A 41,873-nucleotide genomic window follows, 5' to 3' on the forward strand; every position below is an offset into this window, starting at 1 on the left:
ATCCAAGTACTAGAAATGATGGACAAATCTCGGTAAATAAAGTTCTAACAACTGACGCACAAGGTAATTTGAAATTATGTTCTATTGCGATTGCACCTGCGCCATATTTAGATGAAATAATCCCTGACAGCTATTTACCAAATACAACAGGAAATTTCATCTTAAAGGGTGCATTTTTTACACCGAATATGACAGTTCAGATTACTGGACAAACTATAAATTCAATAAATTTCAAAAGCGACAATTTAGTACATGTAAATGTAACGACGGGAGAAAACGAAGGTACTTTCGATGTTATGCTGAATAATGGACTTCTAGCAACATTTACGGGTAGAATGTTAATTGTTTTAGGTGATGTTTTTAAACCAAAACCTGAAGATTGGACAGTTCTTACTGGTACTCCTGATCTGACAAGGGAAGGCGAAATTCATTTATCAACTTATGGTATTGCTAGTTCTGCAATATGGAATAAAACAATTGATGGTACAAAAAAAATAGGAATAAAATTCAAACCCGAACTTTCACCTCTTTTTAGTACATGGTCGGGAGATTTTCAGTTTCAATACATTGAATTGAAAGACAATATAACCAATAATTATTATACCCTTGCTACAAAATACGAAGGTGGTTATTTTACTTGTATATATTACAAAAATGGAGTATACACAAGTGCTTTTCCTTATTCATCAGGTATAAAGGGTTTTGAACTTAGAATTTATGACGGAAAATTTTTTTTATATAATGGTCAAGTAGTTTCCAATATGATACAAGATGAAATAACAAGTAATAATATGACTATATCATCAAGTATTACGTATTACGATTTGGTAGATATAAAATTAATAGAATATAATTCGTAATTAACTATATATAAAATTATGAGCATAAAAAGTGTATTAGAGCATTATCTCGAAAAATTTGAAACTAGCGGCAATACGTTGACCGACATTTCATTTGATAATTTGCCTTTTTTAGTAGAGAAAGAGCCAGTATACAATATGAAAGGTCAAAAAGTATCTAAGTCATATGTTTGTCAGCAAGGAAAAGAAGTTGTTAGAATTAAATATGACAGAGTTATCGGCACTTACCATTACAATGGTGTGGATTATGAAAATATATTTCTTGGACTTCAGAAAAGTATTTTTTATCTGGATTGGTCGGGAGAAATCGCATATACAAAGAAAAAGCAATTTTACTCTTTTAATTTGGAGCCAGTTTATCTGGCAGACGGAACGGAAACTGTTAAAGGGTTTTCAAGCCAAAAGCAACGCCAAATTTTGAAATCTGAACGTTTCAGCGCGGATGATTATTTATCGTCTAAGAATCCAGATTTGCACGGCGCACTTTACAATGCGTATCAAGTAGAATATAACGCTTATTTGCGCACCGGAATCTCAACCTCGTTTGTCAATTCGATGAATGCTGAAACAAATGCAGAGCTGTTGGCTATGTTAAATAAAGAGGTTTTTGGGTATGAACCCATGACAGTAAAAGAATTAATAATTTTAAATCTTCAATAATATGTGTTTTATCTTATCGCTTGTGTCATTATTTCTTTTTGGGTTAGTCTACATTTTGGATGAAATAACAGGTTTATTTATAAATGTTCGCCATCGAAAATGGTATAAAATAACGTCAAGAAGAAAGTTTGGTAAAGCATTTAAAGTTGACGTTTTTGCCAATTACTTGTTTGCTGATTTTTGGAGTTTAGTATTTTCAAAAAGCGGTTATGCTTTTGGTTTGTTTGGTGAAACTTTATCAAGTTGTCTGGGTAGAAAGAAAATAGAAAAATCATTATCCTGGATTGGTTTATTGATTTATTACATTCTATACGGTATCGACTTTACTCAATGGAAAAATAAAGGTCATTGTATAGCTTCTATAATGACAAAGCCTGAAATTGAGGGCTTTTTAAATAGAAATCAATAGTTCTCCGGAGGAGGGAATAAAAAAAGTCCCCCAACATAATAATACTTTCCTAGGGTAATTATTTTAAGCGACAAAGCCACAGCGTTGGAGGACCAGTAATAAGGTCTTCTTGCTGTGGCTTTTCGTCATGTTTAATTATCCTAGGAAGTGCAAATATAATCAATCATCAATCAAAATCGAATGGAAAAAAAGAAAATTTTTACATCAGCACCTTTGCCATTTATGGGGCAAAAAAGAAAATTTTTAAAGCAGTTTAAACCTGCTTTGGAAAAATATTCACCTACAGCAACTTATGTTGATTTGTTTGGTGGTAGCGGTTTACTAAGTCATACTGTAAAATCAATTTACCCTGAAGCGAGAGTAATTTATAATGACTTTGACAATTATCGCTTAAGATTGGAAAATGTTTATCAAACAAATAAGCTACTTACCGATTTAAGGTCGATTTTAGCCGATTACCCTAAAGATAAACGAATTGTTGGTGACATACGTGACATTGTACTTAATCGCTTGCAGAAAGAAGAAAAAAGCGGTTATCTGGATTATATCACAGTTTCAAGCTCATTACTTTTTAGTATGAAGTATGCCTTTAGTATGGAACAATTCAGGAAAGAAACTCTTTATAATTGTGTACGACAATCAAATTATGATACAAAGGGTTATTTGGAAGATATTGAAGTAGTTAGTATTTGTTATAAAGAACTGTTTTTAAAGTATAAGGATTTGGATAATGTTGTCTTCTTAGTTGATCCGCCTTACTTGTCAACAGAAACCAGTTCTTATAAAGGTTATTGGAAACTCAAAGATTATTTAGATGTTTTACAGGTCTTGGATAGAACAAAGTATTTTTATTTCACATCAAATAAATCATCAATTATTGAATTGTGCGAATGGATAGAAACAAAGACGCCAATGAGTAATCCTTTTAATGGTGCATATACCGAAACAATGACCGCTACAGTTAATTATAATGCAAGCTATACTGATATTATGATTTATAAGATATAATGATGGAAGTATTATTTTGATACAATTTGAGACAATCAAATTGTATCAAATTTGGTAATTAGGTTTTAATTTTGCTGCTATGGCTTTAAGTAATATAGATGTGCGGATAATAGGAGATTATCATTATTGTGATGAGGGTTATCATGATTTTCATGATAACAAAATAGAAGATTTCAAATACTATTTTAAAGATTGGCTTGAAAAACTTGGAAGAATACCCCAATGGACAAGTGTAAATATTAATATAAACTATTATCCAGATACAGGGAGGTTTGAATTTAAGTATATCAGCACTAAACAGGTTGATATATTGGAATCATTAAAGAATGATTCAGGCTTTTCCTCTAGGTATTTCACAAAGTTATCAGTCTGATAATTACACTATAAAGATAGGGAATTGTAACAAGTTAACCAAACTTTAAACATAAAAAAACCTCTAATTACAGAGGTTTTTTTATGTTTAAGAGTTTCAGCAAATCATTCATTTAAAATATTATTTTTGCATTATGAAAAATAACATTAGAAGCTTGGAAGAAATTGTAAAAAGCAATAAAAAGGTAGATTCTACAATAGAAATTGGAGATTATGTACTCGCATCAAAAGGTTATGATCTTTCCCCAAATGACAGGTGGCGTATTGATATAATTGAGCGCATTGAGACAGACCATGTAAAACCAGCATTGTACTTCAAAGAGACAGGCAGTATCCCGTATTTTTACGCCCAAAGGATATCAAGAGATGAGGGAGCCCTTTTAATCACATTGTTGGAAAGATATATATCTTTAAATCATGATTAAACTACTTTTAAAGACAGTTATAAGAACTATTTGGTTACCTGAAAAAATGTACATTTGAATTTAAATTTGTGTACCTTTCAAATTTTCGATTATAAATTTGATCATGTTTATCAAAAGTATAATTACAAATATGATTATACGCGCCAAAGTTTTGATAAAGAATATCTAGTTACCCGAGAGCAGTCTTACTTTGAAACTTGTTTCAAAAATAAAATTAAAAAATTCTCTTTAGATGGAACGGTTCAGGCAGATTTTGAATCAAAAACAAATAAAGGATTTACCGAGAAAGAATATCCAAAGACGGACTGGAGTTATAACGGTCCAAAATCGGATAGAGTTTTAACAACCCAAACAAAATTGGCTAATTATGCTGAAAAAATACCTGACGATCAAAAATTATTTGGTCTTGATGACACAAATGGCAATGAAATAATAAAACCATTCTATACAGAAATTGATAAGGGATTAGCAAATCAATTTCTTGTTGTATATGATGATCGCGCAGTGGGTGCTATTGACGAAAACGGCAAACTGATTATTCCGCTAGATTACAAATTAATAGAACCTTTTGATTCGAAGTACTACATCGTAAAAGATAATCAATATTTTGGGCTTCTTGATAAAGACGGTAAAGAAGTTTTTCCTCTTATTTATAAAGAAATCAAAGTTTTTTCAGATGGTTTTTATCTGGTTAAAGACAAGGATGACTGGTGTAAAATTGTTGACAATCAAAATAAAACCATTTATGTCTTTCCTAAGTATACCGAGAAAGTTTTCACTATTGAGAAAATCGTCACAGATAAAAATGTGGTTCTATATAATTTAAAGTTCAGATTAAAAGCAGGATATGAATATTGGGATGATCACTTTCTAATAAAAATAGAAAATAATCTGGCGACAAGATTTTTAGAAAAATATAAGATTGAGGAAATTTATGACAATAAGATTGTTGTAATAAAATCAAGTAACCTGATTGGATTTTATGACCTGAACAATCAAAAATTGATTGAGCCGAAATTCAGCGAAATTAAAATAATTTACTCCAAAACAAGTAAGCTTATTTATTGTAAAACAGATAATTATTTTGACACGATTGTGGATGAAAATTTAAATTCGACCATTTCAAAAGATAATATTTCTTATATCATCAATAATGTAATATTTTATGAAAAGGATAGCAAATACGGTTTTTTTGATAAAAACAATAAGAAAACAAAAAACACTTTTGAAAAGATAGATGTAAATTATCCTATTTATGCATCCAATGAAAAGTTTTATAAATTCTATGATAATGGTAAAAGAGCGGGTATTGTCAATGAGGATGGAAAAATTATCATTAAAGCCAATCTTTACGATAAAATCCATAGCGTTTCAAGTATAGACCAATTACCAATATTCAATAAAAAGTTTGCTAAGGGAGAATTAAGACAGATCTTGGTTTGCATTGACAATTCTGATAAAATGACCAATAAGATTGATTTTCTAACAGTTGAAGGAAATAAAATAGCCAGTACAACAGTTGACAAAAAAGACTACTCGTTTTATTTTAGAAACGGAATTATGATTCTAATACTTCGTGACGAAAAAACTATATTTTTTGATTTACATGAAAACAAAATTATTTCAAAAGTCAATGGTTTTTCATTCAACAATGATTATGATCGTGCCTATACTATTTTGAAAAATAATGCTTCCGCTTCAGATTCAAAAGTATTGGCACAAAAATACAGTACAAAAGGAAATTTAATCTCAGAACAAATTATTGACAGAAATCTGAACACCCAATATTTATCAAATTGGAACTATTATTTAATTCAGAAAAAAGGAAATAAATATGGAATTATAGATGTTAATGAAAAAATCCATGTTCCCTTTGTTTATGATAGCATAATATCGTCTGTTGATTCTGTTTACATAGCAAAAAACAATAATAAATATGGAATTATTGACCGCTATAACAATGTATTGCTAAATTTTGAGTATGATAAAATTGAAACGCAATATTTACCAGAAAACCGAATTACGAGTAAAGATGTAAGGTTTATTGAAGATTACGGAAAAAGAACTCCATACAGATCATCATTTAATTTCATGGTTTCAAAAGATCAAAAAACAGGAATTCTTGGGCCTACTTTAAAAACGATTATGCCTGTGGAATTTGATAGTTTTAGAAAAGATCGAACACTTTTCGGCCCTATAATTGGTAGAAAAGGGAGTAGCTCGATGGTATATGATTATCAGAGTCATTTTTTGTTTGAAGTCCAGTGTGATTCCTTACTTCAAGACAAAAACAACAATCCGGTATTTTATAAAATTTACAAAAACGGAAAACAGGGATTTTTAGATCAAAAAGGTAAGATGATTTTTTCGGGACTATTTCCAAAAGTCGAAAAAACAAATATTGAAAATTTATTCATGATCGAAAAAGATTCCAAAAAATATATTGTCAATTCAAAAGGAGAAATAATTTCAAATGCATACGATGAAATTAATACTTCAATTATTTATAATTACGCAGTGGTTAGCATCAATAATAAATTTGGATTACTAAACCAAAAAGCTACACTAGTTATCCCTGAAATATATGACAGTATTCAAATTTTAATCAATAATTATTTACTAGTTTATTTAGATGGGAGATTCGGGATTATTGATTTAAATGCTGTGGAAAATAAAATTTTGCCAATTAAAATTCCGGTTTCGTATGCTCAAATAAAACAAATTGAAGCTAAAAAATATATCATAGTTTCAGATCCTTTTAAAACTGGAGTAATTGATTTTAATAATAAAACTATAATTCCAATGATTTATGATTCAGTATATTATCAGGAAAATGGAAGATATTTTGTTTGTACCAGTAATGGAGTAACGAGTTATTTAACATGTGACAACATAACAATACAAATTGATAAAAGTTCATGATAAATTATCAACAAAATGTATAAGGTATTTTAATGAACATTATAAATTGGACATGATCTCAAAAATGGACAAAAAATAAAATTGTCTGTATTCATTTCATTATAAAGCAAATTAATCTCTTTGTTATTGAATGATATTTAATTCTTTCAAATCATCTACAAAATGGTTCGAGAATTGTCCTGTTAGGGCTACTAAGACAAAAAGCTTCAGAGAAATCTGGAGCTTTTTTTGTTTACACCTAGTTTGTCAACCTCGTTGTGTTCACGATCGGGACGATAGCGCCAGCTGGGAAATTGTTGTCTTGAATAATATTATGGGTGAGAAATCAGTTAGCATTCGCACAGCTTTTAATAAGAACTCTTAGGAGATCAGAGGTGCTTTTTAGTACATGATTTTTCTATAATATACATTTGGATTTTCTGTTTTATTACTTTTCTTTTCTATCCAGTTACCATATTTATCCCTTTTATATGAATAATTATATTTGTCCAAATCCCAAGAACTAGATTCACTTGAAGCAAATTTTTTTATTTTGGTATTTTTTAAGCTATCGACATTGTATTGTTTGTTAAAATATTCTTTTCTACAAGTAGTTACAGAATTACCATGATTATATTTATAAATTTCTAAAATACGATCCTCACTAATTAATATTGTTCCATCTTTTTTAATTTCTTTCGAAAAGCTATATTTTACTTTTTTTAATTTCTTTCCGTTTTCATCATATTTATTGACGCAACCAAAATAAACCGTATCGGATATAGTATTTCTCAAATCATCAATTAATTTATTATCAATTTTATCTTTGAAGTATACAAACTTTTGCACAAATTTTTCTCCAATTAAATTTTGGCTTGAATTTATTACTAACTCATTATTTTTAAATTTATAAAGATGGCAATTTGCATCTATTTTGATAGAATCCTTTCCAATGATCTGATAACAAGTTTCTTTAATTATTTTTGGGTTACCACGCAAGGTATCATCTTGAAAAATTAATACTTTAGGTTTCTCGTAAACTTTTTTTATGAGTAATGAATCTAAAGAACTATCAAATTTTTCAAGTGCTGAATACACTTCTTTTTTTGAATTTTGGCAACTTGTCAAAATCATCACAAACACTAGAATTTTTAGATGTATCCTCATTTCAGTTTTTTTTAAGCATTTAAGTACAACGTTGTGACACTACAGCGGCTTTGGAATTAAATCAACCCATCTTTTCCGATTTACCAATCATTCAAAATACAAATCCAACTTCTATATTAAGCCAATTGCCAAAATATGCTGTAGTAACTGTTATGAATTGCAATTTATTATGGTTCGTCACATTCTGTCTTAACGTCGATAAATAATCTATTAAACTCCCTTTCTAATGTTCCGTCATTATTTACCCTTTTTATTTTACTATTGCCACAATTCCACCAACCATATGTCATCAATTCAATTTTCGCATAAATCAATCTATCTTTTGAATAGTATTTTTCGTGAAATCTTTCCATAAATTTTTCGGGAGAACCATTTTTACTTTTTTCCTGTTCAATTAATTTATACCAAGATTTTAAAAGTTGGATTGTATCGTTACCTGACAAAACGTTAGCATATTCAGAACAATATTCTGTATATTTATTATTCAACAAAACTAACGGATTTGAATATGCTTCAATAGTAATTTTTCGTAATTGATATTCATCTTCTAATTCTTGTAATTTTTCTGCTTTTATTTTGTTCCAAAATGAAGTAGCTACTATTTTTCTATTATATAAAGATTTTTTCTCCATATATTCAGACATCAATTTGTAAATATTCAATTTTTCAATATCCTCTACATAGTGAGCGTTAGAATTAGTTTCTAAAGCTATACCCGAAAAAGTAAACCACAAATCATAAGTGTTTTTTAACTCTTCTTCTGAATACTTTTTAGGATTATACGTTCCTATATTTTCGCACAGATCTGTTGTCCATTTAAAAACAGCTGTGGTATTACTATTTACAGTTATGGTATCACTCTTTTTAAATGAAACTATTTTGTTTTCAGCATTTTTTTCCTTGTCTACGCAACACAAAACAAAAAATGAAATTATTATTATTAGAGTAATTTTTCTCATATTATATCACACAACGTTCTGGGACTACAGCAGATCTTGGACTAAATTATGTTTATTCTTCGAATTTGCCAAATCTTACTGAAAGTTAAACCACTCCTATACAAAACCTCACAGCTTTTGTAGATCACAATAAAATGAAAATATCTCAGAATCTCCGACTTTAAAACCCAGTTGAAGAGAAAAGTATAGAAATAAATAATAAAAGTCATTTTAATCGAAATCTCTTCTACTTTTGCCAAATGTTAGAAATTCTTTACCAGGACGAATATATTGTAGCCATTAATAAACCAAGCGGACTGTTGGTTCACAAATCATTTTATGCGCGCGATGCAAAAGTGTATGCTATTCAGGAATTGAGAAATCAAATAGGGCAACACGTTTATCCTATTCATCGGTTAGACCGCAAAACATCTGGTGTCTTGTTATTTGCGTTGGATAAGGAAGTTTTGAAAATTATGAATGAGCGTTTTGCCACACGCGAAGTCGAAAAAAAATATTTAGCAATTTTACGTGGCTGGTCACCCGAAGAACTAACAATTGATTATGATTTAACCAATGATGATGACATTACACAAAATGCAATAACCTACTTTCATCGTTTGCAAAATGCCGAAGTTGAGTTAGAATTTAACAATAAACCAACGTCACGATATTGTTTGGTAGAAGCAATTCCTGAAACTGGACGTATGCATCAATTACGAAAACATTTCAAACATATTTTTCATCCCATTTTAGGAAGTCGTCCACATGGTTGTAACAAACAAAATAAATTGTGGTTGGAGAATTACGACCTCAAAGGAATGATGCTTCACGCACATCAGTTAATTTTTGATCATCCAATAAAAAATGAACAAATAATCCTGAATGCAAAGATTAATGAAGAGTTTAGCAGAGTTGGTACTATTCTTAATCTGGATTTGAGTAAGTATCAATAGAATAATAAAGGAGTTAAGTAAGATGTTTGATAACTGGTATCAAAAATAAAGGCTTTATGTTTCTTTCTTGAAGTATCAACATTAAAATACTTTGTTTTTTTCATGCAAAAAAATCTCAAAATAATTAAAATCCTTATTTAAAAGAACAAAAAACAACAGCAAAAACATAAGAATATTCTCTTAAAACAAATAACGCCCAAAATAATTTTTCCAAATAATAGATAGATAAAATCTTCATCACGGTTTTCCTATCCAAAAACAACCATTTATTAATCAAATAAATACATCTTAATTAACCCAATTTATTCAGTATCGATAGTTTCAAAATTTAATAATTTAAGAAATAACTACTGAAAAGTTTTTTCAAATTTTATTTGTGTGTTTAAAAATTATTTGCATTTTTGCACCCGCATTAGAAAAATGGCCCGTTCGTCTATCGGTTAGGACGCATGGTTTTCATCCATGTAAGAGCGGTTCGATTCCGCTACGGGCTACTAAGAAGCTTCAGAGAAATCTGAAGCTTTTTTTTATGGAAATAATCCACGAAAGATACTTAAGACGCTTTTTATAGATATTACAATTTCGATTGACTTAAAAATCACCTGAAAAAGAAAGATATTTCTACTGTTTTAGACAGGAATATTTCTTAAAGCAAATGACGCCATTCCTTATTTTTTGACAAATCACTTCTTAAAAACACTCAATTTCAACACCTTATAAACACAAAATCATATAGAATTAACTCTCAAACATTAACGAATAATTAAATCGTATGTTTTTCTTAATAACTGCGTTTATCTTAGTAAATGTTTTTATAAATTTGCGATCTCATATTAAAAGGCATTGTTTTGAATTCAAAATTGTGACTTTCATATAAATAACCCAAAAGCTTAAAAGTTTTTTTTCAAAATTATATTATAACAATAATTAAATACCATGTTTAAGAAAAACAAAAACCAAATTCTATTTTTCATTCTTTTAAATTTATTTTTTTCGATCAATTCATTTTCCCAAAAAAATCTTTATGCGGGAATTGAAATTGGACGCAGAGCTATAAAAACTTCAATTCTGGAGATCAGCAATATCAAGAAAGCTGATTATAAAATTCTTTACTTCTCAAATGAGAGAATTAGTCTTGCCGATCATATTGCAGCTTCAGGAGAGGTTCCTCAAGACGATGTTAACAAAACAAGCAATATAATTGTAGATCAATTGAAGAAAATAAGAGAGGAATTTAAAGTTCCTGAAGCAAATATTTTTATAGTTGCTGCACCTGTTTTCTCTTCTGCGCGTAACATTGATGCTTTGAAAAATAAAATTACTACGCTAACTAATAAAAGCGTTGATGTAATTAACGTTGACGAAGAAGCTAAAATGTTAGTGAAAGGTGCAATACCTCCTGTTGATTATTCTAACGCTCTTTTACTTGATATTGGCGCTCAAACCTCAAAAGGCGGATATATTGATGAACTTGAAGACAATAAATTAGAGTTTATACCTATTGAACTTGATTTTGGAACTATGACAGTTACTGATGCAGTGAAAAAAACCGTTGTAAATCAAAGCCAGGTAAATGATATGTCAACTTATCAGGAAAAATCTTTTGATTTTAATATTGTGCTGCGCAAGAAGATCAAACAAATGCTTGACGCGAATCCTCTTATCTTAAAAAAGGAAAAAATCTATTTATCCGGAGGTGCAGTTTGGGGATTTTCGACTTTATATTTTAATGAAAACGTTAAAGATCATTATATTTCTTTCACCTTAGAAGATGTTATCAATTACGATGCAGTCCTAAAAAACAACTTCACAAAATATAGCAACGTTGCTAAAACCGATAAAGAAGTAGCGAGAGTTTTAAGTACATATGACCAGAAATACCTGATTTCGGCAAATAACATTCTGCTTAACTTATTGGAAGGTATTCCAAATATAGAGACAAAGAAAATTTACTTTGTTAAGGACGGGCAAGTAACGTGGCTTATGTCGCACATTGCAGATCGTTCTAAAAAAGTAAATACTAATTTTTAAGTATTTGCTGCAACATAAAACAAAAAGCTTCAGAGAAATCTGGAGCTTTTTTTGGTTTAGAATAATTTCATCCCCTCGCGAAATAAAAAGTACAGAATTACTCCGTAACAATAAGAGAATCAATATTTAGAATTTGATTAATTTCACCCAAAAGTTCAAGTTCATCAAGAGGAAACATTTCCAATACCATCTCTAAAATAAGAGAAACATTTATAGGGTTTTTGTTTGTACTTGATCTTATGTGCGCTTCATTATCAAGCGAAAAAATACACATTTTAAGCAAATTGCTAATTACACAGCCAAGTTCATAATAATTGACCGCCATAATTTGCGCCTTATAATCATCTGATTTATCATTATCCGATTTTAAAGTATTGAAATATGGAGCGATTAATTTTCTAATATTCTCTAACTTTTTAGTTTCATTTATTTCCATAATAATTTATCTTTTATGAGAATTCAAAGTTTGTTCTATATTTGTAATAATCGGTTATCTTATATGATAACTAGCAAAAAAGATATACTTAGACTAGAAGATCTTTTAAAATAGCGAAATTTAAAATAGATTTTCAAATAAAACCAAGATAGCACGAATCAGTCATTAAGTATTTAAAACATCTAACAATAGGGCTGAAAGCTAAAAAGAATTAGCGTAGTACATCGCACTACGAATTAAATTCAACGTTATATCGCCCTGAAAGGAAAATCCAGAATTTTATTTTTTATATTTATAAATTCGATAGCCTTCTTTTTGATCGAATCCGTCTACATTATAGCCTAATGCTAATATGTCATTTCCAATAATTGCCATATTGATTCCAACAGGGTCATTTAATTCATCAGAAATTAATAGCGTTTCCTTATTATTTTTAAAGTTTTCGCTAATATATTTTTTAGCATTTTCAATTGTTGTAATAGGTTCAGTAGCTTTTTGATTCATCATTTGCTCAGACTTATTTGAATTACAGGATAAAATCGTAAACGTTAAGAGAAATAATAATATTTTTTCCATTTTAGTTTATTTAAGTCTTTCTACAATTAAGGATGAAAAACTTTCTACTCCTGTTTTTATACACGTTTCATCAACTTTAAAATTTGGAGCATGATTCATTGCAATAACTCCTTTTTCGATATTTGAACCTCCAAGAAAAAAGTAAACACCGGGAATTTTTTGTTGAAAATAGGCAAAATCATCATTAAAATAAGGAAACTGTCCATAATCTGTACCTACAAATTCTTTTCCATAAATGTTATCCAGTGTTTTTACCGCAATTTCCGTCAATTTTTTGTCGTTCAAAATTGTTGGGTTTTCCTGCGTAAATGAAACCGAAATAAGTTGGTCTTTATAATTGGTTTCGACTATTTGTTTGATTTTAGGAATAATATTTTTTATGTTAGACAAATTCGTTTCATACAAATAAGCTTCCAGAACAAGTTCATTATTTTTAGAATATATTTTAAAATTCTGATCCATAATCAAGTAATCCCTATAATCTGTATCAGGACTTGTAAGTCCCTTTTTTGGGTCATTCATATTTTGCACTTCCCACGGCTTTGTGCCGGCTATTGTGCGTGACATTGAATTGTATATATTTTTTGTGAGTTCGTTTGACTGTTCTTTCGTCAATTGATCTTTAAGCTTAATTTGAACTCTTTTTTGATACGCAAACATTTCATTTGGCTTTACCATTATTTGCCCAACCGGCAATGCTGTTATGTGCAATCCATAAATTTCGTCAGGCTGTATTTTTGAAAGTAAATTGTTAGCGATCATCTTTTTTGCTCCAACAAAAGTTTCTTCTTCGGGCTGAAAAATAAAATATACCGTTCCGTTTAGCGATTTTTTATTTCTTGCCAGAACTTCGGCTATTCCCAGTCCTATTGCCATATGAATGTCGTGACCACAACCATGTTGAACATTTTTTACTTTCGATTTAAAATCAACCTCATCAGCAAAGTTATTTGGGAGCGCATCCATCTCAGCTCGCCAAGCAATTTTTTTTCCTTTTTTTTCTCCTTTTAAAATCCCTACAACACCATAACCATAAATATTCGTTTCGACTTCAAGTCCTAAATCAAGTAAATATTTTTTTATATTTTGTTGTGTTTGGATTTCATTTCCTGCCAATTCAGGATTTTCATGAAAGTCTCTTCTAATTTTAACCAGCTTATCAAAAATATTATCTGTTTCGAGTTTTATAGATTCCTTAGTCAATATCGCTTTTGGCTTTTGCTGACAAATAGCGTTTTCTGAGCACGCAATAAGTAATGTAAACGATAAGGATAACAAAAATTGTATTTTCATTTTTTGAATTTATTAAAATGTCGGAAAATATTATAAGTGGCTGGGAACCAAATTAACTTTATTTTTCGGTTTGACCAAATTCTAATAATTACAAACGATTTGTTTCTCGCATTTATCTAATCCTAAACAGAACAAAAAAATGCGCAAAGATCAAAAAGACCTTTCCGCATTTTAAAATATTTAACTCTTTTATATAGTCGTTATTATAATATTCAGGAAATAATCGACATTGATTAATCTGAATAAAATCTAATTTTTATTTCACAATCTTTATTGTCTTAGCGACTTTTCCGTTTCCGTTTATTTTCAGAAAGTAAATTCCTTTTGATAAATTTTTACCTGATAAATCTAATTGTTCAGTAGTAGATCCTTCGCTATAGTTTTTATTTTTAACTAAATTAGAAATTAAAACTCCTTTTACATCATATAAATCAACACTTAAAGTAGCTGATTCTTTTAATTGTAAACTTAAAGTTGGAGAATCATTTACAGGATTTGGACTTATATTGATTTCATTTGCTGTTTTAGCAAAATCAATTGTTGATAATGCCAGTGCTGTATTATTTATTCTGGTTAAAATAAAACCGCCTTTATTTCCAGCCATCACAATTTTATTATCTGGTTGAACAAGCATCGTTTCAAAATACTCATGTCCTGATCCAAAATTAATTAAAAGATAACCTTTGTTACCAAACGAAGTATTTAAAACTCCACTCAAACTATAGGATTCTATGCCAAAATTATAATCGCTTGTTAATCCAACGCCATAACCTACAAGTAAATTATTACTGTGATCGATCGTAATATCTGTTGCAAAACTGGCGATATTAGTACCAAAATCTTTAAGAATTTTACCTTTTACTCCAAATGAATTATCTGCAACACCATTTGCATTATATTTTGATATAAAAGCAGAATATTTTACTCCGTCATAGGATGAACCGCCAATATAAATATCATTATTTTTTGAGATTACACATTTGTTCAATTGAGCAATTTGTCTAAAATCTTCTTCAATAAGTCCGGTTCCGTTTGGTCCAAAACTCTTTACAATTTCGCCATTAGTATTATATCGTGCTACGACACAATCAAGTCCGAAATTATTTCTTCCTACGGCTATAACATCTTCATTACCTATAAATTTCATATCCAGTATTTCTCCTCTTGCAATATTAGGAGTAAATATAAATCCGTTCACGCCATATGTGAGATCTAAACTTCCGTTTGAGTTAAATCTGGCTAAGCCAAAAGTTGGAGATCCGGGATCATCTACAGATTCAAATGCCCCGCCAACAACCATTTTACCATCTGCCTGAATTAATAATGCATTAACAAATTGTGAATATTCTAAAGTTTCAACTTTTATTCCATCAGTATCAAAGGTGGTATCTAAACTTCCGTTTTCGTTATATCTCACAATCATGATATCATAGCCTCTGTTTTGTGATACAGTATAACTACTGCCCGCAACCACAATTTTACCATCTGTTTGCAAAGTCACACTTTGACCATAAGAGCGAGTTTCCATTAAAGTGGTTACATATCCGCCAGTTCCAAATGTGGTATCTAAAGCTCCGTTTGGTAAATATCTGGCAAGTAAAAAAGAAGATCCATCTGTATTAGAATTGCTATTACCAATGACTATAATTTTTCCGTCTGATTGTAAAACCGAATCATACGCCAGATTGTTTCCCGGAACTCCGCCGCCAAATGTTGTTACTTTACCGCCAGTCCCAAATGTTGTATCAAGTGTTCCTGCTTGGGAAAATGCTGTATTTGAAAATAATAATGCAAGCACGAATGTGCCAAAAATGGGTAAAGTTCTTTTCATTCAATAGTTTTTTAAGGTTTAATTTTTAGGTAAAAATTCGAAATATTGATTTTTTTCGATGCTAATTTAGTCCTATTATACTTATTATCCTAATTGATTTTGAAGCAAAAACGTTATAGATTTAGCATTCAATTTTAACCTTTTTTCCATAAAAAAATGCGCAATAATCTAAAGACCTTTACGCATTTAAAAAAAAAACAATTAGCTCTTTGCAGAGCTAACCAATAATTATTTCAGAAAATATTCGGCATCGATTAATTTGTTTCCTGTATCATCATAAACGGCGTAATTAAAACCGCCCTGAACACAATATGAACCATATTCTCCGGCTTTATTCAAGGCAATAAAACCAACCTGAATATCCTTTAAATCTTTCTTTCTGTTTTGAGTAAGTTTCACAATTCTGGCAACGGCTTCTTCACAGGCTTTTTGAGGCGATTTTCCTTGACGCATTAATTCAACAACAAGATGACAACCCGAAATCCTGATTACTTCTTCGCCGTGACCAGTTGCGGTTGCTGCTCCAATTTCGTTATCTACATATAAACCTGCTCCTATAATGGGCGAATCTCCTACTCGTCCGTGCATTTTAAACGCCATTCCGCTTGTGGTACATGCGCCGGAAAGATTGCCGTTTGCATCAAGGGCAATCATTCCAATTGTATCATGATTCTCGATATTGGCAATTGGTTTGTATTTACTGTCTTTCAGCCATTCTTTCCACTCCTTTTCAGATTCTTCAAGCAATAAATTTTCCTTTTTAAAACCTTGCGATAAGGCAAATTGCAAAGCGCCATCGCCAACTAACATTACGTGTGGCGTTTTTTCCATTACGGCTCTTGCGACCGATATTGGATGTTTTATATATTCTAAGCAAGCAACAGAACCTATATTAGAATTTTCGTCCATAATACAAGCGTCTAACGTTACACGACCATCTCTATCCGGACGTCCGCCATAACCTACACTTCTTTCTTTGGGATCACCTTCGGGGATTTTAACTCCTGCTTCGACAGCGTCAAGCGCCGTTCCTTTATTTTTTAGCACTTCCCACGCAGCTTCATTTGCCTGAATTCCAAATCGCCATGTTGAAAGAACAATGGGTTTCTTTACTTTTTTAGAATCGAATACTTTTTCTTCTTCTGAATCAGATTTAAAAGATTGCAATGCAACAGCTACCGAAGCTAGTGCTGCCGTTTTTATAAAATTCCTGCGATTTGAATTTGTCATATTAAAATATTTTTAAACCATATAAGTAATTTTTAAACCATATAAATTATATAAGATCATTTAAGCTTGTTGTTTATCACTACTTAAAAAATTAAAACCAAGTTATAAAAAATTCTTTTACATGAACTTATATAACTTATATGGTAAAAAAAAATTAAGCTGTATATAATAAACTTGTCGCTCCTAATAAAGCTGCGATTTCATTATCTGTAGAAACAGAAACGGTTATATTGCTTCCTGATTCTTTTATTTTTTGATTGAAAACAGGTAAAAAGAACTCGCTTGCGTTTGCAATTTTTCCGCCTATTATAAAACTATTGGCTGAGAATTTTTCTAACCACGGCATTACAATTTCGGCTAAATCTTCTCCCATTTCCTGGAATGCTTTTATTGCCAATTGATCTTCGGCTTTAGCCAAATTAAACAACTCCAGGCAATTGTTTAATTTTTTTCCGCTTAAAGCGAAATATTTAGCCAAAAGTCCGCGTGCCGAAACGTAATCTTCTGCGATCCCGTCTTTAAAAGGAATATTATAAATTTCTCCGTCTGTTGGGACTAAATCTCCTGATGAAATAGAGATTCCTTTGTCTATAAAACAAGCTCCAAGTCCGGTGCCTAGCGTAATTGCCATTACTTTTTTAGAAAGATTATCAGAGTCTTTAAAAACTTCGCCTTTACCAAAACAAACCGCATCGTTTTCAAAAAGAATCGGAAAATCACTTGTAAGATTTAATGTTCCCTGAAATAAATAGCGAACATTCAATCCGTAAAAATGCTCGTATTTTGATTGGTCTTTTATCCAGCAAATTCCGTTTTCATAATCAAATGGTCCGGGCATACAAGCGGCTAATCCTACTATATTTTTTGCTTTTGAATTTTCTATCGAAGTCTTGATTGCTTTTTCCCAAATAGCCATTACTTCTTCAACCGGCAAATTAGAATCAAATGATTCTTTGTGCAATGAAAAGTCAATCACTTTCATGTCTACAATATCTATAATCGCTGCGGTGATATGTGTTCCTCCAATATCCAATCCAACGGCATATGCTTTATTCATTCTTATTTTTTTTGGAATTGAACCATTTAAGAGATTTAAAAATTTAGTTGATTTTTTATCTGGAATTTTAAAAAAACTAATTTTCTAATTACTTAATGGTAAATCTATTTTAGTTTTTTATATGTTTTTGTCTTTTAAAATTTGAGGATAATGAATGCTGGTATGAACAATCATTTCTCCAAAAAGTGTATTTGCCCAGGCAAACCATTTTCGGGTAAATTTGGTTACATCATCTTTATGAAATGATTCGTGCATAAATCCTGTATCGGCATTTGTTTTGATCAAATTACTAATACACGCTTTTATTTCTTTTTCGTCAACACTTGTAATCGCCCTTAAAACAATACTCATAGGCCAGATTGTATCTGTTCCGGTATGTGGTCCTCCAACACCTTCTCCAGCTTTTCCTTTATAGAAAAACGGATTATTTTCTGAAAGCACAACTTTTCTGGTATTCAGATAAAGCTGATTGTCCGGCTCAATAGCGCCTAAATAAGGTAATGATAATAATGACGGAACATTGGCATCATCCATCATATGAAAACTTCCGTAACCGTTGATTTCAAACGCAATTATTTTTCCGAATTTCGGATGTTCTATGATTCCGTTTTCTTCTAATCCTTTTTGAACTTGTCCTTGTAATTCTTTCGCTTTAGCGACTAAATTATCATCTTTTAATGCCGGCAAAGAGAATATTTCCTGAAGATATCCAAGTACTTCAATAGCAAACATATTACTCGGAATCAAATAGCCAAACAAAGTACTATCATCACTTGGCCTGAAAGTCGAAACGATTAATCCGCATGGTTTTACAGGATATCCGTAACCGCCTAAAGGCACGCCATCTGTAGCCCAAGCCGTTACTCTCTGAAAATTATATGGGCCTTTATCTGTCCAGCGTTGTTGCTCTTTGAAAGTCTGTAAAATTAAAAGCATGGCTTCTTTCCATTTACTGTCAAACATGCTTATATCTCCGGTTTCCTTCCAATATCCGTGCGCTAACCTTATCGGATAACACAAACTATCAATTTCCCATTTGCGCTCGTGAATTCCCGGCTGCATTTTGGTCATATCGTTTTTCCACTCGCTTACTTGTGTAAAATCTTTGTAAAAAGCATTTGCGTAAGGATCAAGTAAAATACATTTTGCCTGACGATTGATTACTCCTTTTACCAGTTCAGCAAGTTTTTTATCTTCTTTTACAAACGGAATATACGGCCATATTTGCGCTGTACTATCACGCAGCCACATTGCATCGATATCTCCTGTAATGACATAAGTATCAGGTTTTCCGTCGATGATTTCAAAATCTACGGTTGTATCTAATGTATTTGGGAAACAGTTTTCAAACAGCCACGCCAATTCCGGATTTGCAATTTGTTTTTTGATTCTGACAATTGCTGCTTCAACGGCTTTACTGGTAAATTTTCTTTCGGCTAATGGAGGTCTTTTGGAAATAAAATCTTTAAGCGCAAAATTGAAAGTATCTGATTTCATCGCAAAAACATCGGTTTGAAGTGCCAATAATCCTGCTGAAAAAATCCCTGTATTTTTTATAAATTTTCTACGTGATTGCATAGTATTATTTTGAAGTTGAATAAGAATATGGATAAGAACTTGCTGAAGTTCCTCGTTGTAAATTTGGTTTGCTGCTCATTTCAAAATTGAATTCTCCGCCTTTTAATACATCAAAATGGTTGATATAATTTTTAGTATGAGTAGCATTATTCCATTTTAATTCCTGAACATATTTATTGTCTTCAGAATTATTTGGAGCATTTATAACCAGTTGTTTTCCGTTTTCTAATTGCAAAGTGAGTTTCTTAAATAATGGCGCGCCAAGAACATATTCTTCCGTTCCCGGGCAAACCGAATAAAATCCCATTGCTGAGAAAACATACCATGCAGATGTTTGCCCGTTGTCCTCGTCTCCGCAATATCCATCAGGCGTTGGTTTGTACAAACGGTTCATTACTTCTCTGGACCAATATTGAGTTTTCCAGGGTTCGCCTGCATAATTATACAAATAAATCATGTGCTGAATTGGCTGATTTCCGTGTGCATATTGTCCCATATTCATGATTTGCATTTCGCGGATTTCATGAATTACAGCTCCGTAATAACTATCATCAAAAACTGGCGGAGTTGTAAAAACAGCATCTAATTTAGCGGTGAATTTTTTCTCGCCGCCCATTAAATCGATCAGACCGTGAATGTCATGAAAAACACTCCAACTGTAATGCCACGCATTTCCTTCTGTAAAAGCATCTCCCCATTTAAACGGATTGAAATTTTTCGGGAAACTTCCATCTTTATTTCTGCCGCTCATCAAACCAATTTCAGGATTATAAAGATTCTTATAATTCATCATTCGTTTTTCGTATAAACTGATTTCTTTTTTAGGGCGGTTTAAGGCTTTCGCCAATTTCCAGATCGTAAAATCATCATAAGCATATTCTAATGTTCGGGCTGCATTTTCGTTGATTTTCACATCGTAAGGAACATATCCTAAAGTGTTGTAATATTCTACTCCTTTTCGTCCTACGGCTTCTAGCGGACCTTCATTATTCGCTCCGTGCAATAACGCTTCGTACAATTTATTGATATCATAACCGCGTAATCCTTTGATATAAGCATCAGCAACTACAGAGGCAGAATTATTCCCCACCATCACGTTTCTGAATCCCGGGCTTGACCATTCCGGCAAGAATCCACCTTCTTTATAATCGTTGATTAATCCTTCCTGCATTTCTTTATTTATAGAAGGATAAACTAAATTCAATAAAGGATATAAGGCTCTAAAAGTGTCCCAAAATCCTGTTCCTGCAAACATATAGCCCGGTAAAACTTTACCATTATACGGGCTGTAATGCACAATTTCGCCTTTTGCGTTTACTTCATATTGCTTTTGAGGGAAACAAGCGGTGCGGTATAAACAGGAATAGAATGTTTTTAATTGTTCGTCTGTTCCACCTTCGGCAGTTAGTTTTCCTAAAACTTTATTCCATTCTTTTTTAGATTCGGCTACGGTTTCATTAAATGAAGCTTTTCCTAATTCGGCTGCTAAATTTACTTCAGCTTGTTCCGCGCTAATAAATGAAGAAGCAACTTTTACGTTTACGATTTCTCCTTTTTTAGTTTTAAAACCAACTACTGCGCCTACATGATTGTCTGTTAATTCCAGTTTATCTTTTTCTAAAACCTTATCGTGCCATGTATAATTGGTTGTAAATGGTTTATCGAATTGCAATACAAAATAGTTTCTGAAATTTTGCGGAACTCCTCCACTATTGCGGGTTGTATACCCTATAATTTTATTTTCTGACGGAATAATTTTGATATATGAACCTTTATCAAAAGCATCGATTACAATGGAGGATTGCTCGTTCTCCGGAAATGTAATTTGAAAATGTGCTGCTCTTTCCGTTGCTGTAATTTCGGTCGTCACATCATAATCAGCAAGATAAACACTGTAATAATAGGGTTTCGAAACCTCAGCTTTGTGGCTGAACCAACTTCCTCTTTCGTCTTCAATAAAACTTAATTTTCCTGTTACCGGCATGATCGAAAACTGTCCGTAATCGTTCATCCACGGCGAAGGCTGATGCGTTTGTTTGAATCCTCTAATTTTTTCGGCGGTATAAATATACGCCCATCCATCGCCCATTTTACCGGTTTGCGGCGTCCAGAAATTCATTCCCCAAGGTCGGCAAATTGCCGGATAGGTATTTCCGTTAGAAAGACTATGCAAAGATTGTGTTCCCATTAAAGGATTTACATATTCTACAGGATCTAAAGTTTTAACTTGTGCGTTTACAAAAACGCAACACTGTAATATTCCTAAAAAAATTAAACTCTTTATTTTCATATTCTTTATTTTATGTTTTACGCTTTAAGCTGTAGGCTATAAGCTTTAAACTGTGAGTATATACTCTAAACTTGTATTAATATATACCTACAAGGTTTTGAAAACCTCGCAGGAATTCTGAACTTTTAAACTGCAAAATATTCAATGTCAACTTGCAAAGCTTTGTCAAAGTTTAAAACTTTGACAAAGCTGTCGTAAACCTCACGAATCTTTGTCGAGTTACTTGCGGAGATCCCTCGTCCCTCGGGATGACAAAAATGCACAGACTAACTTCTTAAATCTAAAATCTATATTCTAAAATCTTAAATCTAAAACGGTCTATCTTCCTTTTTCACTCCAAATGTTGTCGACGGATTGTTCCCCATATACAATTTTAATTCTCCTCCTTTTACAATCATATCATGCGTGATGAAGGATTTTGTATACGGTTTTCCGTTGTATTCTACTTTTTGAATATAGATATTTGTTTTGCTATTGTTTACGGCATTCAATGTAAATGAAACTCCTTCTTTATAATGTACACTGGCCGAATTTACTAGCGGACTTCCTAAAACATAAATTCCGTTTGCCGGATTAACCGAATAGAATCCCATTGAAGAAAAAACATACCAAGCCGACATTTGTCCTAAATCTTCGTTTCCACATAATCCGTCGGGTTTTGTCGAATAAAATTTATCATCGATTTCACGGATTAGTTTTGCGGTTTTCCAGGGTTGTCCTGCGTATGCATAAAGATATGGAATATGATGATTTGGCTCATTTCCTTGTGCATATTGTCCAATTAATCCACTGATGTCCGGAGAAACTTCTTCACCTTCGACTTTATCTGTGATTAAGAAAAGTGAATCTAATTTGGCTAAAAATTTATCTTCGCTTCCAAATAATTCAATTAAACCGTAAGGGGCTTGTGGAACTAACCACGTATATTGCCACGCATTTCCCTCAACATAATCGTCTTTACGATGTGCTGATGAAAGCGGATTAAATGGTGTTCTCCAATTTCCATCGGTTAATTTTCCTCTCATGAAAGTGGTTTCCTTATCGAAATACAGTTTATACAAATTAGCTCTTTTAGTGAAATAATTATAATCATCTGTCTTCCCTAAAGATTTTGCCATTTGTGCTACGCAATAATCATCGATGGCATATTCTAAAGCATTTCCAACAGATTCCAGCATTTTATCGGCTGGGATATATTCTAATTTTTGAACATAATCCATTCCGTCACGGGTTTGCATCGATGTTTTTTTGATGGCTTCGTATGCTAATGCCGTATCATAATCTCTGTAACCTTTCATGTAAGCATCTACAATAACGGCGATGGAGTGATTTCCGTTCATGGTATTGGTTTCATTTCCCATTAAATGCCAAACCGGTAATCTGCCTTGTTGCTCGTAGATTGCTAAAAATGATTTGACAATATCATTAATTTTATCCGATTGTGTAATCGTGTATAAAGGATGTAAAGCGCGGTAAGTATCCCAAAGTGAAAAAGTGGTGTAGTTGGTAAAATTTGCTTTTTCGTATACTTTTTTATCTGTTCCTCTGTAATCTCCGTTTGCATCATTAAAAATCGATGGCGCAAACATGGTGTGATACATTGCAGTATAAAAAACTTTCATCGTTTTATCGTCTGCTTTGATCTGAATTTTATTTAATTCTGTGTTCCATTTTGAAGTGGCACTTTTTACTACTGCATCAAAATCCCAACCCGGAATCTCGGCTTTGATATTCGCAGCAGCATTTTCAGAACTTACCGGAGAAATTCCGACTTTTACTAAAACCTGTTTGTTTTTTAAGGCGGTAAAATCTAAAACTGCTTTCATTTTTAATCCTTCTCCTTCATTTCCTTTTACCGAAGTTTTATCATCATAAAGCATCATATTAGAAATTGGTTCAGAAAATTCCATCGTGAAAAAGATGCGCTGATCAGCTGCCCAACCCGCAGAATATCGATATCCCGCAAGTGTCGTTTCGTTGATTTTTTTAATGAAAGTTTTTACAGGTTTGTCCCATCCTATTCCATCAGCAAGATCTAATAAAACGTGATTACCTGTTGTAGTATTAAACGTGTATTTATGAAAACCGACTCTTTCGCTTGACGTTAATTCGGCTTTAATTTTATATTTATCCAATAAAACGCTGTAATATCCAGGCTTGCTTACTTCGTTTTTATGCGAGAAATACGATCCGTAACCAGTTGCCATATCTTCTTTTGTTCCTTTGGTAAGTGGTACTTTTCCTGATACGGGCAATAACAGAATATCATTTAAATCTCCAATTCCTGTTCCGCTTAAATGCGTGTGTGTGAATCCTAAAATGGTGTTACTCGCATAATTGTATCCGCTGCACCAATCCCAGCCTTCAAAAACATTTACGGGTCCTAATTGTACGGCTCCAAAAGGTACATTCGCACCCACAAATACGTGTCCGTGTCCCGCTGATCCTATAAACGGATTTACATATTGGGTATAATCTAAATTGGTTTGTTTTGCTTTCTTTTCCTGTGAAATTGCAGGTAAATTAACTAGCATAATTATGGCGAAAACAATGTGCTTATATTTTGTAATCATTTTATTTATTTTTTTATTTTACTTGTGTGATGGCACACGGATGACACGGACAAAACGGGTTTATGCGGATTTTTTTAATCTTTGAACCTAAAGACCCACTGCCGTGCACTTCTACGGAAAACCTTTGTCCCTTTAAACCTTTGTCCCTTTGAACCTTTGAACCTTAAAAACTTAGTACCTTCCTAAAACTTCATATAGAGAATAAACCCTAATCTCCGGTTTTGCTATTTTGCCTTCAAACGTGATTACTTTTTCTTCTCCGGCTTTTAAATCGAAATAATTGTCGCTCCATTTTCCGGTGTATCCTTTTATGGAAACGTTTACATATTTTGCGAATTTTGACGCTTTCAAAATCAGTTTGTTCCCTTTTATTTCAAAAGTGATTTTTGGGTCTTCTAATTTTAAATTTATGGGACGTGTTAAATCAATTTCGGGAGTTTTATCATCACGATAAGCTTCTTTCATGGCGTACCAGGCTGCTTTGGGCTGTCGGTCATAATAATCGGTTACGCTCCAGCTTGCTACAGGCCAGCAATCGTTGAGTTGCCAGACTAATGTTCCCATATTATAAGGCGCTTTTGAACGGTGAATTCCTATAATATTTTTAAGGGAATAATATTGTAAACATTGCGTGAGATACGAATAATCCTCCACATTCATTTTCTTTATTTTGGTCGAATCAATGAAATATCGGTTAAGATACGAATCTAATTTCAGGAATCCCTTTCCGGCTTTTTGATGTGCCTGCAAAATATCGGAATATAAATATCGGTCTTCCGGCAAAGTAAATTTTTCAATTGAAGAATATGTTGGCATTGCCTGCATTCCGTATTCGCTCACAAAACGTCCTGTTTTTTCCTGAACCTTTTCTACATCTTCTAATCCCCACCAGGTTCCCCAATAATGGCTGTCTCCTTCGGTAATACTTTTTTCTCTCGACCAATGAAATAATGGTGATGAACTTATATACGGTCGTTTAGTATCGACTTCTTTTACCCATTTTGGAATGGAATCCTGAAACAAACGAACGTAATCTTTCCATAATCTTGTGGAATCCTGTTTGGACATTTTCATGCTTTTTTGCCAGCCCCAATCTTTAAAAGCTTCATCAATTTCATTGTTTCCGCACCACAAAACAATACTTTTATGATGGCGTAAACGTTTTACCTGATACTGAACTTCTTTTTTTACATTGTCAAAAAAAGCATCATCTCCCGGTATCATTGTTCCGGCAAACATAAAATCCTGCCAGACATAGATTCCGTTTTTATCGCATAAATCATAGAAATAATCGTCTTCATAAATTCCTCCGCCCCAAACACGAAGCATATTCATATTGGCATCTTTTGCCATTCCGATTACTTTTTCATATTCTTTTTTTGTCACTCTGGAAAGAAATGCATCTGAAGGAATATAATTCGCGCCTTTCATGTAAACCGGTTTTCCATCGATTTTAAAATAGAATGTTTTACCCAGATTATCCGGTTGTTGTACGAGTTCGATTTTGCGATCTAATACATAAGGTTTCTCAGGCGTTTTTTTGTCGTATGCTTCTAATCGAGGTGTTTTCCAGATTCCGCAAGTGGTGAATTTTGGTCCCCAATCCCATCCAAAATGATATTGCGCTTTACGCACATAAGCACGTGGATTGTCCGGAATCACAAACGGGAAATCTTTTTTGGCAAGGGAATCGACTACATTTTGTGCCGATTTAAAAACGACAACCAAATCATTATTTCCTGATTTAATTAGTTTTTTAACATCAACCCGCCATTGACGAAACATATTATCTGCTTTTAAAACCAGTTGATTGTTAAGGTAAACGGTTGCATAAGTATCTAATCCGTCAAAAACTAATTCGGCATTTTTTTTATTTAGAGTTGCCGGACTTACTTTAAAAGTGGTTTTATATTCCCAGTCTTTCTTTTCGATCCAAACCAGTTTTTTTTCATTATCTCTGTAAAACGGATCCGGAATTAATTTGTTATTCAACAAATCTGTATGAATCTCTCCCGGAACTGTTGCTGGATACCATTTTACAGTTTTGGTTTCCCGATATTCCCAGCCGGTTTTCAAGTCTATGTTTTGAGCATTTGACGACAATGAAAAATTGGCGAGACAAACGCAAACAAACCAATAAAATCTTTTTTTATACTTCATTCTAACCGAATAATAAATTTATATTTTTTATCGCTGGCAGGTTGAGAAGGAGAATTGACTTTTATCACTATTCCTTCTCTTTTAGTTTTTTATTAGAGAATAAAAGTAACTAACAAAATATCCGGAAATCATTTCCCTATTTGCGACTGCCTAACTTAATTTTAGATTTTTGATTGTAGTCCCGATAGCTATCGGGATTAGCTTCTATCTTATTCTTATAAAAATTAAAAACAGCTATCAATTCAGTCTTTTGAAGTAATTCCATCTTTTTCAGCAAAAGCAATTTTGTCTGTTGCGAAAAAAAGGGGTTTAAAACAGCTGAACTTTCTTTGATATCAACTTGTAATTTAATGAAAATCAAAATAGAAAATAAGCCGGGTGACAGGTATCGCACCCGACTTATTTAAAACTAACCTAACCAAATTAATTATTGTTTATCCCACCAAATTCTGGTTGTCATTAAATCCAACCCCTGACGTGATATTGCTTCTTTATAATTAGCAGCATTTGTTATTAACTCTGACTGATCATAAATTAATCTTCTAGGAACGGTTCCTTTTGTTTCTCCGGTAGGATCATTTACAGGAACAATTGCCGGATATCCGGTTCTTCTGTATTCTGAAAATGCTTCAAAACCGTTGAACAACAATACAACCCATTTTTGAGTAATAATTTGTTCGATTTTTTCAGCTTCGGTTCCAGCAATTTTAAACGGATGAGCCGCGATATAAGTGTTGTATTCAGCAGTTGAAACGGCTGGTACTTTATCTCCAAAAATAGTCAGGATATCCATTGCTGCTTTTACTCCGCCTTCATAATGTACTTGAGCGCTTCCGCCAACGTTCCAGCCTTTTACTGCTGCTTCTGCCATTATAAATTTTACCTCAGCATAAGACATAATTAAAGTTGGTGCATCTAAACGTAATACTGTTGAAGTATTAGGATCTGAGAATAATTTTTTATCTCCACCCGCAAATTCTTTCGCATCATTTGCTAAACCTTGCTGGCTTGCAGGAGAGTTGTCTCCCGTTGCTTCTAATTTTGCATAGATTCTTAAACGTGGATCATTATTATTTTTCAGGAAATCAATATATGTTTTACTGAATTTTACATTTCCATCTCCTCCATTCAAATCATTTCTAACCCATGAAGACGTGATCGGGTTTGTTTTAACTCCCGCCGGACCTGCATCATGTTTTAAAACAAGGCTATCATCATTTGATGTAAAAACTCCTTTGGCAACTGCTTTTTCAACATATTGCTGGGCTTTTGCAGGGTTTACTTTTGATAAACGCATTGCCACTCTCAACATTAAAGAGTTAGCAAGTTTTTTCCATTTTGCAACATCACTTTGATAATATAAATCAGCGTTGCCTACAAATGCTTTATTGGCATCAAGAGCGTCACCGGCTTCGTCTAATTCTTTTAAAAGGTCGTTGTAGATCGCTTCTTGTGTGTCATATTTTGGGGCAAAAACATTTCCGTTATATCCTTTTCCTGCTTCGAAATAAGGAATTTCACCATAAGTATCTGTCAGCTTTTGAAACATCAATACTTTCATGATTCTAAGAGACTGAATCATATTTGAGTTTTCCGGCGTGTCTTTTACAACAGACAGTAATTGAAAAATCTGATTCAATCCTTTTCCGTATGATTCTCCAAAAAGAGAACCTGAATATTCAGACGAATAGGTATATTTTGAACCCGGACCTCCTAATGAAGAGAATTGTTGTACTATTTGTGCTGCGTAATAATTATTTCCTCTTGTATTAGAAAAATCTTGTCCGTCAACATAAATCTCCGCAAGTGTATACATTGATTTTACAGCAGGATCTGTCAAAGCGTTTGGATTCGTATTCATTTCCTCGAATCCTTTATCGCATGAAGTTAATGTCATTGCACCAACAATTGCGATACAGAATATTTTTATAAATTTATTTTTCATCTTTCAATTATTAAAATTTGACATTAAGAGTTACACCGTAGTTTCTTGTCAAAGGCATAGAAGCTCTTTCAAGACCTTGTGCATTACTATTTGAATAGTTTGACTCTGGGTCAATGTTTGGCACTTTGTCGTAAATTGTCCATAAATTATGAGCAGAAAATGCTAAACTAATTGCCTGAAACGGAGTTTTTGACAAATATGTTTTTGGGAAATTATAGCTAAAAGAAATTGCTCTTAACTTTACAAAATCAGCATCATATACAAAATTTGATGTCACATCACTATAACTTCTCCAGTAATCGTATGCAGAAACTGTTGTGTTTACAGGATTTCCGTTAACATCTGTACCTGATACAGCAACTCCTCCTTCACGACCCGGAAGTGTTTGCTCAGATAATCCGTAACGTGTTCCTAACTGGTTTGTAGCTGAGTAGATTTCTCCTCCAAATTTAGCATCTACAAAAATTGAAAGTGTGAAATTTTTATAAGAGAAATCATTTGAAAGTCCCATTGAAGTTGGCGCAACACCTTGTCCGGCAATGATTAAATCGCCTCTCATGAATTTTCCATTTGTATCTAATACAACATTTCCTTGTGCATCTCTTAAATAATCATAGGCTTTGATTACTCCAAAAGGCTGTCCTTTTTCTAAAACCACAGAAGCTCTTGCATCTCTGTTTCCTTCTAATGATTTTGTTGTGATTTTATCCGAAAGATTAAGCACTTCACTATTATTATAAGCAAAATTATATCCTACATTCCAAGTGAAATTTGGCGTTTTTACTGCTTTTACATTTACTGCAAATTCAACCCCTTTATTCATGATTTCACCTACATTGATTTTTGTAGTTCTGTAACCTGAAGCCTGAGAAATATCAGCATCAGTAATATCATTTGTAGTTTTCTTTTGATAGAAAGTCAAATCTGTACTTACTCTGTTATTGAAGAATGTATTTTCGAAACCAAATTCGATTGTACTTACATTATATGGTTTTAAAGTTCTGTTAGGAACTGTTTCTCCATTCACTCCTAAAATTGGTTGTCCCTGAGCATCAGTTTGTCCGTCTGGCGCAGTATAAGTCAATGCTAAAGCATAAGCATCCGGCAAAGCTCCTCCTACGTTACCCCAACCTGCTCTTAACTTTCCGTAAGACATCCATTCTGGTAATTTAATTACTTCAGAATAAATAAAACTTGTACTTACAGATGGGTAAAAAGTACTGTTGCTTGATGGATCTAAAGTAGAGAACCAATCTTCACGTCCTGTTAAACTTACATATAAGAAATCTTTGTATCCTAAATCAGCAGAATAAAAAAGAGAGTTTACTTCACTTTCTGAAAACAATTTATCACTTTGTACCGGCTGCGTATTTCCGTAGAAATATTTGAACGGAACAATAAAATTATTTCCTTTCATTTTTATACCGCTGTATCTGTTATGTTGACGGTTAGCTCCAACGAAAGCATCTAAAGAAAGGTCTTTTGCAATATCACCTTTGTATCCTAAATAACCAGACGCATTATATTCTGAACGGCTTTCTACTCTGTTTTCATAAGATCCTCCAAGACTATAATTGATTCCGGTAGGCTCAATTTCAGTATATTCATAATTAAGATCATCAATACCAATAACCCCTTTTGCATAAATTTTATCTGTAATATTATAATTCACTTTAGCAGAACCAATAAAGCGTTTTCTAAGGTCATCATTCAAATCTTGTTGAGTTGCAAAATATGGATTAGTCTGATAATTATTTCCACCAAAATAATCTGCTTCACCTCCATTTTCATCATACGCATTACTTATCGATCTAATATCCGTTCCCGGAGTCAAAAAAGTTGTTGGGAAAGATGCATTTCTTGGAGAGTCATTTAAATAAGGTCTGTTATGACTTTTTTCTGTAACATATTGAGCATTAGTTTCTACGCTGATTTTTTTGTTTACAGCCGAATTTAAACTCAAAGCAATATTATTTCTGCCAAAGTTAGTTCCAGGTAAAATAGACTCATCTTTAGTGTTTCCGAAAGACAATCTGAAGTTAGTCGTTTCATTTCCACCAGAAATTGCTAAAGTATTACTATAAGAATATCCTGTTCTATAAAAGTTTTTAACATTATCCTTACCGTATGCCTGATATGGTTTAGTAGTTCCGTCAAGTGCAAGAGAAGGCGTTCCGTCGTATTTATCTCCCCATGCAAAATAATATGAATCTCTAAGTTCTTGTAAATCACTATATCTTGTAGCTACACCATTTACAGGTGCTCCAGCTCCATATTGATCTTGCCAGTGTAAAAGGCTTACAGGTGTATTAAATGTAGAATTTGTACTAAAATCTACCCCAATTCCTGTTCCGCTTTTTCCTTTTTTAGTCGTAATCAAGATAACACCATTTGATCCTCTGTACCCGTAAAGAGCCGAAGCAGCACTACCTTTTAATACTGACATCGAAGCAATATCATCCGGATTGAAAGACGACATTCCGTCTCCTTTATCAGCTCCACCATACATTCCTGCATTTCCTTGCTGGCTGTTATCAATCGGGATACCATCTACAACATACAAAGGCTGGTTAAGTCCGGAGGCCGATGTTGCTCCACGAATTACAACACGGCTGGAACCTGATGGTCCTGAAACCGGCGCAGAAACGTTAACTCCGGCAATTTTTCCCTGAAGGGCATTTCCTAAGTTGATTTCCTTGTTCTTTGTCAGTTCCTCTCCTTTTAATTCTCCAACTGCATATCCTAAACTTTTCTTTTGTTTTTTAACTCCAAATGAAGTTACCACAACATCTTTTAATTCCTGTGTGTTTTCAATTAATATAACCGAAACTCTGTTTTCATTTTCCTGAAGTACTACTTGTTTTGATCCAAAACCCATAGAAGACACATTTAATGTCACTTTTCCTTCCGGAACATTCATTTTAAATCGGCCTTCAGCGTCTGTAATTGCGCTAAATGGTTTTCCCTGAACCTCAATCGATGCAGCAATAATTCCCTTATTCTCTGCATCAGCCACTATGCCTGTTATCAATCGGTTTTGCGCCACAGCACCTAAGCTGCTTAACAATACCATCCCTAACACTGCCAATATTCGTTTCATAAGCATTTTTTTTTGGTTATTTGTTTTGATTTTGTTTAACGTGATTTTTTTTAATAATTAATAAAATTCGAACTCAATTCAATATGGTATTCAGAGATCTCCACCTCATAAATACTATGGTTTAATAGTCATGTATTCCTACTTTGTTTCAAGAAATCGATATAGTAAACAGGTCAAAAAAATTACTGAATTTTCACTTCATTTGCCTAAACTCTACTAAAACGATTTAATAAAACGGGTAAAAAAAAACGGATCGTTTCTTTTCTTTTTATTTTAAAATTTGTCTTTGAATTAAACTGATTCTCTAACAATCAATTTGCCTCTTTTAAGACTTTTTTCTACTTCAAATTTTCCCATATCCGTCATTTGGCTCATCAATAATTGTATTGATTTAACAGCAATATCTTCAATGGGCTGGGCAACAACTGTAATTGCCGGTGAATGCAATTTAAAACTATCATGGTCGTCAAAACTAATCACCGAAATATCTTCAGGAATTCTGATCCCCATTCCTTTAAAAGCTTGAAGCCCCGCAAGCCCCATATAATTTGTTAAAAATATAACAGCATCAATATTGGGATTCTTTTTTAAGAAATCAACTATCGTTGCAATTCTGTTTTCTTCGGTACTGTAATAATCCATATGAAGCACAAGAGATGGATTGTACATATCTGCTTCTTTTAAAGCATCTCTGCAGCCATCTTCTCTCAGCTTCATCTGAATCATTTCAGATTTGTTATTCACAACAGCAATATTTTTACATCCTTTACTGATTATAAATTTTGTAGCCGTGTTTGAAGCTTCATAATTATCCATAACCACATGACTTACTCTTTGTCCGGGAAAATATCTGTCAATTAATACAACAGGTTTTTTCAGTTTTAAAAGTAGATCAATGCTATCTTCCAGATTTTCAGTTGGTGTAATAATAAAACCATCAACATTTGCTTGTAAAAGACTGTGAACCAATTCTGCCGAACGCTCATCATCTCCGCCTGTACTGCAATAAAAAACCCTGTAATCAATTCTTTTAGCCTCATCCTCAATAACTCTGGCAAGATCTGCAAAGAACTGATTCGAAATATCTTCAACTATTAACCCAATAGATCTTGTTTTTCCGGTTCTCAGGCTTGTCGCAATCATGCTAGGTCTGTAGTTCAACTTTTCAGCAACTTCCTGCACCTTTTTAATTACCGCCGGGCTAATCCCCATTTTCTCCCCCTTATCGTTAATGACAAAAGATACAGTAGATATAGACACTTGCGCCTGTGTGGCAATATCCTTGATAGTAATCTTTTTCATTAGGGAAGTTAATTTTTTTATTAAGCTATTGTTAATTATATCACAAATATATATAAAAATAATTACTAAAACGATTTTGTAATTATTTTTTTAAACATATCATTTTTTTAATGCTAAATACAAATACAATCATCAGCAATAACGGGTAATTTTAGTATTAATCATTTTAAAGGAATTCAAATCGATTTAAAACTTTTAATATGAATAATCAGCAACTATAATTTAAAGTCGCAAAGTTTTTGAATTTCCCACTTCATTACTTTGCGACTTTTTCCGGCTTTACGAAATATAAACTTCTAAAATCGATGCTGAACCTTCTAACACATAACTGCGCATATCAGCAGGAATTAAAACCGTATCGCCTTTTCTATACATATAGTTTACGTTTTCATATCTAATTTCAAATGAACCTTCAATACACATATAAACCGTAAAAGTATCTCCGTTTTTATTGCCATCAATTTTTCCGTCAAGCGGAATAATATTCGTTGTAAAATAAGGACAATCAACAATTACATTGGATGTATTTGGAGTAGTTTCATATTTTTTATGTGTATCTACTTTATTGTAATTAATAGCATCAAGAGCCAAATCAACATGTAATTCTCTGGTATTTCCCTGAGCATCTTTTCTATCAAAATCATACAAACGATACGTTATATCAGATGTTTGCTGAATCTCTGCCACAACTAATCCTGCTCCTATCGCGTGAACTGTTCCGGTTTCTAAAAAGAAAACATCACCGGCTTTTGCTTTAACATCATCTAAAATCGAAACCAAGGTTTTGTCATTTAAATGTTTCAGATATTCTTCTCTGCTTGAATCTTCTTTAAAACCTACAATGATTCTTGCATCATCATCAGCCTGCATTACGTACCACATTTCGGTTTTACCAAAAGAGTTATGACGTTCTTTTGCTAATTTATCATTGGGATGAACCTGGATCGATAAATCTTCGCGCGCATCCAGATATTTAAATAATAAAGGAAACTGATTCCCAAATCTTTTATAAACTGCAGTACCTAAAATTTCGTTTGGTGCCTGATCGATTAATTCTGTTAACGATTTTCCTTTTAATTCGCCATTTGCAATAACGCTTACATCTCCTTCTACAGTTGACAATTCCCAACTTTCTCCTGTAATTTCAGAAACGATAGGTTTATTCAGGATTGTTTTTAATTTTTCTCCACCCCAGATTCTGTCTTTTAGGATTGGTTCAAACTGTAAAGGGTAAACTTTTGTATTCATATTTAGTTTTGTTTAATTAAGATCTTATTTTTTTGCTACAGATTCAAATGATTTAAATATTTACTTATCTGTATGTGTTTTTTTTGCCACGAATTACACGAATTTCTCGAATTTCTTTCGAAGCTTAAAAAAATCTGCCTGATCTGCAAAATCTGCGAGAAAACTTTTTTTAATAATTTTTCGCAACGCCCGAGCCGATGGCGAACAGGCAACGAATTACACGAATTCCCACTAATTAATTTAACTCATTTAAATAATAAACGTGTCTAATTCAAATTATTTTAATTCTTGAAATCTGTGGGTAAACTTTTTTTCACGCAGATTTAGCAGATTAAGCAAATTTTTTTAGACCAATACCAGAAGGAAAAAATCTGTGTTTATCCGTGTTTTGGCTTTAGCGAATCAGTGTCATCCGCGTGCCGTTTCACATTTTTCATTTTATCGAAATTGCAACTCCACCACTTGCAGCTAATTTTTGCTTTAATTTCGTTTTACTATTCACAGTCATTTTTCGAATATTGTACGATTGCGGATTAGTTTTATAATCTGCCGTTTTTCCATCTTCATAAATAATTGCTGTAAATGATTTTCCCGCAGGTAGAAAACTAAAATCAATTATTGCCGTTCGTGCATTTTCATCTGTGATTCCGCCTACGAACCATTCTTGTTTTCCTTTGGTTTTTCTGGCAATTGTGATATAATCTCCCGGCTCAGCTTCAAGGATATATGTTTCATCCCAATCTAACGCAACATCTTTTATAAACTGAAATGCATCATTAAAACGAATATAATTCTCAGGTAAATCGGCAGCCATTTGCAACGGACTATACATTGTAACATACAATGCCAATTGCTTGACCAATGTTGTACTTAACTTATTTTTTTTATCTCCGTAAAATGATAAATCACCCTGAAAAATTCCCGGTGTATAGTCCATCGGACCACCCATTAAACGGGTAAAAGGCAAAATTGTGGTGTGATCCGGATGAATTCCTTCCATAGATTCAAACTCGGTTCCTCGCGCTGATTCCTGAGCAAACCAGTTAGGATATGTTCTGTGTAAACCCGTTGGACGAACTGCTTCGTGTGAATCTACCATAATCTTGTGTTTCGCAGCTTGTTGTGCGACATAAGTATAATGATTCACCATTTGCTGACCATCGTGATGTTCGCCTCTTGGAATAATTGGTCCAACATATCCTGTTTTTACAGCATTGTAATTATTATCAGTCATGAAATTTAAGGCGTCATTTAATTGTCGCTCATATTCAGCAGTTGACGATGTGGTTTCATGATGCATAATAATTTTGACATTCTTTTTACTGGCATAATCACTTAAATCTTTCACATCAAAATCCGGATATGCTTTTGTAAAACTATAAATACGTTCTTTTTTAAAAGCCGTATTATCTTCCCAGCCTTCGTTCCAGCCTTCGACCAAAACAGCATCGAAACCATTTTTTGAAGCAAAATCAATATATTCTTTTACATGTTTTGTATTTGCTCCGTGGGTATTATTTGGTTTTAATTTAGCAAAATCTGTCTTACCAATTACAACATCCTGATTGTCAGAATATGCCCAAGTCGATCCTCCGCCGGTAAAATATTCCCACCAGACACCAATATATTTTACAGGTTTAATCCACGAAGTATCTTCAAAAGCGCAAGGTTCGTTAAGATTTAAAATCATTTTTGAAGCCAGAATATTTTTAGCATCGTCACTCACCACAATTGTGCGCCACGGCGTAAAACTTCCCGTTTGGATATATCCTTTATTTCCCACAGCATCAGGAACAAGATGTGAACTCAACGAATATGTTTTATCATCGACATTCAGGCACATTGCCGGATAATTTTTTAAAGCTGCTTCGTGAATATTAATGTAAAGCCCATCATTTGTCTTGATCATTAAAGGCGTTTGAGTGGCTAAATTTTTAATCGTTGCTTGTGCCGCAAGAGGAACGTGAGTCGCATTGTAAACCAAAGATTGCATCTCGGATATTTTTGAAGTCGTATAACTATATTCGTTCGTATCATAATCGCCCGGAATCCAGAAAAGTTTATGATCGCCGGTTAAATTAAACTCGGTAGTTTCTTCCTGAATGATAAAATGGCGCAAATTATCCTGTACCGGAAATTCATATCGAAACCCTAATCCGTCATTAAACAATCGGAAATAAATTGAAATTTTTCGCTTACTTTTCTCCTGAACAAGATTTGCTTTTAATTCATTGTACTGATTCTGAATTTCTTTTTGTTCACCTAAAACCGGTTTCCATGTACTGTTTTCTGATTGAAATTTTGTTTCAGTAATTTTAAAATCCCGATTCATAATTATATCCGACTTTATAATAAAGCCTAATTTGCTTTCCTTTATAACTTCTCTTTTTTTATAATTTAAAGAATAAACAGGCGTTCCGTCATTATTTAATTTGAAGGTCAAAGTCAAATTTCCGTCAGGAGATTTTAGTTCCTGCGCATTTAAAAATGAATTCGAAATAATAAATAAAAAGCAGATAAAAAGTATATTTTTCATAAGTCAGAAGAAGTTTTAATAATTGCTAAATCGATTTAGCAAACATAAATAAAATTTACGAAAAGGTTTTAGTTGAATGAATAAAATATTTAATGAAATGAATTTGACTCGATTTTAGATTCTTCATATTTCAATTAAATAGTTCAATTTAGTAAATTTTGACAAATTAGAAATTCTCTATCAATTTATAAATATTCATCACGCACAAAACATTAACTTTTGATACAAATCTAACTTTCAACACCTTACCAAAATGTAATTTAAATTGTGAATATCTATTTTGAGATTTAAGAATTTATTTTCCTGTAAAATCTATCTTTGACATCCTTAAAAATTATAGAGATGAGCGCAACTTGGTACGAATGCAAAGTAAAATATAGAAAAACTGATGAAACTGGCGGACAAAAAGTTTTAACCGAACCTTATTTGGTTGATGCTTTATCCTACACAGAAGCGGAGAAAAGAATAAATGAAGAAATGGCGGCTTATATTAGTGAAGAATTTAAAATCACGAATATAAAAGTGGCTAATTATGCTGAAATTCATCCTTTTGAAAACGCCGATCGTTGGTTTAAATCAAAAGTTTCTTTAATGGCTTACGACGAAGAAAGCGGTAAAGAAAGAAAATCGAATATGTATTTGTTAGTTCAGGCAAATGATGTGAGAGAAGCTTATGACAATACGCTTCATGTAATGCAAAGCACAATGGGCGAATATTCTATTCCGGCAGTTTCTGAATCGCCAATCATGGATGTTTTCCCATATTTTAGCGGTGAAGAAGGAGAAACAGAACAATTAGAAAGATTCAATGCATTAAAAGCTTCAAAACCTGCTCAGGCAGAAGTTGAAACGATTGATCATATGGAGTTTGAAACAGCTTTAGAGGAATAAATGTTTTAAAATTCTAAGAAAAACAAATTCCAAATTCCACAATATTTCAATTCTTACTATTGAAATTTTATAAAGTAGCTTCAGAGAAATCTGAGGCTTTTTTATTTTGTGACATATAAGAGTCTAATTTGTCTAATTGTAAACTCAAAATAAATTATAAATTAGCCAAACCATTAACAACCCAACAAACCAAAGCCCGATTACCCAGAAAACAATAATTTTGACAGGATTTATTCTTCTGAAATTTGTTTTACAATATATTTTAATAAGTCCTGGATATGATTTACAGCGTGACGAATATCTGCATTTGGATCAGGCAAATCATTTGGCTTGGGGTTATTCAGTCTTGTAAATTGTAGGCGAAATAACCAATAAATACACACGTGAATACCAAACGACTATTTATGTTTTTACCAATGCTAAAATCAATATTAATAAAAAGAATCGAAGACGAGATTAAGGAAGAGAAAAATTATAATAAGAAATAAAGTATAAATTATGGTAGACTTCTATCTTATACATGACGAACAAATTACGCCAGAATCACCATCAGATCTGGAATTTATTGGCAATCTTGACCATAAAATATTTCAAAATTTAAAGACGAAAAAAATCATCGATAACAATTATGATTATTATTCAGATTTTAGATGGAATACTCCAATCATAAAGCAAATTTTTGAACACTGCATCAAGCAAGAAACACAAAAAGATACTGATGTAGAACAACTAAAGCAAATACTTAGTACCGCTGAACACAGAAAAAGCGGACTTATTGCTTTTGCAGATTAAATGTTTCAAAATCTTAAACATTATACTAAATGATCGATTTCAGCACTATTGAATATTTAAAAAACGGAAGTCAAAAACAGATTCATGCTTTTGAGGTTTTAAGCAAAAATAAAATGGTATCAAATCTCGCTGAGTTCGATCCTATTTTGGTTGGAACAATTCCTATCAATATTGATATAGAAAACAGCGATTTGGATATTATTTGTTATTGGACAAACAAAACTGACTTTATAGAAAAGTTGCATTCCTTTTTTGAAAGAGAAATTGATTTCACAATTAGAGAAGCAATCATTAATGAAACGGAATCTGTTATCGCTAATTTTAAAATAAATGATTTTGAAATTGAAATTTTTGGACAAAATATTCCCACCAAAAATCAAAATGGTTACAAACACATGATCATTGAACATGAAATTCTACAATCAAAAGACGAAAACTTCAGATTAGAAATCATTAAACTCAAACAAAATGGCTATAAAACCGAACCTGCATTTGCTTTTTTATTAGGTTTAAAAGGCGATCCCTACTCTGAATTACTGGATTATAAAATTTAGCTATTACAGTTTCAATATTTAAAGCCCTATTATTTAAACATTTACAACAAAAAAGCCGAAATTTAAAAATAATTCCGAAATTTCTTTGCAAAACAGTAATTACTGTGTATCTTTGCACCCGAAACATCGCGGGATAGAGCAGTAGGCAGCTCGTCGGGCTCATAACCCGAAGGTCACAGGTTCGAGTCCTGTTCCCGCTACAGAGAATAACCCATCAAAATTTTGATGGGTTTTTTGTTTTTTACAATCTCTCTCAAGCCCTGTAAATGTTGAGACCAACCCAAAAACAAGGTTCACTTTATCGGTTAGATACTGCCTGTTTTCTGCCCTAATTGACAATCCCTCTGGAAATACCAAGTTTTGAATCCTGATTTTACTCTCAATATCTCCTTCTCTCCAGTATTTACTGATGTTAGAGACTTTTTCTACTACCTTATCGATATGTCTGTTGTGGTTAGATATTTTTTTGGCATTGGAGTATATCTGGCTTTCAATCATCTTTAATTCGGTTTCAAACTGAATCGCATATCTATTGTATTTATCATCTCCAAAATTCGTATTCTCAAAATAGCGTTTATCCAAATTCTCAATTTTAGTTTCAATATCTTTTTTCTTTAGAAGTAAGCTTTTCGTTTCCTCTTTAGCCTCTGCGTTCACAGCATCAAAGAATTTATTTAACTGTATTTTAAAAGGCTCTACAAATTTTGAGTTTAATGTATACTTTGACAATAATCTTTCGAAAGAATCATTCAAACCTTCCATTTTTGATTTTTGAGTGGTAAGAGCATTAAAACTGGCATTTTTACATTTTTGGCATTTATAATAATGCGCTTTCTTTTTTCGAACCTCATAACTTGTAAGCAAGCAACCACACTCGCACCTTAAAAATCCTGTAAGGGGTCGAAACTCATTGACTTTAGTTTTACAATATTCTTTAACTGCAATTACGTTGTTTTCCGAAAGCATATTATCAACTTTCAGGAAATCTTCTTCACTAACTATCCCTGCCCAGTTTCCTTTCACTGGTTCTTCAATTAATGCATTAACTAAGATCCCGCAATAAAATGGGTTTCGCCACATAGAACCAATACCTTGTTTTGAAATAATCAAATTCAATTTCTCAAGTTTCTGTCTGATCACATAATCTCTTTCCCCTGCAAGTTTCCATTTCCATGCCTTTTTTAAAACCTCTCCTTCCTTATTGATTGTAATAGACTGCGTGTCCTGCATTAAGGCATAATCCCCAACTTTTCTTCCTCGCATTGTATAGCCTCTGGGAGCTTTGCCAAGCCAGTTACCTGACCTTAGCAGTGCTTTCATGCCAGGAATTGTTTTCTCCAATCTGTCCATGTTTTCCCTTCTGGCATCCAAAAGCTTGCTGTAAATATCTAATTTACTGTATTCATCATTGGTGCAGAGTCCTGATGAAGTCTCGATCAAATGAACACCCAATTTATCCACTAGTTCATGTACAATCGTTATAGCGTTGCCCCCTGTTCTGGAGAACCTGCTGATAAATTTGATAGCAATAGCGAAAGGTTTCTGCTTTGAGCTTTTAACTTCTTCCAGCAGTTTTGTAAACTCTTTTCTTGTGAAATCTCCCGAGGCGCTTTCATAAGTACCTCCAAGTATATTTTTAAGTGTATAGCCATTCCTAGATGCGAACTGAACTATTTCACTTCGCTGTTCTTCCAGACTATTATTTACTAACTGCAGTTTAGAGCTTACCCGAGTGTAGCCCCAAATTTCTTTTACCACATCTTTTTGAGTTAGTTTTTCTTTTTGAAATTTTTTGAAATTTTCAATACTCATATTCTTAGTTTTAAAAATTATAAACTATTACTGCTAATTGAAACAGGCTTTCAATTATTTCCTGACCCTCAGATTCTGAAATTGTTTCAAAACCTTTACAGCTTCTTAATTCTTCAATCGTTAATTTCACCTGATTCTTTTCGGCTCTTTCTTTCTCATTGCCAGAGACGCTCTCTCTTTGTTCAAGCTTTATATTTATATTTTTGGCATGTGGCTCTATTAAGCCCCTACCTATAGTGATTTTTATTTTATCGGTTTCTTCATTTCTCATCTTGCACCTCCTGCTTTAAACTGTAAAAGACCGCTTTCACGATCTTTACTGATACACCTAATTATATTTATTTTAATAAATATAATTAGGCATGTTTGAAGCTATGACGTTTATAGTGCCACTGGTACTCTTTGTCTTTTAAAGTCATAATATACTAAGCGAAAATTGCAGGCTTACAGCAATTTCAATAATTAAAGCTTGGCTAGAACATAACCGAAAGGTGTTTTTTCGATAAACAGCAATTAATAAAATCTTACCGATGTATCTTATCAATTCTTTATATATGGCACACTGAAAATCATGTTTCATACATTGTACGCGAATTAAACACGTCTGTAGACTAATATTTCTTGAAATTTCGCTGTTATATCAAGGTTTTGTAATGTACTTTTCTTCAAATTCCTCTGTGAGCTGTACTATCTTTTTGGATAAAACAGCTAATTCTATTGTCTGCTTTTCGAGTTTGTACAGATATGCTGAAGCTTTCTTTTCGGAAAATTTTTGATATAAAATCTTTACTACCTGATTGTAATTTACCCCGACAGTGGATATTCTGGATAAAGTGAGCACCTAATTCTGGATAAAAGTGAGCAGTATAAATGAACTCAAAAAGGTGTCTAAAAAGTAGTTTAAAAATATAAAATTATTTTATTCTATTAGTTGTTTTTCTA

31 protein-coding genes, 2 tRNA genes and 1 pseudogene are annotated in these 41,873 nt (G+C 32.7%); 14 read left to right on the top strand and 20 right to left on the bottom strand.

Going from position 1 to position 41,873, the window contains the following annotated elements:
• The 7 genes from KHA90_RS22515 to KHA90_RS22545 form a co-directional block, all read left to right on the top strand.
• On the top strand, window positions 1–860 hold an 860-nt coding region (locus KHA90_RS22515; RefSeq protein WP_213307001.1), incomplete at its 5' end, for a hypothetical protein.
• Between the two features lie 18 nt (window positions 861–878).
• Window positions 879–1,520 (top strand): hypothetical protein, encoded by a 642-nt coding sequence (locus KHA90_RS22520; protein ID WP_213307004.1) that lies wholly within the window; start codon window positions 879–881, stop codon window positions 1,518–1,520.
• Between the two features lies 1 nt (window position 1,521).
• Window positions 1,522–1,929, top strand: coding sequence for a hypothetical protein (locus KHA90_RS22525; protein WP_213307007.1), 408 nt, complete (start codon window positions 1,522–1,524; stop codon window positions 1,927–1,929).
• Window positions 1,930–2,109: 180 nt separating this feature from the next.
• A complete protein-coding gene (locus KHA90_RS22530; protein ID WP_213307009.1) occupies window positions 2,110–2,937 on the top strand; it encodes a DNA adenine methylase in 828 nt (275 codons plus the stop codon).
• Window positions 2,938–3,016: 79 nt separating this feature from the next.
• Window positions 3,017–3,310 (top strand): hypothetical protein, encoded by a 294-nt coding sequence (locus KHA90_RS22535; RefSeq protein ID WP_213307011.1) that lies wholly within the window; start codon window positions 3,017–3,019, stop codon window positions 3,308–3,310.
• A 133-nt stretch (window positions 3,311–3,443) separates the two neighbouring features.
• Window positions 3,444–3,734: a hypothetical protein gene (locus KHA90_RS22540; protein WP_213307014.1), complete on the top strand. Its 291-nt coding sequence runs from the start codon at window positions 3,444–3,446 to the stop codon at window positions 3,732–3,734.
• 54 nt (window positions 3,735–3,788) lie between these two features.
• Window positions 3,789–6,656, top strand: coding sequence for a WG repeat-containing protein (locus tag KHA90_RS22545; RefSeq protein ID WP_213307017.1), 2,868 nt, complete (start codon window positions 3,789–3,791; stop codon window positions 6,654–6,656).
• Window positions 6,657–7,037: 381 nt separating this feature from the next.
• On the opposite strand, the gene KHA90_RS22550 is transcribed toward KHA90_RS22545, so the two are convergent.
• On the bottom strand, window positions 7,038–7,802 hold the full coding sequence (locus KHA90_RS22550; protein WP_213307020.1) for a hypothetical protein: 765 nt from the start codon (window positions 7,800–7,802) through the stop codon (window positions 7,038–7,040).
• A 167-nt stretch (window positions 7,803–7,969) separates the two neighbouring features.
• Window positions 7,970–8,761, bottom strand: coding sequence for a hypothetical protein (locus KHA90_RS22555; protein ID WP_213307023.1), 792 nt, complete (start codon window positions 8,759–8,761; stop codon window positions 7,970–7,972).
• Between the two features lie 239 nt (window positions 8,762–9,000).
• On the opposite strand from KHA90_RS22555, the gene KHA90_RS22560 reads away from it, so the two are divergent.
• The 3 genes from KHA90_RS22560 (at window position 9,001) to KHA90_RS22570 (ending at window position 11,727) form a co-directional block, all read left to right on the top strand.
• On the top strand, window positions 9,001–9,696 hold the full coding sequence (locus KHA90_RS22560; RefSeq protein WP_213307025.1) for a pseudouridine synthase: 696 nt from the start codon (window positions 9,001–9,003) through the stop codon (window positions 9,694–9,696).
• Window positions 9,697–10,118: 422 nt separating this feature from the next.
• Window positions 10,119–10,190: transfer RNA gene (locus KHA90_RS22565), tRNA-Glu, on the top strand.
• A 442-nt stretch (window positions 10,191–10,632) separates the two neighbouring features.
• Window positions 10,633–11,727 carry a Ppx/GppA phosphatase family protein gene (locus KHA90_RS22570; RefSeq protein WP_213307027.1) on the top strand — a complete coding sequence of 365 codons (1,095 nt, stop codon included), beginning with the start codon at window positions 10,633–10,635 and terminating at the stop codon, window positions 11,725–11,727.
• 97 nt (window positions 11,728–11,824) lie between these two features.
• On the opposite strand, the gene KHA90_RS22575 is transcribed toward KHA90_RS22570, so the two are convergent.
• The 15 genes from KHA90_RS22575 to KHA90_RS22645 all read right to left on the bottom strand — a co-directional run bounded on the left by KHA90_RS22575 (window position 11,825) and on the right by KHA90_RS22645 (window position 36,882).
• Window positions 11,825–12,163, bottom strand: a complete 339-nt coding sequence (locus KHA90_RS22575; protein ID WP_213307030.1) for a hypothetical protein — start codon at window positions 12,161–12,163, stop codon at window positions 11,825–11,827.
• A 279-nt stretch (window positions 12,164–12,442) separates the two neighbouring features.
• The gene (locus KHA90_RS22580) at window positions 12,443–12,739 is read right to left on the bottom strand and encodes a hypothetical protein (RefSeq protein WP_213307033.1); all 297 of its coding nucleotides are present in this window, start codon (window positions 12,737–12,739) and stop codon (window positions 12,443–12,445) included.
• Window positions 12,740–12,745: 6 nt separating this feature from the next.
• Window positions 12,746–14,032, bottom strand: a complete 1,287-nt coding sequence (locus tag KHA90_RS22585; RefSeq protein WP_213307036.1) for a M20 metallopeptidase family protein — start codon at window positions 14,030–14,032, stop codon at window positions 12,746–12,748.
• Window positions 14,033–14,288: 256 nt separating this feature from the next.
• On the bottom strand, window positions 14,289–15,863 hold the full coding sequence (locus KHA90_RS22590) for a T9SS type A sorting domain-containing protein (protein WP_213307038.1): 1,575 nt from the start codon (window positions 15,861–15,863) through the stop codon (window positions 14,289–14,291).
• Between the two features lie 228 nt (window positions 15,864–16,091).
• Window positions 16,092–17,093, bottom strand: a complete 1,002-nt coding sequence (locus tag KHA90_RS22595) for an isoaspartyl peptidase/L-asparaginase family protein (protein WP_213307041.1) — start codon at window positions 17,091–17,093, stop codon at window positions 16,092–16,094.
• Between the two features lie 154 nt (window positions 17,094–17,247).
• Window positions 17,248–18,150: an ROK family protein gene (locus KHA90_RS22600; RefSeq protein WP_213307043.1), complete on the bottom strand. Its 903-nt coding sequence runs from the start codon at window positions 18,148–18,150 to the stop codon at window positions 17,248–17,250.
• A gap of 117 nt (window positions 18,151–18,267) precedes the next feature.
• The gene (locus tag KHA90_RS22605) at window positions 18,268–19,728 is read right to left on the bottom strand and encodes a glycoside hydrolase family 125 protein (protein ID WP_213307046.1); all 1,461 of its coding nucleotides are present in this window, start codon (window positions 19,726–19,728) and stop codon (window positions 18,268–18,270) included.
• 4 nt (window positions 19,729–19,732) lie between these two features.
• Window positions 19,733–22,018 (bottom strand): GH92 family glycosyl hydrolase, encoded by a 2,286-nt coding sequence (locus KHA90_RS22610; RefSeq protein WP_213307049.1) that lies wholly within the window; start codon window positions 22,016–22,018, stop codon window positions 19,733–19,735.
• 308 nt (window positions 22,019–22,326) lie between these two features.
• Window positions 22,327–24,591 carry a GH92 family glycosyl hydrolase gene (locus tag KHA90_RS22615; protein ID WP_213307052.1) on the bottom strand — a complete coding sequence of 755 codons (2,265 nt, stop codon included), beginning with the start codon at window positions 24,589–24,591 and terminating at the stop codon, window positions 22,327–22,329.
• Between the two features lie 171 nt (window positions 24,592–24,762).
• Window positions 24,763–26,667, bottom strand: coding sequence for a beta-mannosidase (locus tag KHA90_RS22620; protein WP_244860539.1), 1,905 nt, complete (start codon window positions 26,665–26,667; stop codon window positions 24,763–24,765).
• Between the two features lie 511 nt (window positions 26,668–27,178).
• Entirely contained in the window at window positions 27,179–28,696 is a 1,518-nt protein-coding gene (locus KHA90_RS22625) for a SusD/RagB family nutrient-binding outer membrane lipoprotein (RefSeq protein WP_213307058.1), read from the bottom strand.
• 10 nt (window positions 28,697–28,706) lie between these two features.
• On the bottom strand, window positions 28,707–31,796 hold the full coding sequence (locus KHA90_RS22630; protein ID WP_244860541.1) for a SusC/RagA family TonB-linked outer membrane protein: 3,090 nt from the start codon (window positions 31,794–31,796) through the stop codon (window positions 28,707–28,709).
• 291 nt (window positions 31,797–32,087) lie between these two features.
• A complete protein-coding gene (locus KHA90_RS22635) occupies window positions 32,088–33,098 on the bottom strand; it encodes a LacI family DNA-binding transcriptional regulator (protein WP_213307064.1) in 1,011 nt (336 codons plus the stop codon).
• Window positions 33,099–33,377: 279 nt separating this feature from the next.
• Entirely contained in the window at window positions 33,378–34,346 is a 969-nt protein-coding gene (locus tag KHA90_RS22640; protein ID WP_213307067.1) for a type I phosphomannose isomerase catalytic subunit, read from the bottom strand.
• A gap of 433 nt (window positions 34,347–34,779) precedes the next feature.
• On the bottom strand, window positions 34,780–36,882 hold the full coding sequence (locus KHA90_RS22645) for a glycoside hydrolase family 97 protein (RefSeq protein WP_213307070.1): 2,103 nt from the start codon (window positions 36,880–36,882) through the stop codon (window positions 34,780–34,782).
• A gap of 342 nt (window positions 36,883–37,224) precedes the next feature.
• Between KHA90_RS22645 and KHA90_RS22650 the strand changes: the two genes are divergently transcribed.
• The 4 genes from KHA90_RS22650 (at window position 37,225) to KHA90_RS22665 (ending at window position 39,319) form a co-directional block, all read left to right on the top strand.
• Window positions 37,225–37,773, top strand: coding sequence for a DUF4494 domain-containing protein (locus KHA90_RS22650; RefSeq protein WP_213307073.1), 549 nt, complete (start codon window positions 37,225–37,227; stop codon window positions 37,771–37,773).
• A gap of 498 nt (window positions 37,774–38,271) precedes the next feature.
• Window positions 38,272–38,565, top strand: a complete 294-nt coding sequence (locus KHA90_RS22655; RefSeq protein WP_213307076.1) for a hypothetical protein — start codon at window positions 38,272–38,274, stop codon at window positions 38,563–38,565.
• 29 nt (window positions 38,566–38,594) lie between these two features.
• Entirely contained in the window at window positions 38,595–39,119 is a 525-nt protein-coding gene (locus tag KHA90_RS22660; protein ID WP_213307079.1) for a DUF4269 domain-containing protein, read from the top strand.
• 127 nt (window positions 39,120–39,246) lie between these two features.
• Window positions 39,247–39,319: transfer RNA gene (locus tag KHA90_RS22665), tRNA-Met, on the top strand.
• On the opposite strand, the gene KHA90_RS25875 is transcribed toward KHA90_RS22665, so the two are convergent.
• The 3 genes and pseudogenes from KHA90_RS25875 to KHA90_RS25525 all read right to left on the bottom strand — a co-directional run.
• Complete coding sequence (locus tag KHA90_RS25875) at window positions 39,279–40,931, bottom strand: recombinase family protein (protein ID WP_379785135.1); 1,653 nt, start codon at window positions 40,929–40,931, stop codon at window positions 39,279–39,281. The genes KHA90_RS22665 and KHA90_RS25875 overlap by 41 nt on opposite strands.
• 10 nt (window positions 40,932–40,941) lie before the next feature.
• Window positions 40,942–41,202, bottom strand: coding sequence for a hypothetical protein (locus tag KHA90_RS22675; RefSeq protein WP_213307082.1), 261 nt, complete (start codon window positions 41,200–41,202; stop codon window positions 40,942–40,944).
• Between the two features lie 369 nt (window positions 41,203–41,571).
• Window positions 41,572–41,760 (bottom strand): annotated as a pseudogene (locus KHA90_RS25525) (plasmid mobilization protein); the annotation flags it as partial.
• Window positions 41,761–41,873 lie beyond the last annotated feature (113 nt).

Source organism: Flavobacterium psychroterrae, assembly GCF_018380615.1.
Classification (GTDB): Bacteria; Bacteroidota; Bacteroidia; order Flavobacteriales; family Flavobacteriaceae; genus Flavobacterium; species Flavobacterium psychroterrae.

Coding starts and splice junctions, on each gene's coding strand:
- KHA90_RS22520 (WP_213307004.1), top strand. CDS start 879: ATGAGCATAAAAAGTGTATTAGAGCATTATCTCGAAAAATTTGAAACT.
- KHA90_RS22525 (WP_213307007.1), top strand. CDS start 1,522: ATGTGTTTTATCTTATCGCTTGTGTCATTATTTCTTTTTGGGTTAGTC.
- KHA90_RS22530 (WP_213307009.1), top strand. CDS start 2,110: ATGGAAAAAAAGAAAATTTTTACATCAGCACCTTTGCCATTTATGGGG.
- KHA90_RS22535 (WP_213307011.1), top strand. CDS start 3,017: ATGGCTTTAAGTAATATAGATGTGCGGATAATAGGAGATTATCATTAT.
- KHA90_RS22540 (WP_213307014.1), top strand. CDS start 3,444: ATGAAAAATAACATTAGAAGCTTGGAAGAAATTGTAAAAAGCAATAAA.
- KHA90_RS22550 (WP_213307020.1), bottom strand. CDS start 7,802: ATGAGGATACATCTAAAAATTCTAGTGTTTGTGATGATTTTGACAAGT.
- KHA90_RS22555 (WP_213307023.1), bottom strand. CDS start 8,761: ATGAGAAAAATTACTCTAATAATAATAATTTCATTTTTTGTTTTGTGT.
- KHA90_RS22560 (WP_213307025.1), top strand. CDS start 9,001: ATGTTAGAAATTCTTTACCAGGACGAATATATTGTAGCCATTAATAAA.
- KHA90_RS22570 (WP_213307027.1), top strand. CDS start 10,633: ATGTTTAAGAAAAACAAAAACCAAATTCTATTTTTCATTCTTTTAAAT.
- KHA90_RS22575 (WP_213307030.1), bottom strand. CDS start 12,163: ATGGAAATAAATGAAACTAAAAAGTTAGAGAATATTAGAAAATTAATC.
- KHA90_RS22580 (WP_213307033.1), bottom strand. CDS start 12,739: ATGGAAAAAATATTATTATTTCTCTTAACGTTTACGATTTTATCCTGT.
- KHA90_RS22585 (WP_213307036.1), bottom strand. CDS start 14,032: ATGAAAATACAATTTTTGTTATCCTTATCGTTTACATTACTTATTGCG.
- KHA90_RS22590 (WP_213307038.1), bottom strand. CDS start 15,863: ATGAAAAGAACTTTACCCATTTTTGGCACATTCGTGCTTGCATTATTA.
- KHA90_RS22595 (WP_213307041.1), bottom strand. CDS start 17,093: ATGACAAATTCAAATCGCAGGAATTTTATAAAAACGGCAGCACTAGCT.
- KHA90_RS22600 (WP_213307043.1), bottom strand. CDS start 18,150: ATGAATAAAGCATATGCCGTTGGATTGGATATTGGAGGAACACATATC.
- KHA90_RS22605 (WP_213307046.1), bottom strand. CDS start 19,728: ATGCAATCACGTAGAAAATTTATAAAAAATACAGGGATTTTTTCAGCA.
- KHA90_RS22610 (WP_213307049.1), bottom strand. CDS start 22,018: ATGAAAATAAAGAGTTTAATTTTTTTAGGAATATTACAGTGTTGCGTT.
- KHA90_RS22615 (WP_213307052.1), bottom strand. CDS start 24,591: ATGATTACAAAATATAAGCACATTGTTTTCGCCATAATTATGCTAGTT.
- KHA90_RS22625 (WP_213307058.1), bottom strand. CDS start 28,696: ATGAAAAATAAATTTATAAAAATATTCTGTATCGCAATTGTTGGTGCA.
- KHA90_RS22630 (WP_244860541.1), bottom strand. CDS start 31,796: ATGAAACGAATATTGGCAGTGTTAGGGATGGTATTGTTAAGCAGCTTA.
- KHA90_RS22635 (WP_213307064.1), bottom strand. CDS start 33,098: ATGAAAAAGATTACTATCAAGGATATTGCCACACAGGCGCAAGTGTCT.
- KHA90_RS22640 (WP_213307067.1), bottom strand. CDS start 34,346: ATGAATACAAAAGTTTACCCTTTACAGTTTGAACCAATCCTAAAAGAC.
- KHA90_RS22645 (WP_213307070.1), bottom strand. CDS start 36,882: ATGAAAAATATACTTTTTATCTGCTTTTTATTTATTATTTCGAATTCA.
- KHA90_RS22650 (WP_213307073.1), top strand. CDS start 37,225: ATGAGCGCAACTTGGTACGAATGCAAAGTAAAATATAGAAAAACTGAT.
- KHA90_RS22655 (WP_213307076.1), top strand. CDS start 38,272: ATGGTAGACTTCTATCTTATACATGACGAACAAATTACGCCAGAATCA.
- KHA90_RS22660 (WP_213307079.1), top strand. CDS start 38,595: ATGATCGATTTCAGCACTATTGAATATTTAAAAAACGGAAGTCAAAAA.
- KHA90_RS25875 (WP_379785135.1), bottom strand. CDS start 40,931: ATGAGTATTGAAAATTTCAAAAAATTTCAAAAAGAAAAACTAACTCAA.
- KHA90_RS22675 (WP_213307082.1), bottom strand. CDS start 41,202: ATGAGAAATGAAGAAACCGATAAAATAAAAATCACTATAGGTAGGGGC.